This is a genomic window from Stenotrophomonas sp. Ste96 (genome assembly GCF_024519495.1).
In the GTDB taxonomy this organism is placed as follows: Bacteria; Pseudomonadota; Gammaproteobacteria; order Xanthomonadales; family Xanthomonadaceae; genus Stenotrophomonas; species Stenotrophomonas bentonitica_A.
Map to the genome: position 1 here is coordinate 1 of NZ_JALJRX010000007.1, position 57,671 is coordinate 57,671.

37 protein-coding genes are annotated in these 57,671 nt (G+C 68.7%); 22 read left to right on the forward strand and 15 right to left on the reverse strand.

What is annotated here, in order from left to right:
* On the reverse strand, positions 1-292 hold a 292-nt coding region (locus tag OC373_RS15855), incomplete at its 3' end, for a TCP-1/cpn60 chaperonin family protein (protein WP_315985471.1).
* A gap of 91 nt (positions 293-383) precedes the next feature.
* Complete coding sequence (locus OC373_RS15860; RefSeq protein WP_019183551.1) at positions 384-671, reverse strand: co-chaperone GroES; 288 nt, start codon at positions 669-671, stop codon at positions 384-386.
* Positions 672-964: 293 nt separating this feature from the next.
* On the opposite strand from OC373_RS15860, the gene OC373_RS15865 reads away from it, so the two are divergent.
* The 5 genes from OC373_RS15865 to OC373_RS15885 all read left to right on the forward strand — a co-directional run bounded on the left by OC373_RS15865 (position 965) and on the right by OC373_RS15885 (position 8,736).
* On the forward strand, positions 965-2,749 hold the full coding sequence (locus OC373_RS15865; RefSeq protein WP_261998052.1) for an endonuclease: 1,785 nt from the start codon (positions 965-967) through the stop codon (positions 2,747-2,749).
* Positions 2,750-2,821: 72 nt separating this feature from the next.
* Positions 2,822-3,160, forward strand: a complete 339-nt coding sequence (cutA, locus tag OC373_RS15870; protein ID WP_070426062.1) for a divalent-cation tolerance protein CutA — start codon at positions 2,822-2,824, stop codon at positions 3,158-3,160.
* Positions 3,160-5,520 (forward strand): protein-disulfide reductase DsbD domain-containing protein, encoded by a 2,361-nt coding sequence (locus OC373_RS15875; RefSeq protein ID WP_261998053.1) that lies wholly within the window; start codon positions 3,160-3,162, stop codon positions 5,518-5,520. The genes cutA and OC373_RS15875 overlap by 1 nt, the downstream gene beginning before the upstream one ends.
* Complete coding sequence (locus tag OC373_RS15880; RefSeq protein WP_261998054.1) at positions 5,517-6,077, forward strand: TlpA disulfide reductase family protein; 561 nt, start codon at positions 5,517-5,519, stop codon at positions 6,075-6,077. Before OC373_RS15875 ends, OC373_RS15880 begins: the two co-directional genes overlap by 4 nt.
* A 142-nt stretch (positions 6,078-6,219) precedes the next feature.
* Positions 6,220-8,736, forward strand: a complete 2,517-nt coding sequence (locus OC373_RS15885; protein WP_261998055.1) for a sulfite reductase flavoprotein subunit alpha — start codon at positions 6,220-6,222, stop codon at positions 8,734-8,736.
* Between the two features lie 15 nt (positions 8,737-8,751).
* On the opposite strand, the gene OC373_RS15890 is transcribed toward OC373_RS15885, so the two are convergent.
* Together OC373_RS15890 and OC373_RS15895 are read right to left on the reverse strand one after the other, a co-directional pair.
* Positions 8,752-11,334, reverse strand: coding sequence for an excinuclease ABC subunit UvrA (locus OC373_RS15890; protein ID WP_261998056.1), 2,583 nt, complete (start codon positions 11,332-11,334; stop codon positions 8,752-8,754).
* A gap of 123 nt (positions 11,335-11,457) precedes the next feature.
* Entirely contained in the window at positions 11,458-14,019 is a 2,562-nt protein-coding gene (locus OC373_RS15895; RefSeq protein ID WP_261998057.1) for a methyl-accepting chemotaxis protein, read from the reverse strand.
* A gap of 309 nt (positions 14,020-14,328) precedes the next feature.
* On the opposite strand from OC373_RS15895, the gene OC373_RS15900 reads away from it, so the two are divergent.
* The 3 genes from OC373_RS15900 (at position 14,329) to OC373_RS15910 (ending at position 15,313) form a co-directional block, all read left to right on the forward strand.
* Complete coding sequence (locus OC373_RS15900; protein WP_019183543.1) at positions 14,329-14,472, forward strand: hypothetical protein; 144 nt, start codon at positions 14,329-14,331, stop codon at positions 14,470-14,472.
* A complete protein-coding gene (locus OC373_RS15905) occupies positions 14,469-14,666 on the forward strand; it encodes a hypothetical protein (protein ID WP_261998058.1) in 198 nt (65 codons plus the stop codon). The genes OC373_RS15900 and OC373_RS15905 overlap by 4 nt, the downstream gene beginning before the upstream one ends.
* A 125-nt stretch (positions 14,667-14,791) precedes the next feature.
* A complete protein-coding gene (locus OC373_RS15910) occupies positions 14,792-15,313 on the forward strand; it encodes a nuclear transport factor 2 family protein (protein WP_261998059.1) in 522 nt (173 codons plus the stop codon).
* Between the two features lie 25 nt (positions 15,314-15,338).
* Here the strand turns inward: OC373_RS15910 and OC373_RS15915 are convergent, their stop codons facing one another.
* Both OC373_RS15915 and OC373_RS15920 read right to left on the reverse strand, forming a co-directional pair.
* Positions 15,339-16,544 carry an MFS transporter gene (locus OC373_RS15915; protein WP_261998060.1) on the reverse strand — a complete coding sequence of 402 codons (1,206 nt, stop codon included), beginning with the start codon at positions 16,542-16,544 and terminating at the stop codon, positions 15,339-15,341.
* The gene (locus OC373_RS15920; RefSeq protein WP_261998061.1) at positions 16,544-17,752 is read right to left on the reverse strand and encodes an MFS transporter; all 1,209 of its coding nucleotides are present in this window, start codon (positions 17,750-17,752) and stop codon (positions 16,544-16,546) included. Before OC373_RS15920 ends, OC373_RS15915 begins: the two co-directional genes overlap by 1 nt.
* 113 nt (positions 17,753-17,865) lie before the next feature.
* Between OC373_RS15920 and OC373_RS15925 the strand changes: the two genes are divergently transcribed.
* Both OC373_RS15925 and OC373_RS15930 read left to right on the forward strand, forming a co-directional pair.
* On the forward strand, positions 17,866-18,459 hold the full coding sequence (locus OC373_RS15925; protein WP_070427477.1) for a TetR/AcrR family transcriptional regulator: 594 nt from the start codon (positions 17,866-17,868) through the stop codon (positions 18,457-18,459).
* Positions 18,460-18,573: 114 nt separating this feature from the next.
* Complete coding sequence (locus OC373_RS15930) at positions 18,574-18,795, forward strand: hypothetical protein (RefSeq protein WP_070426071.1); 222 nt, start codon at positions 18,574-18,576, stop codon at positions 18,793-18,795.
* Here the strand turns inward: OC373_RS15930 and OC373_RS15935 are convergent.
* Positions 18,781-19,161, reverse strand: coding sequence for a helix-turn-helix domain-containing protein (locus tag OC373_RS15935; RefSeq protein WP_261998062.1), 381 nt, complete (start codon positions 19,159-19,161; stop codon positions 18,781-18,783). The two genes, OC373_RS15930 and OC373_RS15935, sit on opposite strands and share 15 nt — an antisense overlap.
* Before the next feature lie 83 nt (positions 19,162-19,244).
* Here OC373_RS15935 and OC373_RS15940 point away from each other — a divergent pair, with 83 nt between their 5' ends.
* The 6 genes from OC373_RS15940 (at position 19,245) to accC (ending at position 26,210) form a co-directional block, all read left to right on the forward strand.
* Positions 19,245-20,312, forward strand: a complete 1,068-nt coding sequence (locus OC373_RS15940) for an SDR family oxidoreductase (protein WP_217350019.1) — start codon at positions 19,245-19,247, stop codon at positions 20,310-20,312.
* A gap of 169 nt (positions 20,313-20,481) precedes the next feature.
* Entirely contained in the window at positions 20,482-23,277 is a 2,796-nt protein-coding gene (locus OC373_RS15945) for a PAS domain-containing protein (protein ID WP_261998063.1), read from the forward strand.
* A gap of 139 nt (positions 23,278-23,416) precedes the next feature.
* Entirely contained in the window at positions 23,417-23,866 is a 450-nt protein-coding gene (aroQ, locus tag OC373_RS15950; RefSeq protein ID WP_261998064.1) for a type II 3-dehydroquinate dehydratase, read from the forward strand.
* Positions 23,866-24,288: a lysozyme inhibitor LprI family protein gene (locus tag OC373_RS15955; protein ID WP_070426076.1), complete on the forward strand. Its 423-nt coding sequence runs from the start codon at positions 23,866-23,868 to the stop codon at positions 24,286-24,288. Before aroQ ends, OC373_RS15955 begins: the two co-directional genes overlap by 1 nt.
* Before the next feature lie 55 nt (positions 24,289-24,343).
* Positions 24,344-24,832 carry an acetyl-CoA carboxylase biotin carboxyl carrier protein gene (accB, locus tag OC373_RS15960; RefSeq protein ID WP_019183531.1) on the forward strand — a complete coding sequence of 163 codons (489 nt, stop codon included), beginning with the start codon at positions 24,344-24,346 and terminating at the stop codon, positions 24,830-24,832.
* A gap of 10 nt (positions 24,833-24,842) precedes the next feature.
* Positions 24,843-26,210 carry an acetyl-CoA carboxylase biotin carboxylase subunit gene (accC, locus tag OC373_RS15965; protein ID WP_261998065.1) on the forward strand — a complete coding sequence of 456 codons (1,368 nt, stop codon included), beginning with the start codon at positions 24,843-24,845 and terminating at the stop codon, positions 26,208-26,210.
* Between the two features lie 172 nt (positions 26,211-26,382).
* Here the strand turns inward: accC and OC373_RS15970 are convergent, their stop codons facing one another.
* Together OC373_RS15970 and OC373_RS15975 are read right to left on the reverse strand one after the other, a co-directional pair.
* Complete coding sequence (locus OC373_RS15970; protein ID WP_019183529.1) at positions 26,383-26,757, reverse strand: hypothetical protein; 375 nt, start codon at positions 26,755-26,757, stop codon at positions 26,383-26,385.
* Positions 26,754-27,716, reverse strand: a complete 963-nt coding sequence (locus OC373_RS15975) for a hypothetical protein (RefSeq protein WP_019183528.1) — start codon at positions 27,714-27,716, stop codon at positions 26,754-26,756. The genes OC373_RS15970 and OC373_RS15975 overlap by 4 nt, the downstream gene beginning before the upstream one ends.
* Positions 27,717-27,904: 188 nt before the next feature.
* Here OC373_RS15975 and prmA point away from each other — a divergent pair, with 188 nt between their 5' ends.
* From prmA to purD, 6 genes are all read left to right on the forward strand, one after another.
* Positions 27,905-28,825, forward strand: coding sequence for a 50S ribosomal protein L11 methyltransferase (prmA, locus tag OC373_RS15980; protein WP_261998066.1), 921 nt, complete (start codon positions 27,905-27,907; stop codon positions 28,823-28,825).
* 30 nt (positions 28,826-28,855) lie between these two features.
* On the forward strand, positions 28,856-29,767 hold the full coding sequence (locus OC373_RS15985; protein WP_261998067.1) for a DUF3426 domain-containing protein: 912 nt from the start codon (positions 28,856-28,858) through the stop codon (positions 29,765-29,767).
* Positions 29,768-29,880: 113 nt separating this feature from the next.
* Positions 29,881-30,156, forward strand: a complete 276-nt coding sequence (gene fis / locus OC373_RS15990) for a DNA-binding transcriptional regulator Fis (protein ID WP_026069829.1) — start codon at positions 29,881-29,883, stop codon at positions 30,154-30,156.
* A gap of 175 nt (positions 30,157-30,331) precedes the next feature.
* Complete coding sequence (gene purH / locus OC373_RS15995; RefSeq protein WP_261998068.1) at positions 30,332-31,915, forward strand: bifunctional phosphoribosylaminoimidazolecarboxamide formyltransferase/IMP cyclohydrolase; 1,584 nt, start codon at positions 30,332-30,334, stop codon at positions 31,913-31,915.
* Positions 31,916-31,932: 17 nt separating this feature from the next.
* On the forward strand, positions 31,933-32,868 hold the full coding sequence (locus OC373_RS16000) for a hypothetical protein (RefSeq protein ID WP_261998069.1): 936 nt from the start codon (positions 31,933-31,935) through the stop codon (positions 32,866-32,868).
* Between the two features lie 93 nt (positions 32,869-32,961).
* Positions 32,962-34,248: a phosphoribosylamine--glycine ligase gene (gene purD, locus OC373_RS16005; RefSeq protein ID WP_261998070.1), complete on the forward strand. Its 1,287-nt coding sequence runs from the start codon at positions 32,962-32,964 to the stop codon at positions 34,246-34,248.
* Between the two features lie 64 nt (positions 34,249-34,312).
* Here purD and OC373_RS16010 read toward each other — a convergent pair whose 3' ends face one another.
* From OC373_RS16010 to OC373_RS16035, 6 genes are all read right to left on the reverse strand, one after another.
* A complete protein-coding gene (locus tag OC373_RS16010) occupies positions 34,313-34,645 on the reverse strand; it encodes a DNA-binding transcriptional regulator (protein ID WP_019183521.1) in 333 nt (110 codons plus the stop codon).
* Complete coding sequence (locus OC373_RS16015) at positions 34,629-35,012, reverse strand: type II toxin-antitoxin system RelE/ParE family toxin (protein WP_070427478.1); 384 nt, start codon at positions 35,010-35,012, stop codon at positions 34,629-34,631. The genes OC373_RS16010 and OC373_RS16015 overlap by 17 nt, the downstream gene beginning before the upstream one ends.
* A gap of 158 nt (positions 35,013-35,170) precedes the next feature.
* Positions 35,171-36,046 (reverse strand): RNA polymerase sigma factor RpoH, encoded by an 876-nt coding sequence (gene rpoH / locus OC373_RS16020; protein WP_019183519.1) that lies wholly within the window; start codon positions 36,044-36,046, stop codon positions 35,171-35,173.
* Positions 36,047-36,537: 491 nt separating this feature from the next.
* The gene (locus tag OC373_RS16025; RefSeq protein WP_261998071.1) at positions 36,538-40,215 is read right to left on the reverse strand and encodes a TonB-dependent receptor; all 3,678 of its coding nucleotides are present in this window, start codon (positions 40,213-40,215) and stop codon (positions 36,538-36,540) included.
* 1 nt (position 40,216) lies between these two features.
* Positions 40,217-55,282, reverse strand: a complete 15,066-nt coding sequence (locus tag OC373_RS16030; RefSeq protein ID WP_261998072.1) for an Ig-like domain-containing protein — start codon at positions 55,280-55,282, stop codon at positions 40,217-40,219.
* Between the two features lie 109 nt (positions 55,283-55,391).
* Complete coding sequence (locus OC373_RS16035; RefSeq protein ID WP_261998073.1) at positions 55,392-57,419, reverse strand: hypothetical protein; 2,028 nt, start codon at positions 57,417-57,419, stop codon at positions 55,392-55,394.
* Between the last annotated feature and the right edge of the window lie 252 nt (positions 57,420-57,671).

A 57,671-nucleotide genomic window follows, 5' to 3' on the forward strand; every position in this document is an offset into this window, starting at 1 on the left:
CCTGGGCCAGCACGGTGGCGGTGGTGGTGCCGTCGCCGGCGTCATCGTTGGTGCGCGACGCGACTTCCTTCACCATCTGCGCGCCCATGTTTTCGAACTTGTCAGCCAGTTCGATTTCCTTGGCGACGGAGACGCCGTCCTTGGTGATGGTCGGCGCGCCGAAGCTCTTCTCGAGCACGACGTTGCGGCCCTTCGGGCCCAGGGTGGCCTTGACGGCATTGGCGAGAACGTTGACGCCGCGAACCATGCGGGCGCGGGCGTCTTCACCGAAACGAATATCTTTGGCAGCCATTGCGATTACCTTTTTATGTAGAGCCGGGCCATGCCCGGCTGCTTGAACGGGAGGAAGTGCGGAAGCGCCGGCACGGGGCCGGCCGCATCACTCAGCCGACGATGGCGAGGATGTCGTCTTCGCGCAGAACCTTGAACTCGACGCCTTCGGACTTGTAGCTGCTGCCGGCGTACTGGCCGTAGATGACCTTGTCACCGACCTTCAGCGACGGCGCGCGCACGCTGCCGTTGTCCAGGGGCTTGCCCGGGCCGACGGCCACGACTTCACCCTTGGTCGACTTTTCCTTGGCGGAATCCGGAATCACGATGCCGCCGGACGAGATTTCGTCGGCTTCGATCGGCTTGACTACGACGCGGTCATGAAGCGGCTTGATGCTCATGTGAGACCCTTTTAAGTTGTTGATTGGTCTAGGAAAGTCTGGCGATGTTAGCACTCGCACAGGGCGACTGCCAGCCACGCTCACGAAAAAACCCGACGGTGCGGGACAGAGCAGAGATGGTGCTGGCCCCTGCCCTTTCAAGGGCAGCCGATCGGATTTTTTTGCCGGCCGGTGGTCGGACGTGAATGTTTGACGCAGTTCTCAGTGCGAAAGGTCGAATCCGACAGGGCGGCGGATGTGTCATCTGGATTGCGTAGATTCGAGCGGCACTGACCAATCACAAGGAGCCGTAGATGAGGTTGCTGACGCCGCTGTCCCTGGCCTGCCTGCTGGTACTGGCCACCAGCCCGGCCCGGGCCGATGTATTCATCAATGAACTGCATTACGACGACAGCACCCCGGCCGGGGATGTCGGCGAGGCGATCGAGGTGGTCGCCACCGCCGGTGAGGACCTGTCCGGCTACCGGCTCTACCTCTACAACGGCAGCAACCCCTCGGCCGCCGCGGTCTACGCCGACAACGCGGTCCCGGCCGGCACCGCCAGCTGCGGCAGCGCGCGGCTGGCCACGGTCAGCTACCCGACCAACGGCCTCCAGAACGGTCCCAACGATGGCATCGCCCTGGTCGATGCCAGCGGCAAGGTGGTCCAGTTCCTCAGCTACGAGGGCACCATCACCGCGGCCGGGGGACCCGCTGCGGGCCTGACCAGCCAGAACCTCCCGGTCAGCGAGACCAACAGCACTGCCCCGGGCACCTCTCTGCAGCTGACCGGCACCGGCAGCCAGTACGCGCATTTCACCTGGGCCGAAACGGCCGGGCAGACCTTCGGCGCCTGCAACCACGGCCAGACCTTCAGCGGCGGCGGTCCGACCGGCCCGAATACCGCGCCCTCGGTCACGGCGACCACCCCCGAACAGGGCGCCAGCACGTTCCCGGCCGCGGCCGACCTGAGCGTCATCTTCAGTGAGCCGGTCACCCTCTCCAGCGGCGCGTTCGCGCTGAGCTGCGGCCAGTCCGGCACGGTCGCGCTGAGCCATGCGACCACCGGTACCCGCTTCACGCTGGCCACCAACACCGCGCTGGTGGCGGGGGAAGCCTGCCGCTTCGATATCCGCGCCACCCGCGTGAAGGATGCCCAGGGCGCGCGCCCGGCCGCCGATACCCGCATCGCGTTCACCGTGGCCACCGCCACCACGCCCGACCCGGGCAATCCGGGCAACCCCGGCGAGTACTACGCGAAGGTGAACACCTCCAGCCCCAGCCAGCTGCGCTGCTCGCTGCACGAGACCATCAAGGGGCACACCGCGTATCCGTACAGCGGCTCGGGCACCAGCACCTGGACCATCCTGGAGATCGCCGACGAAGATCCCAACAACAGCGGCAACATCCTCGATGCCTACCGCAACCGCAGCTATACCAAGGTCAGCGGGCGGGCCGGCACCGGCAGTGGGCTGACCTACAACCGCGAGCACACCTGGCCCAACTCGCTGGGCTTTGCCAGCACCACCGGCGACAAGGGCCTGCCCTACGCGCCGTATACCGACACCCACATGCTGTACCTGACCAATGCGCAGTGGAATGCGGACCGCGGCAACAAGCCCTATGCCAAATGCGACAGCAACTGCGGTGAGCGTGCAACCGAATCCAACAACGGGTCCGGCGGCGGCAGCGGCGGCTACCCGGGCACCTCCAACTGGGTGCGCACGCCCGATGGCAATGGCGGCTCGTTCGAAGTGTGGGGCCACCGCAAGGGCGATATGGCGCGTGCGGTGATGTACATGGCGATCCGTTATGAAGGCGGTAAAGATGCGAAAACCGGCCAGTCCGAGCCGGACCTGGAGCTGACCGACGACCGCAGCAAGATCGTCAAAACGTCGGCCTCGCCTGCTTACATGGGCCTGCTCTCGACCCTGATCGACTGGCACCTTGCTGACCCGCCGGATGCGGCAGAACGCGCTCGCAATGAGGTGATCTTCAGTTTCCAGGGCAACCGCAATCCGTTCATCGACCACCCCGAATGGGCCACCCCGGCCCTGTTCACCTCGGCCAGGCCGGCCACCTGCCAGCTGGCCAACTGAGCCCGTCCGACCGGCGCCCCCTCGCGGCGCCGGTCGGACCATTGGCCTCCAGCGGTCCTATACTCGGCGGTCATGTCGATTGCCGATCCCGTCTTCGTGCTGTTCACCACCTGCCCCGACGTGGCCTGCGCCACGCGGCTGGCACATGCGCTGGTGGACGAACGCCTGGCCGCGTGCGTGACGCGCCTGGACGGGGCGCACTCGACCTACCGTTGGCAGGGCGAGGTCACCGAGGACCATGAGGTCCAACTGGTGATCAAGACCACCGGCAGCCGCCTGGATGCCGCGATCGCGCGCGTGCAGGCCCTGCATCCGTATGAACTCCCCGAGTGCATCGCGGTCGAAACCCGCGCCGGCCTGCCGGCGTACCTGGATTGGATTCGGGCGCAGACCCGTGAGGAAAGTGATTGATGACGCTGTTTCGTCGTGTTGCCGCGCTGTGCGCGTTGCTCGTGGTCTCCCTGCCGGCCTGGGCCGTCAGTGAAAAAGACCTGCTCCCGGTCGATGAGGCCTTCGGGCTTACTGCGCAGGCGCGTGACCGCGATCGCGTGGAGATCAGCTGGAAGATCGCCCCGGGTTATTACCTGTACCGCCACCGCACCACGGTCAAGGCCGAGACCGGCTTCGATGCCGAGGCGCTGCAGCTGCCGGCCGGCAAGAAGCACCACGATGACTTCTTCGGCGAGGTGGAAACCTACCGCGAGCGCCTGACCGGTGTCCTGCCCGGCAAGGCCGCCGACGGCGCCGACACCGTCACGCTGGAAGTGCGCTACCAGGGCTGCGCCGATGCTGGCGTGTGCTACCCGCCGCAGAAGCGCACGCTGCAGGTGAAACTGCCGGGCGGTGGCAGCGGCGCGGCCAGCACCGCCCCGGCCACCGCCAGCGCTGCCGCCTCCCCGTTCAACAACCCGCTGGCCGGCAACACCGGCAACGGCCTGCGCCTGCCCGGCACCAGCACCACCCAGGCGCTGCCGCTGCCCTCCGAGCGCGCGTTCGGCTTCGATGCGATCGTCGGCGATGGCAATACCGTGCTGCTGCGTTTCACCCCGGCGCCGGGCTACTACCTGTATCGCGACCGCACCTCGCTGGCGCTGGAAGGCGCCCCGGGCATCCGCGCGGACAAGCCCAAGTGGCCGGCTGCCAAATCGCACCGCGATGAACACTTCGGCGATGTCGCGGTGTATTTCGACCAGATCGATGTACCGCTGCCCCTGCGCCGCAGCACCGCCGGTGCGACCGACGCCACCCTGGTGATCACCTTCCAGGGCTGCCAGACCGATGGCATCTGCTACCCGCCGATGACGCGCCGGGTGAAGCTGGCGCTGCCGGCAGGCACGATCAACGCCAAGGCCGATGAGGTCGCGCAGAAGACCGAGGTCATCGCCCCCCTGCCCAATCGCGACAAGCGCGACCAGGCCCGCAGCGACGCCGGCAGCCAGCCGATGCTGATCCGCCCGAACGAACCGGCGCTGGCCGTGCCCGGCGATACCGCCACCCCGCCCGATGCCAGTGCCGACAACGCGCAGCGCACCCCGCCGCCGGTGGCACCGGCCGCCGCGCCCGGCAACCTGCTGGTGCTGCTGCTGTTCGCCGTGGCCGGTGGCCTGATCCTCAACCTGATGCCGTGCGTGCTGCCGATCCTGTCGCTGAAGGTGCTGGGCGTGGCGCAGAGTGGCGAGAGCCGCCAGCGCGCGCGCAGCCATGCGCTCTGGTACACCGCCGGCGTGCTGGTGGCCTTCGCTGCCATCGGCGCCCTGGTGATCGCGCTGCGGGCGGCCGGCCAGGCCGCGGGATGGGGCTTCCAGTTGCAGCACCCGTGGTTCATCGCCGCGCTGGTGTACCTGATGTTCGCCGTGGGCCTGAGCCTGTCGGGCGTGTTCACCCTCGGCGGCAGCCTGGGTGGCATGGGCCAGTCGCTGGCCTCGCGCAGCGGTCCGGTCGGCGATTTCTTCACCGGCGTGCTCGCCTGCGTGGTGGCCAGCCCGTGCGTGGCTCCGTTCATGGGGCCGGCCCTGGCCTACGCCTTCGCGGCACCCGGCCTGCAGGCGATGCTGGTGTTCCTGGCGCTCGGCCTGGGCCTGGCGCTGCCATTCCTGCTGATCGGCTTCGTGCCCTCGCTGGCGCGCCGCCTGCCGCGCCCCGGTGCGTGGATGGAAACCCTCAAGCTGGTGCTGGCCTTCCCGATGTACGGCACCGCGATCTGGCTGCTGTGGGTGCTGGGCAAGCAGCGCGGCGTGGACGCCATGGCGCTGGTGCTGGGCGGCCTGGTGATCCTGTCGCTGGCCCTGTGGTGGTTCGAACGCAGCCGCTGGCGCAGCCAGCGCGTGGGCGGCCTGCTGGCCCTGCTGTTGGTGCTCGGCGCGCTGTATCCGATCTGGGGCGTGACCCGCCTGGATCCGCCGGCCAAGGCCGCACAGTCGGCCAGCGACAACGTGGTGGAGTACTCGCCGCAGATGCTGGACCGCCTGCGCCAGGACAACCGCGTGGTGTTCGTCAACATGACCGCCGACTGGTGCGTGACCTGCAAGGCCAACGAGCGCGCGGTGCTGGGCACCGACGCCTTCCGCGATACGTTGCGGCGGACCAACGCGGTCTACATGCGCGGCGACTACACCAATGTCGACCCGCAGATCACCGCCTTCCTGGATGAGCACAAGGCCGTCGGCGTGCCGCTGTACGTGGTCTACGGCCCGGGCGCCCCGCCCACCGTGCTGCCGACCGTGCTGACCCAGGCGCTGGTGGAAGAAGCGCTGCTGCGGACCGCGCGATGAGCCTGCGGCCACCACGGCGGACGGTCGTGGTGGTCGTGATCGCGGCCGTGCTGGGCATCGGCGCCGGCGTCTGGTTCGCCGGGCATGACGAGCGCCCGGCCACTGCCCCGCCACCGCCACGGCCGGCGGTGGTCGCGGCCCAACCGGGGGATCCGATGCCGGCGATCACCCTGCCGGACCTCCAAGGGAAACCGCAGGACCTGGCCAGCTTCCACGGGCGTCCGCTGCTGATCAATGTCTGGGCCAGCTGGTGCGGCCCCTGCGTGGAGGAAATGCCCGCGCTGACCGCCTTTGCCGATGCCCAGGGCGCTACCGGCGTGCAGGTGCTCGGGCTGGCGCTGGATACGCCCGAGGGCGTGCGCGATTTCCTGACCCGCGTCCCGGTCACCTATCCGATCGTGCTCGATACCCCCGGGCCGGCCGATGCCAGCGTGCGGCTGGGCAATGCGCAGGGGCTGCTGCCGTACTCCGTGCTGATCGACGCGCAGGGGCGCATCGTGAAACAGAAGCTGGGGCCGTTTGCGGCCGGCGAAATCGAGGCCTGGGCAACGCCCTGACGCGCTGGCGAAGTGGCTGTTTGATCGGGGGCCCTACGGGCCCGACCTGGGCTATTGACCGCCTCCGGCCTGCGCCCAACAATGACGAGATCCATTCTCATCCACCGCCGGGCGCGCTTCGCCTTGCCGCCGGACCGCCCCCATGTTGAAGACCATCATTTTCCAGCTGCACTGGCTGCTGGGCATTACCGCTGGCACCGTGTTGGCGGTGATGGGCCTGAGCGGGGCCACGCTGGCCTTTGAAGACGAGATCATGCGCGCGGCCAACCCGGCCCTGGCGCAGGTGGTGCAGCGGCACGCGGCGGGCGAGCAGCCACTGGCCCTGACAGAGCTGCTGCCACGGCTGCAACAAGGCATGCCACAGCCGCTGCAGCGGCTGCGCGTGGACGCCACCGGGCAGCGCCTGTCGGTGGCGCGTTTCGAAGGCGGCCAGGCGAATTGGCGCTATTTCGATCCGTACACCGGCACCGTGCTCACCGGGCTGAAGGGGCTGGACTTCTTCGCCTTCGTCGAGGATCTGCATCGCCACCTGGTCAGCGGTGAGCGCGGCAGCCTGATCACCGGCAGCTGCGCGATCGCGCTGGTGTTCTTCTGCCTGTCCGGCCTGTACCTGCGCTGGCCGCGGCGCTGGTGGCACTGGCGCACCTGGCTGGCGGTGGAGTGGGCGCGCAGCGGGCGCAGTTTCCTGTGGAGCCTGCACTCGGTGGTCGGCACCTGGGTGCTGCTGGTCTACCTGATGATCGCGCTGACCGGGCTGTGGTGGTCGTTCGACTGGTACCGCAAGGGCGCAACCGCATTGCTGGGCGGCCCAACCGCCGAGCAGACCGCGCCGCGCACCCGTGGCGGCCCACTGGACCTGCACAAGGTGCAGACCACGCTGTACGCCTTGGAAGGCGTGCGGCGCGGGTACATCGATCTTCGTTTCCCGGCCAAGCCAGGCCGTGCGCTCACCAGCCGCGTGCAGGGAAGCAACACCGCGCACGACCGCGCGCAGGACATCCTCCAGCTCGATCCGTCCACAGGTGCCCTGCTCTCCTACGAGCCTTACCGCAGCAAGAACGTTGGCGGCAAGATCATCGTCAGTGTGTTCGCGCTGCACTCGGGCAGCTTCTTCGGGCTGCCGGGGCGGATCATCGTGATGCTCTCCAGCCTGGGCATGCTGGTGTTCTTCATCACCGGCTGGATGCTGTACCTGGACCGCCGCCGCAAGAAACGCGACGTACGCGCCTCGCGCCTGCCGCTGGCGACGGCCATCGGCACCGGGCAGCCGTGGCTGGTGGCATTCGCCAGCCAGAGTGGCTTTGCCGAACAGCTGGCCTGGCGCACGGCTGCACAGCTGCAGGCGGCCGGCCTGCCGGTGCACGTCCGCCCGCTGGCGCAGGTGGATGCCACAGTGCTGGCAGACACGGAGACCGCGTTGTTCGTCATCAGCACCTTCGGCGATGGCGAAGCACCGGACGCCGCGCGTGCCTTCGAGCGTCGGGTGCTGGCGCACGCCGCTGCGCTGCAGGGAATGAGGTATGCCGTGCTTGGGCTCGGCGATCGCGAGTACGCCCGCTTCTGTGGTTTCTCGCGCCAGGTGGACGGCTGGCTGGCGGCGCAGGGCGCGCAGCGGCTGTTCGCCAGCATCGAGGTGGATCGCACCGATGCGGTGCCACTGGCGCAGTGGCAGCAGCAGCTGGCCCTGCTGACCGGCGCTGAGGACCACACCCCGCTGCCGGCGCCGGTGGCGCTGCAGCCGTGGGCACTCGGTGCGCGCACCGTGCTCAATCCGGGCAGCGCCGCCGGGGCGATCTGGCAGGTGGCACTGCACCCGCCGGCCCACGCGCACTGGCAGGCCGGTGACATCCTGGAGATGGCGCCCCGCCACGCGCGTGCACACGTGCTGGCGGCACTGGCCCGCAACGGCCTGGATCCGCAGGCACCGGTGACGGTCGATGGACGGATCACGACGCTGCTCGAAGCGGCTGCCGCGCGCGTGCTGCCGGAGGCTGTGGAGCCACGTGATCCTGCCACCGCAGCCGATGCCGCGCGCTGGCTGGCGCGGCTGCCGGCGCTGCCCCATCGCGAGTACTCGATCGCCTCGGTACCGGCCGATGGGGCCGTGCAGCTGGTGATCCGCCTGACCGCGCTGCCCGACGGCCGCCATGGGCTGGGCTCTGGCTGGCTGTGCGTGCATGCCACCGAGGCGGAGAGCATCGCGGCCCGGGTACGTCGCAACACCGGCTTCCATCGCCATCCCGAGCATGCCCCGATGCTGCTGATCGGCAACGGCACCGGTATCGCCGGCCTGCGCAGCCTGCTGCGCGAAGCGGACGCACAGGGTGACCGCGGGCACTGGCTGGTGTTCGGCGAGCGCACCCGCGCGCACGATTTCCTCTATCGCGAGGAGATCGAGGCCTGGCAGGCGAAGGGCCACCTGAGCCGCGTGGACCTGGCGTTCTCGCGCGATGCCGAGGGTGGCGGCTATGTGCAGGATCGGCTGCGCGCCGCACCGGAGGCACTGCGCGCATGGGTGGATCTGGGTGGCAGCATCTATGTGTGCGGCTCGCTGCACGGCATGGCCGAAGGCGTCGATGCGGTGCTGCGCGAGGTACTGGGCAACGATCCGGTCGATGCCCTGCTCAACGACGGACGCTACCGTCGCGATGTGTACTGAGCAACGCCCGGCCGCTCAGGGGAACCAGCGGCGCAGATAGCGCGCCGTCGCCCCCTGCGTGGCCCGGCTGACCTGTGCCGGCGTGCCCTCGGCCACGATCCGCCCGCCCTCTTCGCCAGCCCCCGGCCCCACATCGATCACCCAGTCCGCATCGGCCACCACGCGCAGGTCGTGCTCGACGACCACCACCGTGTTGCCGGCATCCACCAGACCGTGCAGCTGCGCCATCAGCTTGTCCACGTCGGCCGGATGCAGGCCGGTGGTCGGCTCGTCCAGCACGTACAGGTTGCTGCCGTGCTGGCTGCGCTGCAGCTCGGTGGCCAGCTTGATCCGCTGCGCTTCGCCGCCGGACAGCTCGGTGGCGGGCTGGCCCAGGCGCAGATAGCCCAGGCCGATATCCCGCAGCAGCTGCAGCGGCCGCTGCACCGGTGGCTCCTCGGCGAAGAAGGCCAACGCCTCCTCCACCGTCATCGCCAGCACCTGCGCGATGTTGCGCCCGTTCCACTGCACCTCCAGCGTCTTGGCGTTGTAGCGCTGGCCATGACAGGTGGGGCACGGCGCGTAGACGCTGGGCATGAACAGCAGTTCGACGTGGACGAAGCCCTCGCCTTCGCAGGTCTCGCAGCGGCCGGCGGCGACGTTGAAGGAGAAGCGGCCGACGCTGTAGCGCCGCGCCTTGGCCGAGCGTGTACCGGCGAACAGCCGGCGAACATGATCGAACAGGCCGGTATAGGTCGCCAGATTCGAGCGCGGCGTGCGCCCGATCGGCTTCTGATCCACATTGACCAGGCGTTTGATCGCCTTGGCCCCGTTCAAGCGGCCCCGCGTGCGTTCCATGCGGCTGGGCTGCAGCAACTCGCTGTCGGTTTCCTCGATCACCGGCTCCTGCCCCAGGTGTTCGCCCACCAGCTCCACCAGTGCCTGGCTGACCAGACTGGACTTGCCCGAGCCGGAGACGCCGGTGACTGCGGTGAACGCACCAAGCGGAAAGCGCGCCTCCACGCCATGCAGATTGTTGCGGTGGACGCCCTGCAGGCCCAGCCAACCGGACGGCGCGCGCGGCGTGCGGCGCGTGCCGGTGGCGTCCTGGAACAGATACGGCGCAGTGACCGAGGCTTTGACCGTGCGCAGGCCGTCCGGCGGCCCGCTGTAGAGCACCTGGCCGCCATGCTGCCCTGCGCCGGGGCCGACATCCACCAGCCAGTCCGCGCGGCGCAGCATCTCCAGATCATGCTCGACCACGAACAAGGTATTGCCGCCGGCCTTGAGCTGGGCCAGCGCGTCGTACAGGGCCTCGCCATCGGCCGGATGCAGGCCGGCGGTGGGTTCATCCAGCACGTACACCACCCCGAACAGGCTGGATCGGATCTGCGTCGCCAGGCGCAGGCGCTGCAGCTCGCCCGGCGACAGCGTCGGGGTCGCGCGGTCCATCGACAGATACCCCAGGCCCAGCGACTGCAGCGTGCCGATCCGCTCGACCAGATCGTGCGCGATGCGCTGTGCCGCGATGCGTTTCTCTTCGGACAGATCCGGCGTGCGGCGCACGTCACTGCCGCCGGCATGCGCATTGCCACCGGCGGCCACGCGCTTGGCGGTGGCCTGCCGACCTGCGCTGCGGCTGCGTGTAGCCGTAGCGGCCGGCGCATCGAAGTGGCCTTCGGCCGCAGGACGCAGCGCCTGCGCCATCGCACTGAGCGGCAGCTGCGACAGCGTGCCGATGTCCATGCCGGCGAATGTCACCGACAGCGCTTCGCGCTTCAGCCGGCGGCCATCACAGAGCGGGCACTGGGCGCCGATCATGTAGCGGGCCACGCGCTTTTTCATCATCGCGCTCTGCGTGGTCGCAAAGGTGTGCAGCACATAGCGGCGCGCACCGCTGAAGGTGCCCATGTAACTGGGTTCCTCCTTGCGCCGCAGCGCGGCGCGGGTTTCGGCCGGGGTAAAGCCGGCGTAGACCGGCACCACCGGTTGTTCCCCAGTGAACAGGATCCAGTCGCGCTGTTTCTTGGGCAGCTCGCGCCAGGGAATGTCCACGTCGTAGCCCAGCGTGACCAGAATGTCGCGCTGGTTCTGCCCGTGCCACGCCGGTGGCCACGCGGCGATGGCGCGCTCGCGGATGCTCAGCGACGGATCGGGCACCATGGACTGCTCGGTCACTTCATACACGTAGCCCAGGCCGTGGCAGTTCGGGCAGGCGCCCTGCGGCGTGTTAGGCGAGAAGTCTTCGGCGTACAGCATGGGTTGCCTGGCCGGATAGGTACCGGCGCGCGAGTACAGCATCCGCAGCAGACTCGACAGCGTGGTCACGCTGCCGACGCTGGAACGCACGCTGGCGGTGCCGCGCTGCTGCTGCAGGGCCACCGCCGGTGGCAGCCCTTCGATCGCATCCACATCCGGCACGCCGACCTGGTCGATCAGGCGACGTGCGTAGGGCGACAGCGATTCCAGGTAGCGCCGCTGCGCCTCGGCGTAGAGCGTGCCAAACGCGAGCGAGGATTTCCCCGAGCCGGAGATGCCGGAGAACACCACCAGCGCATCGCGCGGGATCTCGACATCCACATTCTTCAGGTTGTGTTCGCGTGCACCCCGGACGCGCACGAAGGCATCCGGGGCAGTGGGAGGCGACGGCCGGCGCGTGGATTTCTTCATAGGTGGACAATAGCGAACCACAGCGCCGGCTCACCGCCGGTGAAGAACGGTGAGCGCGGCCTTGACGCAGCCTCAGGCCGTCGCCCGCACACGCGCCGGCGGCGGTGGCGTCACGACGAAGGCATCCACCGCTTCGCCCAGCAGCGAGGCCTGGCGGTCCAGGGCGCGCGCCGAGGCCGAAGCCTCCTCCACCAGCGCCGCATTCTGCTGCGTGCTGCCATCCATCTGCAGCAACGTCTGGCTCACCTGCTCGATGCCCGCCGTCTGCTGCTGCGACGCGGCTGAAATGCTGGCCATGATCCATGTCACCCGCTGCACGCTGCCGACGATCTCACCCATGGTCGCACCCGCGTCATCGACCTGGCGCGTGCCGGCATCGACCTTCTCCACCGAGGCTTCGATCAGCTGCTTGATCTGGCGCGCGGCGTCGGCACTGCGTTGTGCCAACAGGCGCACTTCGCTGGCCACCACCGCGAAGCTGCGCCCCTGCTCGCCGGCCCGCGCCGCTTCCACGGCGGCGTTCAGGGCCAGGATGTTGGTCTGGAACGCGATCCCGTCGATCACCCCGGTGATCTCCCCGATCCGCCGCGAGGACAGGGCGATATCGGCCATGGTGGTGACCACCTGCGCCACCGATTCGCCGCCGCGGGCCGCAACTTCGGCCGCGCGTATCGCCAGTTGGTTGGCCTGCTGCGCTGAATCCGCGTTCTGCCGGACGGTGGCCGAGAGCGCCTCCATCGACGAGGCCGTCTCTTCCAGGTGCGCCGCCTGGCGCTCGGTGCGATCGGAGAGGTCGTGGTTGCCGGCGACGATCTCCCCGGCGGCATGGTTGATCGCCAGCGACGCCTGCTGGATGCGCGCGACGATGTCGGTCAGCTGCATCACCGTGGCGTTGGCATCGTCGCGCAGGCGGGCGAACACGCCGTGGAAGTCACCGTGCATGCGGACGCGCAGATCGCCCTCCGACAGCGCCGAGAGCAGCCCCTGCAGCCCGGACAGATTGCGCTGGAAGGTATCGAGCAGGTGGTTGATGCTCAGGGCCAGGGTTTTGACGAAGCCCTGCTTGTCGCCCACCGTGATGCGCCCGTGCAGTTCCCCCCGTGCGGCGGCATCCACCAGTGCGGCGACTTCGTTTTCCACCGTGGTTTCCAGCGCGCGGCTGCGCCACTCCACCGCTGCGCCCAGCAGCTGGCCGTGGTCCACGATCGGGGTGATCACCAGCTGGTAGCGGATGCCCGCGTGCTCGATCTCGCGGCTGGCGCGCTGGCCGGCCTGCAGCGTCGGCACCAGGGTGGCGAAGGCCGGATGCAGGGCGGCAGCCGGTTGGCCGCTCCAGTCGGCGTGCGTGAGCTGCAGTTCGGCCAGCAGCGCCTGGTTGAGGAAACCGATCTGCCCCTCACCGTCGAGCACCATCACCCCGGTCTGTGCGCAGTCCAGCGCCTGGCGGGCACGGGTGTTGTCGCGCGCGACCGCGCGCTCGGCGTCGATCCGCTCACGCAGGCGGTGCTGCATGTGGCGCAGGCGCGCGGCCAGCTGGCCGATTTCATCGTGCGGATTATGCAGGGGCAGGACGGTGTCGAGCCGATCCTCGGCGATGTCCTCGGCAAAGCGCAACGTATCGGTGATCGGGTGGCGCACCGCGCGCAGCACCAGCAGCAGCGTGGCGATGAGCACCACCGCGACCAGCAGCAGCGTGAGCGCGAATACGATCCCCATGGTGCTGGCCCGCGCGGCCTGTCGCTCGCGTGCCGCCGCCAAGGCCAGCGTCTGCGCCTGTTGCAGCGCCTGCAGCCCGGGGCCGATCTGGGCCGCGGTCTCGGCCAGTGACTGCGCTTCCACGTCCAGCCCGATGCGGGCAGCGGTGTAGGCCAACAGCGCGCCCTGGTAGTCGTCCATCTGCGTCCGCAATGCCTCCTGCATCTCCGGCCCAAGGCGCGCCTGGCCCAGTGCGAGATCGAAGGGCAGCTTCTGTTCGCTGGCGCGATCGGTGTGCGCCGAATCGCCGGTGAGCAGCAGCAGGCTCTCCTCGCGGCGCATCTTCTGCAGCTGGGCCATCAGCACCGGGCGCGCGCTGGCCTCGACGCTCGCCTCCAGCGTGGCAGCCGCTGCCTCCAGCTGCGCGCGCAGGCCGGCATCGCCGCGTCCCATCTCGTCCACGCGGGCGTTCAATGCGGTGATGCCCTCGGCAAAGTCGGCTGCCCGCGTCGCCAACTCACGCAGCGCCCCGGCACTGCCGGCATCGTGCGGATCGTGCTGCAGCTGGGCCAGCGTGGCCTGCAAGCGCTGGTGCGCCGCCTGCAGGGCGTCGCGATCGACATCATCGAAGGTGCTGGCATACCGTGTCTGCAGGCGTCTCGCCTCGGCGACCTCGGTTGCCAGCGTGGCCGCCAGCGCGGCCTCCTGCTGGTGGGCGGCGAAGGTCTCGGCCGCCCGCTCGGTATCATGCCGCGTCCAGCCGTACACGACGGCCACCGCGAACAGGCCCAGGCCGCAGATCAGCAGGCTGGCCCTGAGTTTCTGTGCCACGCTGAGACGACCGAGCCCGGCCAACCGGGACGGCGGGGCCAGACGGAAGCGGAACCGGTCGCCCAGGCGGGCGACGAACAACGACAGGCGGCGGGGGACGGCCGACATCACGTACTCCAGGCGGAAGGACGCATCGATATCGGCGGGTTGGGGAGGAACTTTAGGGCCCATCTCAACCAGCGGCCATGGCGTCGCCAGCGGCTCCCGTTGTAAGCGAGCCAGACGACGAAGTGATGACGGTCCGGCGACGAGCGCCCTGGGGCTCGGGGTATCCCTCGCAGGGACAGCGCCTTCACGGCGATTGCGCTGAACTAGCGCTGGGGTCGCGGCCGGGGCCGCTGCAGGCGCCGGTGCGCGCCACCGCACCTCGGGCCGATCACGACGCACCAACGCCATACCGCACGGAGAGAGACCGCCATGAATGCCGCCTTCAAGATCTTTCTGCTCGCCGGTGCACTGCTGTACGGCCTGCCGGGGCTGGTGTGGTGGGTGAACCATCGGCGGGCCAAGCGCGCACGGCTGGCCCAAGGCGCGATCAGCGTCGAGGTCCGCGCGCCATGAGCGGAAGCGAAAGCACCCGGGCGTCCCTCACTGAAGAACAGCGGCAGATCCTGCGCGACATCAACGCTACGCGTCCGGTCAGCGATGAGGCGGCCAACTGGGCCGTCAAGGCCGGCTACGCCGCGCAGGCCGAAGACGGTGACATCGACCTCACCCAGGCCGGTCGCCAGCGGGTGGACTCCAGCACGCTGTAGGGGGCCACTGCCCTCGCCCGTCATTCCGTGCGCCGGAGGTCATCCGTCCGAATGACACTTGAAGGGCGTCCCGGCCCGTGCGAAAAGTGACGCCCGCTCTGGTCCGATTGAAGCAGGCACTGCCGATGAAACGCTTCCCCGCTGTTGTCGCCGCCGTGCTCGTAGCCGCCGGCATGCTCGCGCCCCTGGCGGCATCCGCTGGCGAGGAGGCCGAAGACGCCGCTGCCCTCACGCGCACCATCACCGGATTGGATGACCAGGTCTTCGACGCTTACAACCGCTGCGACCTGGAGACCTTTACCCGCTACTTTTCGCCTACCGTCGAGTTCTATCACGACAGCGGCGGGGCCACCTTCGATCGCGACACGGTGGTCTCCAACACGCGCAAGTACATTTGCCACAAGGTCCGCCGCGAACGGGTTCACGGGACGCTCAAGGTCTACCCGATCAAGAACTTCGGCGCGATCGAGGAAGGCGAGCACCGCTTCTGCGAGGTGGCCACCGGCAAGTGCGAAGGCAGCGCGAAGTTCGTGATGGTCTGGCAGCACAAGGACGGGCAATGGCAGATGACCCGGGTGCTGAGCTACGGCCATCGCGCGTTGACCGTGGCTGAAAAGGCGGCGCTGGAGACGACAGGACAAAAGTGAGGCCTGGCAGGGTCGGTCCGCACTGTCACAGTGCGCCTGAGGGATTGCCGGTATCCCGTTGCGCCGGTTGCATCCGGCGGCCGGCAATGCACACCACCACCGCCGCGACCGCGAAGCCTCCGGCGAGCCAGAGATTGGCGGTCAGGCCATACCGGTCCAGTGCCTGGCCCCCCATCCATGCCCCGGATGCGATACCGATGTTGAAGGCGCCGACGTAGAGCGAGGAGGCGACCTCCACCGCCCCTGGTGCGGCCTTCATCATCCACGTCATCAGGCCCACCGATCCCCCGCCGTAGGCCAGCCCCCACGCCAGCAGCGCCATGGCGCCGCCCAGGCGGGAATCGCCGATGGACAGGAACAGCAACGGCGCCAGTACCAGGCCCGCCGCGATCAGCGACACCGTCAGCGGGGTACGTCGTGCTGCCACGATGCCGGCGATGAAGTTGCCGGCCATCCCGGCGGCGCCGTAGCCGAACAACAACAGCCCGACCCAGCGCGCGTCGAAGCCCGACACCGACAGCAGCAGCGGCCGCACGAAGGTAAAGGCGATGAAGTGTCCGGCCACCAGCAGGAAGGTCAGCATCAACCCGAGCTGCAGCCCGCGGTTGCCCAGCGCGTGCCCGAATTGACGCAGGCGGGTCGCACCGGACGACGGCAGCCGGGGCATGACGGCCATATGCAGGACGAGTACGGCAACTTCCAACAGCGCCATGCTGCCGAACGCCCAGCGCCATCCCAGCAGTTCACCGATCAGCGCACCCAGTGGAACGCCCAGTACCGATGCCGCCGCCACGCCGCCGAAGATGAGCGATGTTGCCAGGCCAACCGATCGGGCGGCCACCAGCCGCACCGCCAGGCCGCCGGCAATGGCCCAGATGCCGCCCATGCAGAGCCCGACCAGCACGCGGGCTGCCAGCATCCAGGCCAGGGTCGGTGCGAGCGCGGAGACCAGGTTGGCGATGACCAGCATCCCCAGCAGCGCGCACAGCAGCGTGCGGCGATCCACGCTGCCGGCGCTGATCACCACCAGCGGTGCGAACAGCGCTGCCAGCAGTGCCGGCAGCGAGACCATCACGCCCGCGGTGCCGGTGCTCGTTCCCAATGCGTCGGCGATCGACGTCAGCAGCCCCACCGGCAACATTTCCGTGGTGACGACCGAGAAGGTGGCCAGACTGGCGGCGGTGACCGCCCACCACGCGCGCGGCGATGTCGATTCCACGTGCGTGCGCATCAGCCTTCCCCCAGGTCGCGGTCGTCGCGCGGCCGCAACTGTCGATACGCGACCACGGCCGCCAGCAGCACCGCACCGCCGGCAGTGACCGCCAGCAGGAATCCAGCGCGCGCGCCGTACGCATCCACTCCGTAGCCTGACATCGCCGCGCCCAGCGCCACGCCCACGTTCAGCGCCGCCAGCAGCCAGGTCATGCCCTCGGTGAGCTGGCGCGCCGGTATCTGCTGCTCGATCAGCGACATCGCCACGATCATCGTCGGTGCGAAGAAGGCGCCGGCCACGAGCACCGTCGCCACAATTGAGCCGATGCTGCCGACCAGCAGCAGCGGCACGGTCGTCAGGGCAGTCGCCATTCCACCCAGCAGCACCAGGCGGTGCAGTGGCGCCTTCAGTTTGAGTGCGCCGAACAGGACCCCGGACAGACAGGACCCGGCCGCATACGCAGAGAGCACCAGGCTCGCCGCGGCCGGCTGGCCCAACTGCGCCGCGTAGGCGACGCTGACGATATCGATGGTGCCCACGATCACCCCCATCGCCACCATCAGCAGCGCCAGCCAGCGCACGCTTGCCAGGCCGATCACGGACCCTGAGTGCTCGCCGGTCGATGGCACGGCCTCGATGGGCGGCTCGGTCCTGCGCTGGGCGACCAGGGCGAAAACGCCGATCGGCAGCAGCATGGCCGCGGCAAGCACGCCGGCCTGCGGAAACAGCGAGACCGCCAGACCGACGGAGAGCGGCGGCCCGGCAACGAAGGTCACTTCATCGAACACCGTTTCCAGCGAGTACGCCGTCTGCAGGCGCGGCTGACCGCGGTAGAGCGCCGTCCAGCGCGCGCGCACCATCGCCGACAGGCTGGGCATGGCACCGGCGAGCAGTGCACCGACGAACAGCAGCGCGACCGGGGCGTGGTACCACGAGCCGCCGAGCAGGAGCAGAAGGCCGATCACGCTGATGCCGGTCGCCATCGGCAGTACCCGGCGCTGCCCCTGCCGGTCCACCAGGCGCGAGACCTGCGGAGACACCAGTGCATAGGTGAGCACGAAGGTCGCCGCGACCGCGCCGGCCAGCGCATAGCTGCCGCGCACCTGGGACAGCAGCGCGATGATGCCGATCCCGGTCATCGGCAGGGGCAGCCGCGCCAGCAGGCCGGCCAGGGTGAAGCCGGCCGTGCCGGGCGCAGCGAACAGATCGCGATAGGGGCGGTTCAACCTCGTCTCCATGGGCATGCTCACCCATTTACATACACATCGTATGTTTAAAATACTATATACATACGCACCGGATGTAAACAATCATCCGCCCCGTATGCCAGGAGATGACGATGGTTCGCCGCACCCGCGCCGAGATGGAGCAGACCCGCGCCACGCTGCTGGCCACCGCCCGCGCGTTCTTCAGCGCGCGCGGCTACGCCGACACCTCCATGGATGACCTCACCGCGCAGGCCGGCTTGACCCGTGGCGCGCTGTATCACCATTTCGGCGACAAGCAGGGCCTGCTCGCGGCGGTGGTGGAGCAGATCGACGCCGAGATGGACGAGCGTCTGAACGCGATCTCCGATGCTGCAGCCGATCCCTGGGAGGGGTTTCGCCTGCGCTGCACCGGGTATCTGGAGATGGCGCTGGAGCCGACCATCCAACGCGTCGTCCTGCGCGATGCCCGCGCGGTACTCGGCGGTGCCTCGCCGGAATCGCAACGCCACTGCATCGATTCCATGCAGCGCCTGCTCGCCGCCCTGATCGATCAGGGCATGGTCGCCGAGGCCAACCCGCAGGCCCTCGCCTCGCTGGTGTACGGCAGCCTGGCCGAGGCCGCGTTCTGGATCGCCGATGGCGATGATGGCGATGCGCGGCTGGCACAGAGCGTGGCGGCGCTCGACCTGCTGCTGCGTGGGCTGCGGGTCACCCCGCAGCACTGACCGCTCATCCGGTCAGGCCGCCATTGGATCCAGTCCCTGACCGCAGGTCATATATCGCTCCATGTGATCGCAGGGCCACCCTACGCTTCTCCCATCTACTGAAGGAGAGGACGCATGAAGATTCTGGGTGTTGTGCTGATGGCATCGGCACTGGTGATGACCGGCTCCGCTGCGGCAACGAACGCTGCCCCGGCCCGAACCGAGGCGCTGGCCCGCGAAGCTGACGCCTTCTTCAAGGACCAGCAGCCGGGCGGCGTGGTCCTGGTGACCGATCCGCTGGAGGGGAGCCGTACTCTGCCCGATCCGGCTGGCCTGCCCTGCTCAGCGCCGACGTGAGGTCGCGCGCGGCTGCAACGCGTCCAGGGCGCCAGCATTGCGGCGCGCCCAGTCGTAGATCAGTTCGATCGGTTCGACCAGTTGGCGCCCCAGCGGGGTCAGCGTGTAGTCCACCGAGGGCGGCACGGTGGGGTACTCGGTGCGCAGCACGATCCCCGCATGCTCCATGTCACGCAGCGTCTGGATCAACATCTTCCTGGAGACGGCCGGCAGGCTGCGGTGCAGCGCGTTGCTGCGGGCGGTACCGTCATGCCGCACGGCCAGGGTGTGCAGCACCATCGAGGTCCACTTGGTGCTGAACAGCTCCAGCACCCGCCGGGGGGCGCAATCCTCTCGCCAGTGCTCTTCGGGAGTACCCGTTTTCATGTGTGGTTACCGTTTGGTGCCTTCTTTCGAGGCGTACCTGGATATCCTAAGGTGTGCGCCTGTAAAGCAATGAAAGAGGCGACATCGTGAGGCAGAAAGCGTTGGTGGTCGGTGCAACGGGCATCGTGGGCAGTGCACTGATACAACGGCTGCTGCAGGAGGGCTGGGAAGTTCACGGCCTGGCCCGTCGGCCCGATTCGCTGCCCGCCGGCGCCCACGGCGTCTGTGCCGACCTGCACGATGCGCAGGCCACGCGCGCCGCGCTGTCCGGACTGGCACCCACGCACGTGTTCATCACTACCTGGTCCCGGCAGGCCAACGAGGCCGAGAACATCCGGGTGAACGGCGCGATGGTGCGTCACCTGCTTGGCGCGCTTCAGCCCGCGGGCACAGTGCAGCACGTAGCGCTGGTGACGGGCCTGAAACACTACCTCGGCCCGTTCGAGGCCTATGCGCAGGGCAACCTGCCGCAGACGCCCTTCCGTGAAGAGCAGCCGCGCCTGCCCGTGGACAACTTCTACTACGCGCAGGAGGACGAGGTGTTTGCCGCCGCCGCCCGCGATGGCTTCCATTGGAGCGTGCATCGCCCGCACACGGTGATCGGCGCGGCGGTGGGCAATGCGATGAACATGGGCACGACCCTGGCCGTGCACGCGAGCCTGTGCAGGCACACCGGGCGCCCGTTCCAGTTCCCCGGTTCGCTCGCCCAATGGGAGGGGCTGACCGACATGACCGATGCCGGGCTGCTGGCGCGTCATCTGCTGTGGGCCACGCAGACACCGGCCGCCGCCAACCAGGCCTTCAACGTGGTCAACGGCGATGTGTTCCGGTGGCGCTGGATGTGGGGCCGGATCGCGGCGTGGTTCGATATCGAGGCCGTACCCTTCAGTGGCCACGTGCGGCCGCTGGCGGCGCAGATGGCCGACGATGCCGCGCCCTGGTCCGCACTGGCCGCCACGCACGGTCTGGCAGAGCCGGATATCCATCGGCTGATCTCGCCCTGGCACACCGATGCCGATCTCGGGCGCCCGCTGGAGGTGATCACGGACATGTCCAAAAGCCGCCGGATGGGCTTCCTGGACTACCAGCCCAGCGACGATGCGTTCTTCGACCTGTTCGCCCGCCTGCGGGCGGCGCGCCTGATCCCCTGATCGAGCCGGAGCCACGGGCGACCGACGGGATCCAGCCCGGGCAGCGGGGGCGAACGGGGGGTGTTCCAAAGCGGCGCCCGGCAGCGATACCCTATCGTTGCCGCCCCGTGTCGCCTGCAGTACGGGCCACCGGGTTCCGGACCCGCCCCCCGCCGATCGCAGGTACCGCTTGAGTTCTTCACCTTCCCCCGGCTCCCACCGCGAGCGGGATTCCGAGCGCGTCAAGATGGCGCTGGCCGCCGGCGCGATCATCGGCACCTGGTTCTGGGACGTGGCCCGGGACAACCTCACGGTGGACGATGCCCTCGCCCTGGCCCATGGCCTGGACCCTGCCCTGGCGCGCACCGAACTGCGGCTGGAACAGGTGGTCGCCGCCGTTCATCCCGACGACCGCGCCGGCCTGGCCGATGCGATCGCCGAGGCGGTCCGCCGGGGCGGTCGCTATGCGCACCAGTACCGTACCCGCGGCCCGGACGGCGCGTACCGCTGGATCGAAGCGATCGGCCGGGTGGATCTCGATGCGCAGGGAGAGGCCATCGGCTTCCCCGGCGTGCTCATCGATATCGACGAACGCCGCCGGATCGAAGCCGAGCGGGACCAGGCACAGACCCTGCTGCGCTCCTTCGTCGAGGCAGCGCCCGGCGTGGTGTATGCCAAGGACCGCCAGGGCCGGATCCTGATCGGCAACCGCGGCACCACCGACCTCATCGGCCTGCCGCCGGAGGTGTACGTGGGCCGCACCGATGCCGAACTGCTGAACGACCCTGCCCAGGCCGCCACGGTCATGGCCACCGACGAGCGGGTCATGGCCAGCGGGCAGACCGAGCAGCTTGAAGAGGAAGTGAGCTTTCCCGATGGCCGGCGCGCCTACTGGCTGTCGACCAAGTCACCGTTGCGTGACGCCGACGGCACCGTGGTCGGCCTGGTCGGCACCTCGCTGGACATCACCGACCGCAAGGCCGCCGAGGCCCGCCATCTGGAAGTGGAGGAGCGCTATCGGCTGGCCGCCCAGGCCACCAACGATGCGATCTGGGACTGGCGGATCTCCGATGGCCATGTGATCTGGAACGAGGCGCTCACCACCCTGTTCGGTCATCCCCTGGCCGAGACCACGGCGCAGTGGTGGCTGGACCACATCCATCCCCATGACCGTGCGCGCGTCGATGCCGACATCCATGCGGTGATCGAAGGCGGCGGGACGGGCTGGAACAGCGAGTACCGGTTCCGGCGCGCCGATGGCAGCTTTGCGCCGGTGCTCGACCGCGGCACCGTATTGCGTGGCGGCGTGGGTGAGCCGCTGCGGATGATCGGCGCGATGCTCGACCTGACCGTCCGCAACACCGCCGAAGCTGCGCTGGCCAAGAGCGAGGAACGCCTGCGCTTTGCCACCGAGGCCGGTGACATGGGCTTCTGGGATGTCGACCTGGTCCGCGATGAACTGATCTGGCCGGCACGGACCAAGGCGATGTTCGGCATCTCGCCCGGGGTGGCAGTGACGTTGCGCGACTTCTACGACGGCATCCATCCCGATGACAGCGAGGCAACCTTCGCGGCCTTCGCCGCCGCGGCCGACCCGGCCCGGCGCGCGCTCTACGACGTGGAGTACCGCACCGTCGGCAAGGAAGACGGTGTCGTGCGCTGGGTGGCGGCAAAGGGGCGTGGCCATTTCGAAGGCGACCGCTGCGTGCGGGTGGTCGGCGTGGCGATCGAGATCACGGCGCGCAAGCTCGCCGACGCACGCCTGCAGGAATTGAACGAACACCTCGAGAGCCGCGTGCTCGAAGAGGTCGCCGAGCGCACGCGCGTGGAAGATGCCCTGCGCCAAAGCCAGAAGATGGAGGCGGTGGGCCAGTTGACCGGCGGCATCGCGCACGACTTCAACAACATGCTCGCCACCGTGATCGGCCCGCTGGACCTGCTTTCGATGCGCATGGGCGACAGCGATCCGCGCGCCAAGCGCTACATCGACATGGCCATCGACGGCGCGACCCGGGCCGCGCAGCTGACCCAGCGCCTGCTGGCGTTTTCCCGGCAACAGCCCCTGCAGCCGGTGCCCTTGGACGTGAACCGGTTGATCGCCGGGATGTCGGACCTGCTGGTGCATTCGCTGGGCAGCAACATCCGCCTGGAGACCGTGCTGGCCGCGCAGGTGTGGTGCACCTTCGCCGATGCCAATCAGCTGGAGAACGTGATCCTCAACCTGGCCGTCAACGCGCGCGACGCGCTGCCGGGCGGCGGGCGGCTGGTGGTGGAAACGGCCAACTGCCGGATCGCCTCTGCCGCAGACGCCATGCGTGCCGACGTGCCCACCGGTGAGTACGTGCTGATCACCGTGGCCGACAACGGCGGCGGCATGCCACCGGAGGTGATCGCCAAGGCCTTCGATCCGTTCTTCACCACCAAGAAGGTCGGCCAGGGCACCGGGCTGGGCCTGTCACAGGTGTACGGCTTCGTCCGCCAATCGGCCGGGCACGTGAAGATCCATTCCTCGCTCGGCAAGGGAACGACGGTGGCGCTGTATCTCCCGCGCCGGGAGGGGGAGATCGACGCGGGTCCTTCGACAGCACCGGCGGACAGTCGCCCGCTGAGCGGTGGCCGCGAGCTGGTCCTGGTCGTGGAAGACGAACCGGGCGTGCGACAGTTTTCCATCGAGGCGCTGAGCGAACTGGGCTACCCGGTCCTTGCCGCCGACGGTGCGGCCGGCGCGCTGGCGCTGCTCGAGCAGCATCCGGACATCGCGCTGCTGTTCACCGATGTGGTGATGCCGGAGGTCAACGGGCGGCAACTGGCCGACGAAGCCCTCAAACGGCGGCCCGACCTGAAAGTGCTGTTCACCACCGGCTACAGCCGCAATGCGCTGGAACACGATGGGGTGCTGGACCCCGCAGTCCACGTGATCGGCAAGCCCTTCACGCTGGAAGATCTGGCGCTGCGGGTGCGCGCGGTGCTGGCGGAGGTGCGGTGATCCCGACGCCGGCATGCCGTGCTGGAACAGGGATCGCACGCGAATTTCAAACAACCGCTTGAAACACGCGTAACTTCGCCGAACTGGACACGATCCACCAGTTCCGCCAGACTCCGCCCTTTCCTGTTGTTCGGCACCCATGGCGAAACTGCTGGTCCTGCATGGCCCCAACCTCAACCTGCTCGGCGCGCGCGAGCCGGGGGTCTATGGGCACACCACGCTGGCGCAGATCGACCAGACCCTGCTGGCCCAGGCGCAGGCCGCCGGCCATGCCCTGGAGAACCTGCAGTCCAACGCCGAGCACGTACTGGTGGACCGCGTGCAGGCCGCCCGGGACGACGGCACCGCCTTCATCCTGATCAACCCGGCCGCGTTCACCCACACCTCGGTGGCCCTGCGCGATGCGCTGGCCGCGGTGGACCTGCCCTTCATCGAGATCCATCTGTCCAACCCGCATGCACGCGAGCCCTTCCGCCAGCACAGCTATTTCAGCGACAAGGCGGTCGGGGTGATCTGTGGGTTCGGTGCGGACAGCTATCGCTACGCGATGGATGCAGCGCTGACCCGGCTGGCGGCCGCTTCGGCGTGATGACGCTGCCGCGGGTCCTGGCCAGCGTCGCGCTGTGGGGCTGCCTGTGTGGCGCCGCCATCGCCGCTGATCGCAGCGCGGAAGGCATCGACTGCGCGCAGCCGAGCGGCACCATGGAATCAGACCTGTGCGCCTCGGATGTGGCCAGCGAGGCCGATACCGAATTGAACGCGGTGTACGCCCAGGCGCGCCAGCAGTTGCGCAGCCAGGCTGCCGAAGGCGCCTGCACGCACTGCGCCGATGCCGAGAAGCAGCTGGTCCTGGCCCAGCGCGCGTGGATGCAGCTGCGCGACCACGACTGCGACGCGGTCTACGCCTTCAACGCCGATGGCACTTCGCGCAATGGCGCGCAGATGCATTGCCTGACCACCCTCGCGCGCGACCGCACGCGGCAGCTGCGCGATTTCTACGAACTGCTTTGACCCGAGCGCACCGCGCTTTCCCCTCTCCACTGACATCAAGACCACAGAGGCCCCTATGGATCTCCGCAAAATCAAGAAGCTGATCGACCTGCTGGAAGAGTCGAACCTCGCCGAAATCGAAATCAAGGAAGGCGAAGAGTCCGTGCGCCTGTCGCGCGCGCCCGTCTCCGGCTACGGCATGGTGCAGGCCCAGCCGCAGATGATGATGGCCCCGGCACCGGCGCAGGCCGCTGCCCCGGCGATGCCGATGCAGTCGCCGACCGAAGCCTCCACCGGTGGCACCGCCAAGGCCGGCAACGCCCTGCCGGACGGCCACGTGCTGCGCGCGCCGATGGTCGGCACGTTCTACGCCTCGTCCTCGCCGGACAAGCCGGCCTTCGTGTCGGTCGGCCAGGCCGTCAAGGCCGGTGAAACGCTGGCGATCATCGAAGCGATGAAGATGTTCAACCCGATCGAAGCCGATGTCTCCGGCACCATCGTCGCCATCCTGGGCGAAAACGGCCAGCCGGTCGAATTCGACCAGCCGCTGTTCGTGATCGGCTAAGGATTAGTCCATGCTCGACAAAGTCGTTATTGCCAACCGAGGGGAGATCGCGCTGCGCATCCTGCGCGCGTGCCATACCCTGGGCATCCGCACGGTGGCTGTGCATTCCACGGTCGACCGCAACCTCAAGCACGTGGCCATGGCCGACGAGTCGGTCTGCATCGGTCCGGCACCGTCCTCGGAGAGCTACCTCAACATCCCGGCCCTGATCGCTGCGGCGGAAGTCACCGACGCGCAGGCCATCCACCCGGGGTACGGCTTCCTCTCGGAGAACGCCGACTTCGCCGAGCGCGTGGAAGAATCCGGTTTCATCTTCATCGGCCCCAAGGCCGACACCATCCGCCTGATGGGCGACAAGGTGGAAGCGATCCGCGCGATGAAGGCGGCCGGCGTGCCGTGCGTGCCCGGCTCGGGCGGCCCGCTGACCGACGACATCGTGGCCAACACCAAGATCGCCCGTGAGATCGGCTACCCGGTCATCATCAAGGCCTCCGGTGGCGGTGGCGGTCGTGGCATGCGCGTGGTGCATGCCGAGGCCTCGCTGAAGGCGGCGATCGAGACCACCAAGTCCGAAGCCAAGGCCGCTTTCAGCAACGATCAGGTCTACATGGAGAAGTTCCTGGAGAATCCGCGCCACGTGGAGATCCAGGTGCTTGCCGACGGCCAGGGCAACGCCATACACCTCGGTGAACGCGACTGCTCCATGCAGCGCCGCCACCAGAAAGTGGTGGAAGAAGCGCCGGCACCGGGCATCACCGCCGAACTGCGCGATGAGATCGGCAAGGTCTGCGTGGAAGCCTGCATCCGCATCGGCTACCGCGGCGCGGGTACCTTCGAGTTCCTGTTCGAAGAGGGCCGCTTCTACTTCATCGAAATGAACACCCGCGTGCAGGTGGAGCATCCGGTGACGGAGATGGTGACCGGCATCGACCTGGTCTGCGAGCAGCTGCGCATCGCCGCCGGCCAGAAGCTGAGCATCAAGCAGAGCGACGTGGTGCTGACCGGCCACGCGATCGAATGCCGCATCAACGCCGAAGACGCGGAAACCTTCGTGCCGAGCCCGGGCCAGATCACCGCGTTCCATCCGCCGGGTGGCCCCGGTGTGCGCGTGGATACCCACATCTACAGTGGTTACCGCGTGCCGCCGAACTACGACTCGATGATCGGCAAGCTGATCGTGCACGGCCCGGATCGCGAGACCGCGATCGCGCGCATGCGCGTGGCGCTGAGCGAACTGGTCGTGGACGGCATCAAGACCAACGTCGCGCTGCAGCAGCGCATCATGCGCGACAAGGGCTTCCAGGCCGGTGGACAGAACATCCATTACCTGGAAAAGCGCCTGGCCGAACGCAAGAACAAGTCGATCGCGTTGACCTGATCGCCTGCTCGGGACGCTGGACAGCAGAAAGGCGGGGATTTCCCCGCCTTTTTGTTTGCGCGAACCGGGCTGCCATGGCCCGCATGCCGGTGGTGCCAACCCGGGGTTGGTTGACCCGAGCCATGGCGAAGGCACGCTGCGGCCCCGCAGGGCGGGGCCATGCCGCGCGTGCTTACCGCTTGGCGGTATCGGCCGCGGTGACCTGCGAATTCTTCACCGGCTCCACGCCCAGCGACGAGGTCGGATCGACGATCACCATCGTCTCGGTGGAACCATCCGGCCACACCACCTGGAAGGTGCTGCCGGTCGGCAACGAAGCGAACGGCATGCCACTCTGCGCGCGATACACCGCAGCGACCTGACTGGCACCGGCACGACGCACTTCGGCATCGGCCTTGACCGAGGTCAACTGCACCTTGGACAGGCTTCGGTAACGATCATCGTAGGTATCGATCATCACCAGGCCCACTGCTCCGGCCGAGTACGCGACGAACAACGCGACCCAGAACCAGAATTTCGCACCGTGCAGGATTCGACGGTAATTCATCGCCCATTCCTCTGCTTGACCAGCTCTTCGACCAACACGTTCATTTTCCCCGCACCTTGCCGCGATACCGCGGCGTCATACACAAAAGTGGCAAAGTCCTGCCCACCGTTCTGCGAACAGATCCCTCCGTTCGCGCAGAAATTGTTCATCAGCACACTGTCCGGGCCGCAGGCCATGCCCAGTTCGCAGGCCGCCAGCCGCCAGGCCAGTTCGCTGAACTGATCGCCGGCCACCAGGCCGCTCATCGCGCTGTCCCCGCTGGCGCGCTGACCCATGCCTGGCGCGAGCGCCATGAAGGCTTCCGGATCGCGCGAATCCATCACGCGCTCGACCAGGCCGCGACGATAGGCCGGGGCGGTTTCCAGCGGGTGACCTTCGGCGAACAGCGACGCCTCCGCAGCCAGGTTGCCGGCCTTGGCCGCCTCCAGACGCTGGGTCAGGATCAACGGGCGGCCGAGATTATCGCTGCTGACGAAGCCCGCGCAGCGGCGCGACACGCGCTCGCGCGCGGCGACCATCGGTGCCGAGGCGCTCATGCCCATGCCGGTGAGCAGGGTGTTGTCGAGCTGGTAACCGCCCGGGTCCATCGCGTACATGGCGCAGTAGTCGTACACCCGGCTCACCATCCACCCAGCCTCGGCGTTGCCATTGGCGGCCTGGAACTGCAGCCGCTGCGCGTAGGCGAACAGGTCGGTGTCGCCTTCGATATCCGCGCGCAGGTCCAGCGGAAGGCCCGAGGCCACCGCGGTGCCGCGCTCGCTGCCGAGCAGACGCCGGGCCAGTTGCCGCGCTTCGGCCGGAACCGCGCTGGTGGCCTCGCCGGCCTGCGGCCCATCCACCTGCGAGGTGGCCGGTTCGGCGTGCAGCACCCGATCGCCCGCGCGATAGCCCACCACCCCCAGCAACGCCAGGGCCGGTACGACCAGCAACCAGGTTTTCAGGGTCGGCACGAGCGCCATGGGCAGGACGTCACAGGCTGTCAGCGGTTGACAGCAGAACGCCAAGTTTAGCAAGCGCCCGCGAGGCTGTCTGAACCGGCTGTCAGGCCAATCTTACCGGCCGGCGAGACGCCCGCGCCGCGCGGCCGCCGGGACCATCGGCCCGCACTGGTCTAACATGCACGGTTTTCCGCCGGTCCCCTGCCCCCATGCCCTTCCTGGAACTCACCCTGCACTGCACCGAAGCCACCCAGCCGCGCTATGAGAATGCGCTGGACGACGTGGGCGCGCTGGCGGTGACCCTGCTCGATGCCGATGCCGACACCAGCAACGAGCGCGCGATCCTGGAGCCGGGCGTGGGCGAGACGCCACTGTGGAACGACCTGGTGCTGACCGCGCTGTTCCCGGGCGACACCAATGCGCTGGCCCTGCTGGCCGCGCTGGACGCCTTCGATCCGGGCCTGGACTGGGCCAATGCCAGCTTCCGCGCCGTGGCCGACGAAGACTGGGAACGCGCCTGGATCGACCAGTTCCAGCCGATGGCCTTCGGCGACCGCACCTGGATCGTGCCGTGGAACCACGACCTGCCGGAGGCCGCGCAGGCCGAGGATGCCGCCGTGGTCCGCCTGGACCCGGGCCTGGCATTCGGCTCGGGCACCCACCCCACCACCGCGCTGTGCCTGCGTTGGCTGGACGGGCTGGCCACCGAAGGCGCGCTGGCCGGCAACACCGTGCTCGATTTCGGCTGCGGCTCGGGCATCCTCGCCCTGGCGGCGCTGAAGCTGGGGGCTGCCCGCGCGGTGGGCGTGGACAACGACCCGCAGGCGGTGATCGCCACCGGTGACAACGCCGAGCGCAATGGTCTTCAGGACCGGGTGCAGGTCTATCTGCCGGCGGACGAACCGCAGGCCACGTACCCGGTCGTGGTGGCGAACATCCTTGCCTCGGCGCTGGATGCACTGGCCGATGTACTGGCCGCGCGCGTCGCCCCGGGCGGTCGCATCGCGCTGTCGGGCATCCTGCACGGGCAGGAAGGTGAACTGCTGGAGCGCTATGCCCCGGCCTTCGAGCAGCTGGCCGTGGCACAGGATGGCGACTGGATGCGCATCACCGGCGTCCGCCGACCTTGAATAGCCCGTCCCCTGCCCGGTCCCGTGCCCATGTCCGAGCCTCCGATGCCGCCGCGACGCCCGCTCGCCACGTTCCTGCGTCCGTCTGCGCCGGCCCCGGCCGAACCGGCGGATCGTCCGGCCGCACCCGATGACACGCCGCCTGCGCCGTCGATGACGTCCGTGGGCGATCGCATCGCGCCGCTGGCGGTGGAACAGGTGATCGATGCACAGCCGCTGCATGCGCCGCAGCCGTCCGCGCCTGCACCTGGCATCGGGGTCGACTCCGACGCTGATGCCGCACACCGGTTCGTCGCCGACGCGGCGCCCGCAGCCGCGCCGGTCGGGCAGGCGCCAGCGCCATCGCCTTCGACAGCGCTGCCCGATGACGGGCGCGCCCCGGGCGGGGACGCACCCACCCCGGCCAGGGCTGCCCTGCCGCCAGCCGACGCGATCACCACGCCGAGTTTCCTGCGCCGGCCCGGTGCGCGCCTGCGCACGCCACGCTGGCAGTGGGGCATGGTTGCCGGGCTGGCCGCGCTGCTGCTGGTGCAGATCGCGGTGGCCGACCGCGCCCGGCTGGCTGCCGATGCCGGCACGCGGCCCTGGATTGCCGGGCTGTGCAGCGTGCTGCGCTGCGCCTTGCCGGCCTGGCGCGAGCCGACCGCCTTCAGCATGCTCAGCCGCGATGTACGCCCCGTTGCCGGCGTGGCCGGCGCGCTGCAGGTGCAGGCGAGCATCCGCAACGATGCACGCTGGGCCCAGGCCTGGCCGTCGCTGCGGCTGTCCCTGTCCGATGCCGATGGCCGCGTGATCGGCACCAATGTGTTCGCGCCGGCCGACTATCTGGATCGCGCGACGGACCCGCCCGCCACGCTGGAACCGGGCCAGAGCGCACAGATCGCCTTCCGGGTGCGGGAGCCTGCGGCGTCTACGGTCGCATTCACCTTTGAGTTCCTCTGAGGCACCGCCGGGCTGCCAGAGCGTGGCAGGCGGCCGACGCACGCGCTAGACTGACCCCATCATCATTCCGCCGTGGGCTGTTGTCCGCCCCGGCTCTTGCACCGGGAAACTCCTTGAACGCTGTCCTTTCTCGTCCTGACAACAGTCGTGGCGCGCCCAAGCCACCCCTGCGCGAACACGTGGCCCAGTCGGTCAGGCGCTACCTGCGGGACCTGGATGGCTGCGATGCGGACGATGTCTACGAGATCGTGCTGCGGGAGATGGAGATCCCGCTGTTCGTGGAAGTGCTCAACCATTGCGAAGGCAACCAGAGCCGCGCCGCTTCGATGCTCGGCATCCACCGCGCCACCCTGCGCAAGAAGCTGAAGGAATACGGCATCACCACCTGATGCCGGGCCGGGCGCGCGCGTCGTGCCCGAGGGAAAGAAGGCCGGATCGAGCACGCCTCGGTACCGGCCTTCGTCGTTTCAGGGGCCCAACGGCCGTCGTGGTGACCACCAACGCGGCCATGCCAGCGCCACTGGCCTACAATATGGCCCCGCTCCGCTTCGATCTCCTGCCCCCATGAGTTCCGATCTGCTGCCCGTGCGCCGGGCCCTGCTGTCCGTTTCCGACAAAACCGGTCTGATCGACCTGGCCCGCGCCCTCGCCGCGCGCAACGTGGAGCTGCTCTCCACCGGCGGGACCGCCAAGGCGATCCGCGAGGCCGGCCTGGCAGTGAAAGATGTCGCCGACGTCACCGGCTTCCCGGAAATGATGGATGGCCGGGTCAAGACCCTGCACCCGATGGTGCACGGCGGCCTGCTCGGCCGCGCCGGGCTGGATGACGCCGTCATGGCCGAACACGGCATCGGCGCGATCGATCTGCTGGTGCTGAACCTGTATCCGTTCGAGTCGGTCACCGCCAAGGCGGACTGCACCCTCGAAGACGCCGTGGAGAACATCGACATCGGTGGCCCGGCGATGCTGCGTTCGGCCGCGAAGAATTTCGCCCGCGTGGCGGTGGCGACCGATCCGTCGCAGTACGCCGAACTGCTGGCCGAACTGGACGCCAACGACGGCAAGCTGTCGGCCGCCAAGCGCTTCGCCTTCTCGGTCACCGCGTTCAACCGCGTGGCCCAGTACGACGCGGCGATCAGCAACTACCTCTCGGCCGTGACCACCACCGACACCGCCGTGCCCGTGCGCGCGGAGTTCCCGGCCCAGATGAATTCGAACTTCGTGAAGGTGATGGATCTGCGCTACGGCGAGAACCCGCACCAGAGCGGCGCGTTCTATCGCGACCTGTACCCGGTGCCGGGCACGCTGGCCACCTTCCAGCAGCTGCAGGGCAAGGAACTGAGCTACAACAACCTGGCCGACGCCGATGCCGCGTGGGAATGCGTGCGTCAGTTCGACGTGCCGGCCTGCGTGATCGTCAAGCACGCCAACCCGTGCGGCGTGGCCGTGGGCGCCGGCAATGGCGATGCCTACGAGCTGGCCTATGCGACCGACCCGACCAGTGCCTTCGGCGGCATCATCGCCTTCAACCAGCCGCTGGACGCGGCCACCGCCAAGGTGATCCTGGACCGCCAGTTCGTTGAAGTGCTGATCGCTCCGGATTACGAGCCGGCCGCGCTGGAATACGCGACCAAAAAGGCCAACGTGCGCGTGCTGCGCATTCCGCATGGCGAAGGCCTCAACAACTACGACACCAAGCGGATTGGTTCTGGCCTGCTGATGCAGAGTGCCGACAACCGCGGCATGAGCCGCGACGAACTGACCGTGGTGAGCAAGCTGGCGCCGACCGAGAAGCAGTTCGCCGATCTGCTGTTCGCCTGGAAGGTCGCCAAGTTCGTCAAGTCCAACGCGATCGTCTACGCCAAGGACAACCGCACCATCGGTGTCGGCGCCGGCCAGATGAGCCGCGTGTACTCGGCGCGCATCGCCGGCATCAAGGCCGCCGATGCGAACCTGGTGGTGGAAGGCTCGGTGATGGCCTCCGATGCGTTCTTCCCGTTCCGCGATGGCATCGATGCCGCCGCTGCCGCCGGCATCAAGGCGGTGATCCAGCCGGGTGGCTCGATGCGCGACAACGAAGTGATCGCCGCCGCCGACGAGCATGGCCTGGCGATGGTGTTCACCGGCGTCCGTCACTTCCGTCACTGATGGTGGCATCGACACGGATGTCGTCCTCGCGCCGCAATCGCCTCGCAGCGGTGGTCATGGCCGTTGCTGCGGGGCTGCTGGGCTGCACGCCTGCCAGTGAACCGGGGGCGTCTTCCGAGCCCGCCAAACCGCACCGTGTGCTCGACACCACGGCGCAGCCAGAAGACACGATCCACGTCAGGGGCGATCACACCGAGCGCCTGCAGGCCTTCCTGCGCCTGCGCTATGGCGACAAGGCCGCACTGGATGCACCGTGGAAGGATGCGTGGGAGGACACCGAGGTGGAGGCACTTCGCCCGGTCACCCGCCGTGTGTGTGCGCGTGACACGGCCACGGCCGACGGCCAGGAACAGACCCTGTTGGCGGTGTGCCAGACCCTGGACGATGCCGCTACGGTCGAACCGGGCCGGGTCGACCTGTACGTGCTGCGCGTGGGTACGGACGAGGAAGGAACCAACCGGGGCGGCTTCTTCGCGCAGCTGCCCGCCGATGATCCGCTGCTGGTCATGGCCCAGCGCCTGCAGGGGCAGTACGGGCGCCACGGTTCACCCGGCACGGTCCAGATCGCGCAGCTCGGCCCGCAGCGCCGCGCGTTCCAGATCACCCATGAGGAACACCGGCGCGGCCATCGGCGCGTCTGGCGCAGCTACATCGCCGAACACAACCATCGCCTGCGCGATGTCGCCCGGTACCGCGATCACCTCGACAACCTTGCCCTGCACGGCTGTGACGGCAATCCGGCCGACTGCGGCGAGGGCGTGTTCGCGGTCGACTTCAACACGACCGTGGGCGACAGCAACGCCGTGGAGGGCTACTGGCCGCTGACGGTGCGTGCCAGCGGCCACGACTGCACGGGACCTGCGACCGGGTTCTACCATCTCATCTTCGATGCGCGGCAGCGCGCCTATCCGGTGCCGGACGACCTGCAGCGCGACGGCTGCGCTGACAGCTGAGGCCGTGGGTTGCCACGGCAGCCGACCGCCCGAATGCACCCGCCGCCCGCACCGCGTAAAATCACGTTCCTGCCCTCTTACGCGAGAACTGCATTGAAGATCCTGGTCATCGGCGCTGGCGGCCGTGAACACGCCCTGGCCTGGAAGCTGGCCCAGTCCGCGAAGGTCCGCGAGGTCATCGTCGCCCCCGGCAATGCAGGCACCGCGACCGAACCCAAGTGCCGCAACGTGGACGTCAAGGTCAACGACCTGGACGGCCTGCTGGCACTGGTCGGTACCGAAGGCATCGGCCTGACCGTGGTCGGCCCGGAAGTGCCGCTGGTGGCCGGTGTGGTCGATCGCTTCCGCGCCGCCGGCCACCGCATCTTCGGGCCCACCGCCGCCGCCGCGCAGCTGGAAGGCAGCAAGGCGTATGCGAAGGACTTCCTGGCCCGCCACAAGATCCCGACCGCGTTCTACGCCGTGCACACCGAGGTCGAGCCGGCGCTGGCCTACCTGCGCGAGAAGGGCGCCCCGATCGTGGTCAAGGCCGATGGCCTGGCCGCCGGCAAGGGCGTGATCGTGGCGATGACGCTGGCCGAGGCCGAGGACGCGGTGCGCGACATGCTCTCCGGCAATGCGTTCGGTGATGCCGGCGCCCGCGTGGTGATCGAAGAATTCCTGGACGGCGAAGAAGCCAGCTTCATCTCGATGGTGGACGGCAGGACCGCGCTGCCGATGGCGACCTCGCAGGACCACAAGCGCGTCGGCGACGGCGACACCGGCCCCAACACCGGCGGCATGGGCGCCTACTCGCCAGCCCCGGTGGTGACCGATGAAGTACATGCGCGCGTGATGCGCGAGGTGGTCAACCCGACCGTGCAGGGCATGCTCGCCGACGGCATTCCGTTCACCGGCTTCCTCTATGCCGGCCTGATGATCGATGCCAATGGCGCGCCGAAGGTGATCGAATTCAACGTGCGCTTTGGCGATCCGGAAACCCAGCCGGTGATGCTGCGCCTGCAGTCGGATCTGGTGGATCTGGTCGAAGCGGCGATCGACGAGCGCCTGGATACCGTGGAGGCGCAGTGGGACCCGCGCCCGTCGCTGGGCGTGGTGATGGCGGCCTCGCCGTATCCGGAGACGCCGATCACCGGTGACGTGATCCACGGCCTGGACGCTGTCGCCGCGACGGCCAAGGTGTTCCATGCCGGCACCACGCTGGACGCGCAGGGCCAGGTGCTCAGTGCCGGCGGACGCGTGCTGTGCGTGGCTGCACTGGGCGGCACGGTGGGCGAGGCACAGCGCAACGCCTACGCCGGCGTCGGTGCCATCCACTGGGCCCATGAGTTCCACCGCGGTGATATCGGCTGGCGGGCGATCGCGCGCGAGCAGGGCTGAGGCGGGTCAAGGGCAGCGACGGCTGCCGTACAGCGCAACGGCCCGGCATTGCCGGGCCGTTGTTCTAGAGGACGGCGTCGAGGCCTTTCCGGTCGATCAGGTTCAACAGTTTCAGCGATGGCCCACTGGGCTTCTTGTCGCCCTGCTCCCAACTGCGCACCGTTGAAACGCTGGTGTTGAGAACGCCTGCGAATACCGGCTGGCTGAGCGCAAGCGACGTGCGAAGTGCACGAATCTGGGCGCTGCTGTATGCGGGCACCGGCTCCAGGCACAAGGCGTCGTAGCAGCTCAATCGACGCCTATCGATGACCCCATGCGCGTGCAGGTGCACGGCAGCATCGTGCACGGCCTCCAGAAGTCGGCTCTTCGCGCGCCCGCGTTCAGAGGTCTTTGTCATGACAGATCTCCTGCAGGTCGCCGCATTTCACGGCGTGATCCAACTGTGTCAAGCTCATTCCCAGAAATTCCGAGGCATACAACTGGAGCGCATCCTGTTCCGTAGCGCTGATTGTCGCGCGCTCGTTCTTCTCATAGCCAAACAGGAAGAACCAACTGGTGCCCACCGGGGCCGCGATGATGGTCCGGACACTCCCGCGCTTACCACGACCAGGCAACCGCACCCGCTTCTTGAAGATGCCACCGCCCAGGTCAGCATCCACCAGGCCTCGACGCATCTCATCGACCGCGCGGCACAGGGCCTCGGCGGTGAGCGCAGACCTTCGCAGGCTGCGGTTGAAGCTCCGGGTGCGGAAGACACGTTGCATGATCATACCGTGCCACTGAGTGGTACGGCGTGAACATCAGCACGTGGCGTGCCCGGCTGTCGGAAAGATCAGTGGGCAAACACGGGTGCAGCGCTGCCAGAACAGAAAAGGCCCGGCATCACGCCGGGCCTTTTCGCGTGACCACGCCCGTCACTGCATCACGCAGTAAACAGCGCCTTCATCTTCTTCAGGGCATTCGCTTCGACCTGGCGGATGCGTTCGGCGGACACGCCATACTCATCGGCCAGCTCCTGCAGCGTCACCTTGCTGTCCGCGTCCAACCAGCGACGGCGGATGATGTCGCGCGAACGCGCATCCAGCTCGGCCATGCCTTCGCGCAGCAGCTGCAACTGATTGTCTTCACTGTCCATCCGCTCATACGCCATCGAAGGATCTTCTTCGTTGGCGCGCAGATAGGCAGCCGGCGACGGCGGTGCATGATCGTCATCGTCATCGCTGGAGAGATCGAAACCGATATCGCGACCCGACAGGCGCGACTCCATCTCGAGCACTTCGCGCTCGGACACGTTCAGGTCCTTGGCCACCGCGCTGACCTCGGCCGCGTTCATCCAGCCCAGGCGGGTCTTGGACTTGCGCAGGTTGAAGAACAGCTTGCGCTGCGCCTTGGTCGTGGCGACCTTGACGATGCGCCAGTTCTTGAGGATGAACTCGTGCATTTCCGCACGGATCCAATGCACCGCGAACGACACCAGGCGAACGCCCATGTCCGGGTCGAAGCGCTTCACGGCCTTCATCAGGCCGATGTTGCCTTCCTGGATCAGGTCGCCCAGCGCCAGGCCGTAGCCGTTGTAGCCACGGGCGACGTGCACCACGAAGCGCAGGTGGGAATGGACCAGCTCGCGCGCGGCGTCCAGATCCAGCTCGTCGCGGAAGCGGCGGGCCAGGTCCTGCTCGTCATCGACCGACAGCACCGGGATCTGGTGCACGGCACCGATGTAGGCGTCCAGCGAACCGAGCGCACTGGGAATCGGGAGATTGTTTGCCACAAGGGCAGTAGAGGTGTTCTGGCTCATAGCACTCATCTTAGCAGTCCCGGAATTGGACTGCTAAAGGGGAAAGAAGTTCCAGCGTTCTGTTGATGGGATGCTGGTACAGATTGCACGTCTAACGTACCGCGAAATGATGACAGTGGCGAGAGGCCGGAAACAACCCATCAACTCCCATGAAATCAACAAGATAGAGGGATGAATTGGGGGCTGGCGCGTGTTTTCTGGCTGAACGGGCTGCCGGAAGCGCCCATTCAGCCCGGAAAGGTTGTCGGCAGTTCAGCCAGGCATGGCCTGGCTCTACCCCCGGCGCCCCTCCACCCACCGAAGCCAACCGCCAACACCGCGATCCCCGGTAGTGCCACGCCATGCGTGGCAGGCCCGAGCCCACCGAAGCCGTAATCCACGCCATGCGTGGCAGGCCCGAGTCCACCGAAGCCGTAATCCACGCCCTGCGTGGCAGGCCTGAGTCCACCGAAGCCGTAGTGCCACGCCATGCGTGGCAGGCCTGACCGAAGCTAGTAATACCCGGCCATGTTCAGGAAGAACCCCTTCTGGTCGTACTTCAGCTCGGTCATGTCATCGCTGAACTCGGTGAAGTTGTAGCCCACCCCGACCTTGAAGTTCTCGCCGACCCGGCGGTCCACGCCCACCAGCCAGCCCTTGCGCACGCCGCCGTCGCGCACCTTCAGCCAGCGGTGCTCGGCCAGGCCTTCCCACTGGGCGAACAGGCGATAACGCAGCTGCAGCGCGGCGAAGTCGGCACGGCTGTCCAGCCAGGCCCCTTCCCCACGGCCGGTGCGGTAGTCGCCCCAGCGCGAGGCCAGCTTGCCGGCCACTTCCCAGCGTGCGCCCAGCTGGCGGATGCCTTCCAGCGAGAGAATCTGCGAGCGCTGGTCGTACAGGTTGCCACCCTCCTGCCCGAGCGAGGCGACATCGTAGAGATAGGTGAACTTGCCGAAGCCGGCCCAGCGCGTGTTGTCATGCGGGCGCCAGGCAAAGCCCATGTTGGTCTCCACCAGTTTGGCATCGGCCAGGCGGTCGATGCGGTCTTCGGTATAGGCATAGTTGGCGCGTAGCGCGAAGCGCCAGTCTTCGTTGAGCTTGTACAGCAGGCGGTTGGTGGTCACCCACTGCTCGCGCTGCTCGGCGCCGCTGTCACGGCGGTACTCCAGCTTGCTGTTCCACTGCGCCACCGCATCGGTGCCCCCGCCACTGACGCTGTAGGCACGGCGGTCGACGCGGCCCACGGTGGACTCCAGCTCCCCGTCCATGATCGTGAAGCCCAGGTTCCAGCCCTGTGCGGGATAGAAATCCATGCCGAAGGTATGCACGATGCCGGCGCTGTCCTGGCGACGGTCCTTCAGATACTGGCTCTCGTTGTAGACGTTGACCTGGTTGCTCAACCGCCAGCGCTGGCCCAGCGTCCAGCCGCTCTGCAGGCCGGTATCGAACAACGGATCGGTGCCGGTGCGGTCGGTGCTGTAGCTGTAACTGCCGTACAGGCTGTGGTCGGGCGCCATGCGGTACTCGCCATCCACCTTGGCACCATGGCCACGGCTGCCACCGCTGACTTCCGCACCAACACTGCTGCGGTCGCCGAACAGATACCGCGCGCCGAGGGTGAGCAGGTCGTTCTTCTCGTACGCGCCGCCATCGTCATCCAGGGTCACCTGCCCGGTGCCGTACAGCTCCCATGACGATCCGAAGCGCTGGCGGTACCCGATCGCGGCCAGCAGTGCGTCCACGCTCTGCAGTTCCTGTTCTTCGCGCACGCGGCGTAGTTCGCCGGTCAGCTGGCCGTCGTTGCCCAGCCGCCACTCGGCGGTCAGCTGGCTCTGCTCCAACGCCAACTCGCCCTGCTCGGTGCGGGTGTGGCGGCCGTACAGACTGAAATCATCGGTGAGGTAGCCAAGGAACTCGGCACCGTATTCCTGCATCGGCAGGCCGGTGTCCTGGCGCGCGACCGAGAAGCCGGCATCCACATCGCGCCACCAGGCACCCAGGCTCCAGTCCTGCGTGGTCCAGCCCAGCTCGCGCAGGTTGGCCCGCGCTTCCACCGCGCTGGCGGTGCCCGAGCGCCGGCCTTCGTACGGGTTGCGGCGGATGAAGCTCAGGCCGCCGTTGTCCGAATAGAACACCGGGGCGGCGGTGGCTTCAGTGCGGGTCTGCTCCATCTTCAGGTAGGTGCCACGCCCGGCCTGCAGGGTGAGGTCGGCGCCTTTGAGGCTGTAGTTCTCGCCACTGCGGTTCTCGTCGATCCAGGTACCGCCGATCGCCACGTGGTCGCCGAGCCACTGGCGGCCACGCGCACCGTAGGTCACGTCGTCGCTGCTGAAGCCAAGCGGCACGTATTCGTAGTCCACCAGCAGCAACTGGTCGTAGCCATCGAGCGGCATGTCGCGGGTGATGCTGCGCACGTTCTCGCGGGTGAGCTGGGCCAGCGGACGGGTCAGGATCAGGCGCCCCTGAAGATTGTCGATCTCGTAGTCCACGCCTTCCTGCAGGGTGGCGCGCGTTTCAGTGCGGCCGGTGGTGCGATCGCGCACTTCCAGCACCACCTGCTCCGAGCCGGGCAGCACATCGGTGTGGCGCAGGTAGTACAGGGTGCCGCCGGTGCCGAGGAATTCACTGTGGCCCGGCGCGGACTGCGCCTCCGAGCCGAATACCTTCACCTGCGAGCGCGCCTCGCCCAGCGGCGTGGCCTCCAGCGAGCGCCAGTTCAATGCACCGCCGTACAGCGAGCGGACGTACTGGCCGTACTCGGTGCCGGTGATGCCGGTGGCGTAGTTGCCCCACACGGCCTGGCTCTGGTCCCAGTCCACGCGCAGGTACAAGCGCCCCTGCGTATCCACGTCGCGGTAGGTGGTGGAGTCATCGCCATATACCGGGTAGTACAGATCCGGGTCGAGGCGACGGAACACATCCTGTGCGTCGGCCTGGGTGAAATCGCGGAACAGATACTTCAGCTCACGGTCCTGGGTGTCGGCCTGCGCAGTCACCAGGTATTTGCCGCGCAGCTTGCCCTTCAGATAGAACGCCAGCCGGCCCTCGCTGAGAAAACTGTCGTCGTCACGATCATCGGCGGCGAGCGGCTGCAGATTGCCGCTGGCGCTGTTCCTGGAGACGGTGACATCGGCAATGGCGACCAGGAACAGGTAGCGACCGGTGACATCCACATCCAGCTGCCGCTGTGCGGAGGGCGCATCACGGGATTCGACACTGACGTCGTACCGATGCTCGCCAACCGGCTCGAGGAACTCGGCCGCGAACTTCTGCTCCAGATCGACCGGGAAGTCCTGGCCGTTGATGCGCACGCGGCTGTTGGGCTCCAGGTTGCGGCCGTACAGACGCACGCGCGAGCCGTGGATGGGAATGTTCTGCAGGCGCAGCATGCTCTGCCCGTAGATGCTGTTGCTCAGCTGCAGGTCCTGCGCACTGTCGCCATCGAGTGCCTGGCCCAGCGTCTTCTGCACGTTCTCGCGGGTGACCTGCAGGCCACGGTCGAAATCGGCCGGGGTGACCAGCTGGATGCGCTGCAGGCGCGTTTCATCGAAGGCGCCGCCGGCGCCGTACGCACGTGCGACGTAGATCAGCTCATCGCCGGTGCGCAGCTTGATCTGCGCTGGCAGCTCACCGCTCCATTCGGCGTCGCCAACGTAGTCGGCCGGCAGCTCGATGCGGGCCAGCGGCGTGACCAGATCGGTATCGGTACCGCGATACAGCGTTACCTCCAGTTTCTGGATGAACGAGGCGTAGTTGTTGTAACTGTGGAACCGCAGCGGGCGGATCACCCGGCCATTTTCGAACGGCACGGTGGCCGCGGCCTGCACGCTCAGGCTGGGCGGCACCATGGTCGGGTCTTCGGTGGCCCACACCACGCCACCGTTGGGCAGCTCGGCCATGAACTGGCCACCGCGCGCGGCGACATCCGGCGTGACGGCCGGCGACATCGGCACGACGTCGGTCCCCACCGGCCCGGCGCCGCCCGGCAGCGGAAGCCCATCGGCGCTGTCATCGCGGATGCGCAGCAGCAGGCCGTCATCGTTGCGGCAGCTGTCGGCCTCACAGCGGATCGGTGCGGGTGACGGTGCCGGTCCGGCCTGCTGGGCGGCGGCCGGCAGTGCGGCCAGCAGCAATGCGCTGGCCAGGCCGAGGGAAAGGCGGCGGGAGATCGGGCTCAGGGTCATGTCCATGTCAGCGCCCCTCCCCGGCCGCGCGGCCGGGACTGGCAGGCTCGGGGGGATCGTCCAGGCGCAGGCGGTGCAGCACGCGTCCGTCGGCGCCCAGCACCTCGACCGTGGTTGCCGCGGCGATTGGCCCGGACAGCTGCGCTCGCAGTGCCTGGCGCAGCGCCTGCGCACGTTGCAGGGCAAGTGCCTCCTGCCCGGCGCCGGCGCCCACGCTGAGCTGCAGGCGCCCGCCTCCGCGCGTCGACAACGCCCGGGCAGCGGTGTCGATCACCGGCGCACGGTCTGCTCCCAGCTGCGCACTGCCCGTGGCGAACAAGGCGTCGCCGAGTTCAATCCGCGCCGGTCGCGATGCCGGTGCGGGCGCAGCCGGGGCCGAGGCCGTCGTGCTCAATGCACCCTCAGGCATGCGCACACCGAAATCGAAGCGCACCGGCAGCCCTGGAGTGATACGGCGCACCAGCGGGTTGGGCGTGGTGAAGCGTGCCCCGGCCGGCAGCGTGGAGGGATCCACCTTGAGGATGAAGTTGCGCCCGCGCGCCTCGCCGCCCGGAATGCCGACCAGGTGATAGCGGCCGAAGGCATCGGTTTCCATCAGCAGGCCTTCCACCGCTGCGATGCGCACGCCGGGAATGCCACGCTCACCGTCATCCTGGATGCCATTGCCGTTGCGGTCGTCGAAGACGCTGCCCACGATCAGGCTTTCATCGAGCAAGGGATCGGTGCTGATGTCCACCTCGGCCGAGGCCGTGTTGCCGATCGTGCGGTTCTCGCCGTCGATGGCGGTGATGCGGTTGGTGTGCACACCGGTGCCGGTGCCCGCGCCGACGCGCAGGTAGTACACCACCGTCGCCCGCCCGCCGGCAGCCACGTCGATGCCATCGATGCGCAAGGGCTGCACCCCGCTGGTGCGTGCGTCGTTGTCGGCGTCGATCACCGCGAACCCACCGCGCACGAAGGTGAAGCCCGGCGGCAGCGTATCGAGCAGGGTGGCGCCGTTGGCATCCACCTCGCCCACGTTGTCGATCGTCACGGTGTAGCGCACCAGGTCACCGATCTGCGCACTGCGCTTGCCGGCTACCTTGGTCAGGCGCAGCACCGCCTGCTGGCCGGCCACGGTGACTGCGACGTTGGCCTCGGCACACAGCGGGGTGGGGATCGACACATCACAGACGCGGTAGCGGAAGCTGTCGGTGCCAGCGAAATTCGCTGCCGGCGTGTACGTGCAGCTGCCGTTGGCACACGCCACGCTGCCGTGCGTGGGGGCCACCGCGATCTGCAGCGAGCCCGGATCCAGCGGCGCCGTGCGGGCGCTGTCGTTGGCCAGCACGTTGATCACCAGCGGCGCGGAGGTCTCCGCGGTGACGGCATCGTCGGTCAGGGTCAGCACGTTCGGATCGACCACCACCGTCACCGTGGCGCTGGCGCACATGGCCGGGTCGGCGATGTCGCAGACCTGGTAATCGAAGCGCTGCTCGCCGGAGAAGTTGGCCAGCGCGGCGAAGCGGATGCGGGCACGCGGCAGTACCGTGGCCGTGCCATACGGGGGCGGCGCGGTGATGCTGACGGTCACGGTGTCCGGATCGATCGGCGTACCGTTGACGCGGTCGTTGCCCAGCACGTCGATCTCGATCACGCCGTCCTGCGGCATCTCCACCCGATCATCTTCGGCATCCACGCCGGGCTCTCCGGCGGTGACCGTAAGCGTCACGGTGCCGGTATCGCACACGGTGGGCTGGTTGAGCAGGCAGATCGTGTAGGTGGTGCTGTAGCTGCCAGGAGCCAGGCCGGCGGCAACATCGACCCAGCCATCGCTGCTGATGCTCAATGCGTTGGTGGCGACCGGCGCGATGCTCACCTGGGCCGGATCCAGCGGCGCGGTGTTGAACGTGTCGTTGCTGAAGACGTTGAGCAGGCGGGTACGGCCGTCCGGCCCGACCGGGCCTCCCGTGTCATCCACCGCCAGCAGCGCGCCCACCGGGCCCTGCACCAGCACGGTGGCGATGGCGGTGGTGCAGTTGGTCGGCACCCCGTTCTCGCACAGCTGGTAGGCCAGCTGCACCTGCCCGGCCTGCACGCCCGGGGCCACCATGATCTGGCCCTGGTTGTTCATGGTGTAGCCCGGCGTGCTGCCGGTCAGGCTGGCGACCACGCTGCCCACCGGCGGCGGCGAGACGTTGTTGAAACTGTCGTTGTCCAGCACCGAACGGGCGATGGTGCCGCCCACCGACGGATCGACCGGCGTGCTGCTGAAGTCATCGTTGACTGCCAGCACCACGTTGGCCGCGCCGCCCACGTTGAAGGTGAGGGTGGCGGTGCCGCACAGGGCCGCATTCGGCGCGGGCAGGCAGACCTGGTAGGGCACGCTGACCGGCCCGCTGGTACCCACCGGCGGGGTGTAGGTGAAGCTGCCATCGGCATTGAACAGCAGGCCCGGCGGCGTTGCGCCCTGCACGCTCCACACCGAACCGGCCGGCATGTTGTCGTTGCCGGCCACGCTGTTGGCCAGCGTCTGCCCGGCCTGCGCGCTGAAGGTATCCGGCTGCGGGGCAGGACTGACCACGACGGTCACGCTGGCCGTCGCGCAGTTGCCCGGTGCAGCCACTTCGCAGACCTGGTAGGTGACCGTGGTCGGCCCGGAGGTCACCCCGGTCCCGATGCTGATCGTGCCGTCGGGGTTGATGCCGAAGCCTGCCGGTGCACCGACCAGGGTCAGGGTGACGGTGCCGGCGGCAGGCGGCGAGACGCCGTTGAGCGAATCGTTGGCCAGCACGCTGGGCGTGGTGCCGCCCGGGGCGATGCCGCTGAAGCTGTCATCGCCGGCCACCAGCGTGCCGGTGTTGACGTTGAGGGTGACCGCGGCCGTGCCGCACAGCGCCGCGTTCGGCGCGGGCAGGCACACCTGGTAGGTGAAGGTGACCGCGCCCAGGGTGCCGGCCGGCGGCGTATAGGTGAAGCTGCCGTCGGCGTTGAACACCAGGCCCGGCGGCGTTGCGCCCTGTACGCTCCAGCTCGAGCCGGCCGGCATGTTGTCGTTGCCGGCCACCGCGTTCGACAGCACCTGTCCTGCCTGCACGCTGAAGGCATCCGGCTGCGGTGCCGGGCTGACCACCACGTTCACGGTGGCATTGGCGCAGTTGGTGGGCGCGGCTGCCTCGCAGACCTGATACGTGATGCTGGTTGGGCCCGAGGGCACGCCGCTGCCGACGCTGAGCGTGCCGTCCGGATTGATGCCGATGCCGGCCGGCGCACCGACCAGGCTGAGCGTCACCGCGTTCGCCGGCGGCGGGCTGACACCGTTGAGCGAATCGTTGGCCAGCACGCTGGGCGTGCTGCCGCCCGGAGCAATGCCGGTGAAGCTGTCATCGCCGGCCAGCAGCGTGCCGGTGTTGACGTTGAGGGCCACCGACGCGGTGCCACACAGCGCCGCATCCGGTGCCGGCAGGCAGGTCTGGTAGGTGAAGGTGACCGCCCCGGTGGTGCCCACCGGTGGCGTGTAGGTGAAGCTGCCATCGGGGTTGAACACCAGGCCGGTGGGCGCAGGGCCCTGCACGCTCCAGCTCGAGCCGGCCGGCATGCCGTCATTGCCTGCCACACTGTTGGACAGCGTCTGCCCGGCCTGCACCGAGAAGGCATCCGCCTGCGGCACGGGGCTGACCACCACGGCCACCGTGGCGGTGGCGCAGTTGCTCGGCGCCGCCGCTTCGCACACGCGATAGGTCAGTGTGGTGGCACCGGCGGTAACGCCGCCGCCGATGCTGATCGTGCCGTCGGCATTGATCGCGAAACCGGCCGGTGCACCGACCAGGCCCAGGGTCACCGTACCGGCAGAAGGCGGCGACACACCATTGAGCGAATCATTGGCCAGCACGCTGGGCGTGGTGCCGCCCGGGGCGATGCCGCCGAAGCTGTCATTGGCCGCCAGCAGGGTACCGGTGGCGATGTTGAAAGTGACCGTGGCCGTCGCGCACAGCGCTGCATTCGGTGCCGGCAGACAGGCCTGGTAGGTGACGCCGACGACGCCGGTGGTGCCGGCCGGCGGCGTGTAGGTGAAGCTGCCATCGGTGTTGAACACCAGGCCGGGCGGCGTGGCGCCCTGCACGCTGAAGCTCGAACCGGCCGGCAGGTTGTCATTGCCTGCCACCGTGTTTGACAACACCTGCCCGGCCTGCACGCTGAAGGCATCGGCCTGCGGTGCCGGGCTGACCACCACGTTCACCGTGGCGGTGGTGCAATTGCCCGCGGCCGCCGCCTCGCAGACCTGGTAGGTCAGCGTGGTGGTGCCGGAGGTGACGCCGGTGCCGACACTGATCGTGCCGTCGGCGGCGATGCCGAAGCCGGCCGGAGGACCGACCAGGCTTACGTTCACGCTGCCGGCGGCCGGCGGCGACACGCCATTGAGCGAATCATTGGCCAGCACGCTGGGCGTGGACGTGCCCGGGGCGATGCCGGTGAAGCTGTCGTTGCCGGCCAGCAGGGTGCCGCTGTTGACGTTCAAGGTGACCGTCGCGGTGCCACACATCGCCGCGTTCGGCGCCGGCAGGCAGGCCTGGTAGGTGAAGCTGACCGCACCGGTGGTGCCCGATGGCGGTGCGTAGCTGAAGCTGCCATCGGTGTTGAACACCAGGCCTGCCGGCGTCACGCCCTGCACGCTGAAGCTCGAACCGGCCGGCAGGTTGTCGTTGCCGGCCACGGTGTTGTTCACCGACTGCCCGGCCTGCACGCTGAAGGCATCAGCCTGCGGCACCGGACTGACGACCACGGTGATGCTGGCGGTGGCGCAGTTGCTGGACGCCGCCACTTCACAGATCTGGTAGGTCAGCGTGGTGCTGCCCGACACAACGCCGGTGCCGACGCTGACAGTGCCGTCGGGATTGATGCCGAAACCGGTGGGCGCCCCCACCAGGCTCAGCGCCACCGATGCGGCCGGCGGCGGCGACACTCCATTGAGCGAGTCGTTACCCAGCACGCTGGGCGTGGCCGTGCCCGGGGCGATGTTGCTGAAGCTGTCATCGCCGGCCACCAGGGTGCCGGTGTTGACGTTGAGGGTGACCGTGGCATTGCCGCAGACGCTGCCGTTCGGTGCCGGCAGGCAGGTCTGGTAGGTGAAGGAGACCGCACCGAGGGTGCCGGCCGGCGGCGTGTAGGTGAAGCTGCCATCGGCGTTGAAGCGCAGCCCGGCCGGGGCGGTGCCCTGCACGGTCCAGGTCGAACCGGCCGGCATGTTGTCGTTGCCGGACACGGTGCTGGCCAGCTGCTGCCCGGCCTGCACCGAGAACGCATCGGCCTGCGGCGACGGGCCGACCACGACGGTGACGCTGGCGGTATCGCAGTTGTTGGCGGCCGCCGCTTCGCAGAGCTGGTAGGTCAGCGCGGTGGCGCCGGCCGGCACGCCGGTGCCGATGCTGATCGTGCCATCCGGGTTCAGGATGAAGCCGACCGGAGCCCCCACCAGCGACAGCCGCACATCGGCCGCCGGGGCCGGGCTGGCGCCGTTGAGGCGGTCGTTGGCCAGTACGCTGGCCACCGATGTGCCGCCGGCCACCACATTGGTGATCACATCATCGCCGGCGACCAGGTCACCGTTGTTGATGTTCAGGGTGAGCGTGGCGGTGCCGCACAGCGCCGCGTTCGGCGCGGGCAGGCAGGCCTGGTAGGCCACCGTGATCGGCCCGGCGGTGCCGGCCGGCGGTGCATAGGTAAAGCTGCCATCGGCGTTGAAGACGAACCCGGCCGGGGCCGTGCCCTGCACGCTGTAGGTCGAACCGACCGGCATGTTGTCGTTGCCGGCCACGCTGTTGGCCAGCGTCTGCCCGGCCTGCACGGCGAACGCATCGGCCTGCGGCGCCGGGCTGACCACCACCAGCACGCTGGCGGTGTCGCAGTTGGCCGGCGAGGCCGCTTCGCAGATCTGGTAGGTCAGCGTGGTCGGCCCGGACAGCACGCCGGTCCCGACCGTGAGCAGGCCATCGGCACTGATCGAGAAGCCCGACGGGGCACCCACCAGCGACAACGTTACCGACGTCGCCGGCGGCGGCGACACGCTGTTGAGCGAATCATTGGCCAGCACGCTGGTCCCCACCGTGCTGCCCGGCGCGATGTTGCTGAAGGTGTCATCGCCGGCCACCAGGGTGCCGTTGTTGATGCTGATGCTGGCGGTGGTGACGCCACACACTGCGGCATTCGGTGCCGGCAGGCAGGCCTGGTAATTGAAGGTGACCAGGCCCAGCCGGCCCGGCGGCGGCGTATAGGTGAAGGCGCCGGTGGCGGTCAGCACCAGGCCGTCCGGTGCGGTGCCCTGCACGCTGTACTGCGCGCCGGGCGGCACGTTGTCGTTGCCGGCCACGCTGGCCGACAGCGTCTGCCCGACCTGCACGGCGAACGCATCCGGCTGTGGCACCGGACTGACCACCACGGTGACGCTGGCGGTGTCGCAGTTGTTGGCGGCGGCGGCTTCGCAGATCTGGTAGGTCAGCGTGAGCGGACCGGCCACCGCGGTGGATGGCACGCTGAGGGTGCCATCGGCGGTGATCGCGTAACCGGCCGGGGCGCCCACCAGGCTCAGCACCACCGAGGCCGGTGCCGGCGGCGTGGTGCCGTTGAGCGAATCATTGGCCAGCACACTGGCCCCGGAGGTGGTGCCCGGGGCGATGCCGGCCAGGGTGTCGTCTGCGGCGACCAGTGCACCGTTGTTGATGTTGAGGGTCAGCGCGGCGGCGCCGCACAGGTTGGCATTCGGTGCCGGCAGGCAGACCTGGTAGGCCACCACCACCGGACCACGGGTGCCGGCGGGCGGCGCATAGGTGTAGCTGCCGTCGGCGTTGAAGCTGAAGCCTGCCGGCGGCGTACCCGGCAGGCTCCAGCTGGAACCGGCCGGCATGTTGTCGTTGCCGGCTACGCTGGCATCCAGGCTCTGCCCCACCTGCACGGCGGCGGCATCGTCCTGCGGCGCCGGGTTGACCACCACGGTGACGCTGGCATTGGCGCAGTTGGCGGGCGCCACGGCTTCGCAGATCTGGTAGGTCAGCGTGGTCGGGCCGGACATCGCACCGCTGCCGGCGCTGATGGTGCCGTTCGGGTTGAGGGTGAACGCGGCCGGGGCACCGACCAGGCTCAGCACCACGTCGCCCGGCGCGGGCGGGCTGACGCCATTGAGCGAATCGTTGGCCAGCACGCTGGCCGCCGAGGTACCGCCCGGGGCGATGCCGGCCAGCGTGTCGTCACCGGCCAGCAGGGTGCCGTTGGCCACGTTCAGCGTCACCTGGGCGGTGCCGCACAGCGCGCCGTTCGGCGCAGCCAGGCACGCCTGGTAGCTGAAGGTGACCGGGCCGGTGGTACCGGTGGGCGGGGTATAGCTGAAGCTGCCATCGGCAGTGAACTGCAGGCCGGCCGGTGCAGTTCCCTGCAGCGCCCAGCTGGAACCGGCCGGCATCGTATCGTTGCCGGCCACGCTGGCCGACAGCACCTGCCCGGCCTGCACGTTGAAGGCATCATTCTGCGGTGCAGGCAGGATCACCAGCGCGATGCTGGCGGTGTCGCAGTTGCCGGCCGCTGCCGCTTCGCAGGCCTGGTAGGTCAGCGTCAGCGGGCCGGAGACGATGCCGGTGGGCACGGTAAGCACGCCATCCGTGCCGAGCACGACGCCGGCCGGTGCGCCCACCAGGCTGACCACGACAGTGCCGGCGGCCGGCGGCGAAACGCCATTGAGCGAGTCGTTGGCCAGCACGCTGGTACCGGCGCTGCCACCCGGCGCAACCGTGAAGCTGTCATCGAGGGCCAGCAGGGTGCCGTCGTTGATATTGAGCGTCACCGTGGCGGAGCCGCACAGGGCAGCATCCGGCGCGGGCAGGCAAGCCTGGTAGGTGAAGGTCACCGGGCTGGGGGTATTGGCCGGCGCGGTATAGGTGAAGGTGCCATCGGCGTTGAAGACCAGGCCGGCAGGCGCGGGACCCTGCACGGTGAACTGCGCGCCGGCCGGCAGGTTGTCGTTGGCGGCCACGTTGCCATTGCTGATCGTGCCAGCGGCCTGCACCGAATACGCATCGGCCTGCGGCGACGGCGCGATGACCAGGGCCACGGTAGCGGTATCGCAGTTGCCCGGCACGGCGGTTTCGCAGATCTGGTAGGTCAGCGTGGTCGCGCCGGACCGCACCCCCGTCGGCACGGCGATGCTGCCGTCCGGATTGATGACGAAACCGACCGGTGCACCGACCAGGCTGAGCTGCACGCTGGCGGGCGCCGGCGGTGTCGTGCCGTTGAGGCTGTCGTTGGCCAGCACGCTGGGCGTGGTGCCGCCTTCGGCGATGCCGCTGTAGCTGTCGTTGGCAGCCACCAGGGTACCGGTGTTGACGTTGATGGTGGCCGTAGCGGTACCGCACACCGTGGCGTTCGGCGCGGGCAGGCAGGCCTGGTAGCTGAAGGTGACCGCACCGGTGGTACCCACCGGCGGCGTGTAGCTGAAGCTGCCATCGGCGTTGAACGCCAGGCCGGCCGGCGGGGTGCCCTGCACCGCCCAGCTGGCGCCTGCCGGCATCGCGTCGTTGGTCGCCACGCTGGCACCGGTCAGGCTGGCACCGGCCTGCACGGCGAACGCATCGGCCTGCGGCGCTGGTGTCACCACGAAGGTGATGGCCGCGGTGGCGCAGTTGGTGGGCGAAGCGGTTTCGCACAGCTGGTAGGTGAGCGAGGTCGCGCCGGCAGCAGCGCTGGCTGGAATCTGCACGCTGCCGTCGTTGTTGATGACGAAACCGGCCGGGGCGGCCACCAGCAGCAACTGCACGGCGGCCGATGGCGGCGGAGTGACACCGTTGAGGACGTCGTTGGCCAGCACGCTGGGGGTGACCGAGCCTGCGATCAGCGGCGCGGCGAAGGCATCATCGTTGGCGACGATGGCATTCACCGCGATGTCGAGGGTTGCCGTGGCGGTGCCGCACACCGCGGCATCCGGCGCGGGCAGGCAGGCCTGGTAGCTGAAGGTGACGGCGCCCAGGGTGCCGGCCGGCGGCGTGTAGGTGAAGCTGCCGTTGGCGTTGAACACCAGGCCCTGCGGCGGCGATGGCACGCTCCAGCTGGAACCGGCTGGCATGGCGTCATTGCCGGCGACATTGCCGGTGTTGGCCTGGCCGGCCTGCACGCTGATCGTGTCGTTCACCGGCGTTGGCCGCACCACCAGCGCGATGCTGGCGGTGGCGCAGTTGTTGGCGGCCGCCGTTTCGCAGACCTGGTAGGTCAGCGTGGTGGCGCCACTGGCGGCATCGGCCGGCACGGACACCGCGCCGGTGGGGGAGATGCTGAAACCCGCCGGCGCGCCCACCAGCGACAGCGCCACGTTGGCCGATGCTGGCGGACTGAGGCCATTGAGGGTGTCGTTGGCCAGCACGCTGGCCGTGGTGCCACCCGGCGCGATCGCACCGAAACTGTCGTCGTTGGCCAGCAGGGCGCCGTTGTTGATGTTCAGCGTGACCGTGGCCGTCGCGCACACCGCGGTGTTCGGTGCGGGCAGGCAGGCCTGGTAGACGAAGCTGGCCGGGCTGGTGGTGCCGGCCGGCGGTGCATAGGTGAAGCTGCCATCGGCGTTGAAGGTCACCCCGGCCGGCGGCGTGCCCTGCACGGCGAAGGTCGAACCCACCGGCATGCCGTCGTTGCTGGCCACAGTGGCGGTGACGGTCAGCCCCGCCTGCACGGCGAAGGCATCGTTGGCCGGGGCGGGCGCGACCACCAGGGCCACGTTGGCGGTGGCGCAGTTGATGGTCGCCGCCGCTTCGCAGACCTGGTAGGTCAGCGAGACCGCGCCCGATGCGGTGCCGGTGGCGACCGCGATCGTGCCATCGGCGGCGATCGAGAAACCGGACGCCGCGCCGACCAGGCTGAGCACCACCTCATCTGCCAGCGGCGTCGCACCGTTGAGCGTGTCGTTGCCCAGCACGCTGGGCGTCGCGGTGCCGCCGGCGACCGGCGCGGCGATGCTGTCGTCCACCGCGACCAGGGTGCCGCTGTTGATGTTGAGCGTGGCCGTGGCCGTGGCGCAGAGGGCGCTGTCGGGCGCAGGCAGGCAGGCCTGGTAAGTGAAGGTGACCGCGCCGCTGAAGCCCGCTGCCGGGGTGTAGGCGAAGCTGCCATCGGCATTGAACACCAGCCCGGCCGGCGGGGTGCCGACCACGCTGAACTGCGCACCGCTGCCGACGTTGTCGTTGCCCGCCACCGAACTGTTCAGGACCACGCCGGCTGGCGTGGAGAGCGCATCGTCAATGGCCGAAGGTGCCACCACCAGGCGCAGGTCTGCGTTGGCGCAGTTGCCCGGCGCCGCCGCTTCGCACAGCTGGTAGGCCAGCGTCCGCCCACCGGCCGGTACGCCCGCGGCGACGCTCACCGTGCCATCCGGATTCAGGGTGATGCCGGCCGGTGCGCCGGTCAGGCTCAACAGCACATCGGCGGCCGACGGCGGCGTGCTGCCGTTCAACGCATCGTTGAGCAGCACCGAGGGCGTGCTGCCACCGGTAACCGGATTGACCGGCGCGCTGCTGAAGTCATCGTCGTTGGCCGCCAGGCTGCCCACGGTGATGTTGATGTCGGCCGTGGCCGTGGCGCACAGCGCGCTGTTCGGCGCCGGCAGGCAGACCTGGTAGGTGAACGTCACCGGGCTGGCCGCGCCAACCGGCGGCACGTAGGTGAAGCTGCCGCCGCCGCCGAAGCTCAGCCCCGGCGGTGTGCTGCCGACGATGGCGAACACGGCACCGGCCGGCACGTTGTCGTTGTCGCCGACACTGCCGTTCAAGGGCTGGCCCGCGGCGGTGGAATAGCTGTCGTTCTGCGCCGACGGCGTCACCACCAGGCGGATGCTGGCACTGGCGCAGTTGCTGGGCGCGGCGGTTTCGCAGACCTGGTAGTTCAGTACCGTGGCACCGGCGGCGGCGCTGGCGGGCACCTGCAACAGGCCGGCGGCGGTGAGCGCATAACCCGACGGCGCGCCCACCAGGGTCAGGGTCACGCTGCCGACCGGCGGCGGCACGCTGCCATTGAGGCTGTCGTTGAGCAGCACGCTGGTGCTGGTGCTCGCACCCGGTGCCAGCGGCGTGCCGCTGAAGTCATCGTCCATCGCCATCAGGGTGCCGGCATTGACGTTGATGGTTGCCCCGGCCGTGCTGCACAGCGTGCCGTCCGGCGCCGGCAGGCACACCTGGTAGCTGAAGCTCACCGGCCCGGTGAACCCGGCCGGCGGGGTGTACTGGAAATTGCCATCGCGGCCGAGCTGCAGGCCGTCCGGTGCGGCGCCCGACACGGTGAACACCGCGCCCACCGGGGCATTGTCATTGCTGGCCACGCTGCCCGAGAGCAGCTGCCCGGCCGGTGTGGAAAACACGTCGGCCGCAGCGGTCGGCGAGACCACCAGGCGGATCTGTGCCGAATCGCAGTTGCTCGGCAACGCGGTCTCGCACAGCTGGTAGGTCAGCGTGAGCGCGCCGGACGGCACCCCCGCATCGACGTTCAACACCCCATTGGCATCCAGCGTGAAGCCCGACGGCGCGCCGACCAGGCTCAGCAGCACATCGGCCGAGGCCGGCGGCTGGGTCCCGTTGAGGCTGTCATTGAGCAGCACCGACACGGTGCTGCCGCCACCGGCGCCGATCGGCGTCGCGCGGAAATCGTCATCGCCCGCGGCCAGGGTGCCGGCGTTGACGTTGATGGTCACCGTCGCCCCCGCGCACACGGTGGCATTGGGGGCCGGCAGGCACGCCTGGTAAGCGAAGGTGACCGGACCCTGGCTGCCGGCCGGCGGCGTGTAGGTGAAGCCGCCGCCGGCGGCCAGCACCAGGCCCGCCGGCACGGTGCCGGTCACGCTGAAGGTGGCACCAGCGGGGACGTTGTCGTTGCTGCCGACATTGCCACTGACCGGTACGCCCACGGCCGTGCTGACGTTGTCGTTCACCGCCACCGGGGCCAGCAGCAGCTGCACCGCACCGTCATCGCAGTTGGTCGGCAGCGCCGCCTCGCACAGGCGGTAACCGAAGCTGACCGCGCCAGCGGCCGCACCACCGGGCACCGAGACGGTGCCGTTGGTGTTGAGTACGTAGCCGGCCGGTGCACCCAGCAGGCTCAGGATCACCTCGGCCGGCGCAGGCGGAATCGCGCCGTTGATGGTGTCGTTGGCCAGCACGCTGAGGGTGGTGCCACCGGTGGCCGGGTTCAGCAGGCTGTCGCGGTAATCATCATCGTTGGCGACCAGGGTGCCCGCGTTGACGTTGAGGGTTGCCGTGGCGGTACTGCAGACGGTGTTGTACGGGGCGGCCAGGCACGCCTGGTAGCTGAAGGGGGTGGTGCCGGTGTACTGCGCCGGCGGCGTGTAGGTGAAGCTGCCATCGGCATTGAACACCAGCCCCTGCGGCGCGGTGCCGGTGACCGCATAGGTAGTGCCGGCGGAGACGCGATCGTTCACGCCGACGTTGCCGCTGACCGGACGCCCGACCTGGGTGGTGAAGCTGTCGGCCACTGCCTGCGGCGCGATCACCACCGCGATGCTGGCCGTGGTGCAGTTGCCGGTACCCGCCTGGCACAGCTGGTAGGTCAGGTTCACCGGGCCCGCCGGCGTTCCGGCAGGCACCTGCAGTTCGCCGGTGGGCGCGAGGGTGAAGCCGACCGGCGGCGCATTGATCAGCGACAGCGTCGCCTGCGCGGCGGTGATCGGCGCGCCATTGAGGGTGTCGTTGGCCAGCACGCTGGCCGTGGTGCCCCCGTCGCCCTGCACGGGCGTGGCGGTGAAGTCGTCATTCCCGGCGACCACGGCGGCAACGGCTACGTTCAGGGTCACGGTCGCGTCATCGCAGATGCCACCGTTGGGGGCCGGCAGGCAGACCTGGTAGCGGAAGCTGTCCGGCCCGGAATACGTGCCCTGCGCGGTATAGCTGAAGCTGCCATCGGCCGTGACGCTGACCGTGCCGTGGGCCGCGCCCGCCAGCAGGCTGAACACTGCGCCGGTCGGCACGTTGTCGTTGCCGGCCACGGTCTCGGCCAACGCCACGCCGGCGGTCGCGGCGAAGCTGTCGTCCACCGCTTCCGGGGCGATCACCAGCTGCACATTGGCCGTCGCGCAGTTGGTGCCGCCCGGCAGTTCGCAGATCTGGTAAGTGAAGGCATAGGCCCCCGCTGCAGCGCCTGCCGCCACCTGCAGCTGGCCGGCGGTGTTGGCGGTGATGCTGCCCGGCGCACCGCTCAGTGTCAGGCTGACGCCTGCCGGCGTCACTGCCGTGCCGTTCAGGGTGTCGTTGCCGAGCAGGCTGGTGGGGGTGGTACCCGGCTGCAGCGGCGTGGCGAACAGGTCATCGGCGGCGGCCAGCTGGTTGGCGGCCACGCTCACGTTCACCGTGGCCGTGTCGCAGACGGTCGCGTTGGGGGCCGGCAGGCAGAGCTCGTAGGTAAAGCTGTCCGGCCCGGTGTTGGCGTCGGCGGGGGTATAGGTGAAGGTGCCATCGGCGTTGACCACGGCAGTGCCGCGGGCGGCCTGGGTCGCCAGGCTGAAGGCCGAGCCACTCGGGAAGTTGTCGTTCCCGGCCAGGTTGGCGGTCAGCGGCCGCCCGCCACCAGGCGTGCTGACCGTGTCGTCCACGGCATCCGGGCTGATCACCAGGGTGGCGGTGGCAGTGGCGCAGTTGGCCGGCGCCGCGTTGTCGCAGAACCGGTACGTCAGCGACAGCGGGCCGGCTGCAGCGGTCGGCGGCACGACGAGGGTGCCGTTGGGGTTGATCGAGAAGCCCGTGGGCGCACCCACCAGGCTGAGCGTCACCTGCGCCTGCGGCACCGCGTTGCCATCGTAGGTGTCGTTGCCCAACACCGTGGGCGTCGTGCCGCCGGCACCGGGCCGCAAGGGTGCACTGAAGGTGTCATCGACAGCGACCAGCACATTGGCATCGACCAGCACCGATGCCGTGGCGGTGGAACAGACACTGCCATTCGGCGCGGGCAGGCACACCTGGTAGGGAATCGATGCCGGCTGGGTGATGCCCCCGGTGGGCGCGTAGGTCAGGGTGCCGGTGCTGCTGATGGTCGCCCCGGGCACCGGCGTGCCGGAGGCGCTGTAGGTGGCGCCGGCCGGTGCGTTGTCATTGCTGGCCAGGTTGCCGCTGAGCGTGCCCGCCCCGGCCAGGGCATTGAAGCTGTCGTCGACGGCGGTGGGCGTGATGATCAGGCTGGCGCTGGCGGTGGCGCAGTTGGTCGGCGATGCGTTTTCGCAGATCTGGTAGCCGATCGACGTTGCGCCCGCAGCGGCACCGGCCGGCACCGCGATGACGCCTGCGCTGTTGATGGTGAAGCCGGCCGGCGCGTTCTGCAGTGAAATGATGAGGTTGCCGCCCACCACCGGGGAGCCGTTCAAGGTGTCGTTGCCCAACACCGTGGGCGTGCTGCCACCGGTGGTGGAAGAAAGGGGCGTGGCGAAGCTGTCGTTGACCGCCACCAGCGCGTTGGCCTGCACCGGCACCGCTGGCGTGCTGGCGGTGTTGTCGCCGGGGGTCGGGTCGGTGGTGCCCGTGGGCAGTACCAGCGACACGGTGTTGGCCGGCACCGTGGCCGGGGTGGCGGCAGGTGCGGTGCCATTCACCAGCAGCACCACGCTGTCACCCACGCCGACGTTGACCAGCACGTTCACGGCATTGCCGCTGCCGCTGGGCTGGGCGCACGACGACGCAGCGGTGGTCGGCTGGCAGCTCCAGGTGACGTTGGTCAGCAGCGAAGACACCGTATCGACCACGCCCACGCCGCTGGCCGCGGACGGCCCGGCGTTGCTGACCTGGATGCGGTACTGCACCGCGCCACCGGCGGCCACCGGGGTGGCGCTGACCAGGGCCTTGCTGACGCTCAGCTGCGCCTGCAGCGCCAGGGCATTGGTATCGGTGGCGCTGTTGTTGCCGGGCGTGGGGTCGGCCACATCGGTGGGCGCGGTGACGGTGGCGGTGTTGTTGAGCGGGTTCGGGTAGCTCTGTGCCAGCAGCGGCGGTGGCAGCAGCAATGCCAGCACGGCCATGGCCTGCGCGATGCCGGCCGAAGCCCTGCCTGCCCTGCGCTGCCTGCCCGTTGCTGCCATGCGTTCATCCTCGAAAGCTTGCCCTGGCCTGTTGCAGGCACGCGGCATCGGTGGTCCTGTCATTCATCCGCAAGGGGCGTCCCCTGCACGCACTGCACTGCACCGGCCGCTAGTACGCGCCCGGGTTGTTGCTGAAACTGACCGGGACGCTGATCGTGGCCTGCCCGCCGTTGATCAGATTCACGCCGGCATTCACCGCATTGCCGCCCACCGCACCGCCGCTGGCCGCCGCGCAGGTGCTGCCGCTGGTGGCACTGCAGGTCCATGCGCCGCGCAGCGTGGTGCCGCTCGGCAGGCTGTCGGTGACCACGGCATTGGTGACGGCATCCGGGCCGTCGTTGCGGACCAGCAGCGTGTAGGTCGCGGTGCCGCCCGGGGTGTAGGTGCCGCTGCCGTCGGTCTTGGTGATCGACAGATCCGCCTGACGCGTTCGATTGGTGATCCGGCACACCAGCGTCACGGCCGTGGCCGTCATCGCCGGCGCCTGCAGGGTGAAGCTGCCGCCGCTGCCGGAAGAGACCACGGTGTTGTTCTGGTCGGTGCACTGCCAGGTGCTGGCATAACGGCTGAGCGTGGTACCGGCCGCGGCCGCTTCGGCCAGCGCGTAGCTGCCGCCGGGCACCGTGATCACCGTGGCCGTCGCGCCGTTGTTGCCGACGTTGCTGGCCGAGCCGACCGTGCTGCCGTTGTAGGTGATGGACAGATTGAACCGCCCGGTATCGCTGGTGGGCTGCAGGTCCTTGACCAGCTGCAGTGTCGCCGCGCACGCCTGGGTGATGCCTTCGACGGTGAAGACCGCCTGTCCGATGCGGATGCCGAGCAGGGCCAGCAGGTTGTCCACCAGCCCGCCCAGCAATGCGGTCAGCACCGGCGTGACCACAGCGTTGACCTGGGTGCGGATCGGCGTCAGCAACGTGTTGACGATGCCGTTGACGAGGTCCGCCACCGGCAGCGGCAGTGCGATGCCGCCCAGCAGCGTGACCGTGGGGTTGCCACTGGTCACCTGGATGCTGAGCGAGTTGACCAGGGTCGAGACCATCGTCGCCGCGCTGACCGTGCCGGCGCTCAGCGTGCGGGTCTGTGGATACGGACCGGTGAAGCTCGCGCTCTGCAGGCCGGGCGTGGCAGTGGCGAAACTGCGGATGCTGACCGTCAGCGGGATGGTGATGTCGGCGATCGGCGTGAGCAGGCCGAGCACATTGGCCGACACCCGCACCCGCACGCTGAGCGAGGTCAGCGTCGCCGCGCTCAGCGCGGTATCGGTGAGCACCGTCGTGCGGTTGAAGAAGGTCGCATCGCTGATCTGGCCGACATACAGGTTCACCAACCCCGGACGCGCCTGCAGCGTGACCGCGTTGCCGACCAGGTTGATCGCCGAGATCGCTCCTTCGGCGCGTGCGACATCGGCGTAGACCTGCAGATGCAGGACATCGGCAGTGATGCTGGTGTTGGAGAGGGTGACGCCCAGCAGGTTCAGGCCACTGAGCGCCGCCGAGAGCGTGCCCGTGTTCAAACCCTGCACCAGGTCCAGATCGAGCTTGATGCGGATCGCCGCGCTGTGGAATGCCGCGCCGGCCGCGCCGCAGGTGTACACCGGCGGCTCGACCACCTGCAGCCACAGGCGCACGTTGGCCACGCCGTTGAGGCCAAGTGCCGAGGTGTTGACCGTGATCGGCGTGGGCGTGGTGAGTACGTTGCGGAAGTTGTAGAGCTGCACACCGCCGGTAAGCAGGTCCAGCACGTTCAGGCGCACGGTCGCCAGCGAGCCGGTGGGCAGCGCGATCTGCAGGATGTCGGCCAGGCGGATGCTGCCGCCTACGCCCGCCGCGCCGAGCGGCAACGCATTGAGGACATTGGCGGCCGCGGTCTGCCCGTCCGCCTGCAGGACCTGCACCATCGCCGCACGCAACTGGCCGAGGGTGATGCTGGCGTTGAGCACCTGGCTGGGATCACTGACCACCACGCCGCCGTTGAGCTGGGTCAGCAACGCGTTGAGATTGATGTTCGCCCCGGCCAGGTTGTTCCAGTCGGCCACGCTGAGATTGACCGCGGTGCCCGGCAGCAACGCACCGAACAGCAGATTGAGCACCGGGCTCTGGGTGGAATCGATCGAGGCCAGGCGCGGGCCTGCACTCACGCAGGCGCCAGCCGTGCAGGCCGATTGCGCGGCGGCCGATGAAATACCGGCACTTAATGCGAACAGCATCACAAATAACAGCGAAATCGCTCTCAAACTGAATCGCCGTAACGCCAACTTCACAACAGAAACTTTATCCATCGGCCATCCCCTGCGTCCTGGCCGAAGCGGTCTTTCACGGGCCGGTGGATACCGACCATGATCGACAGGGCATCGGCCTGCTTCCGATGTTTTGGATGTCCCGGCGCGTCA

What these genes read in the sequence shown, in the direction of transcription:
- OC373_RS16000 (WP_261998069.1), top strand. Translation starts at nt 31,933, where the DNA reads ATGTCGTCCTCGCGCCGCAATCGCCTCGCAGCGGTGGTCATGGCCGTT.
- OC373_RS15895 (WP_261998057.1), bottom strand. Translation starts at nt 14,019, where the DNA reads ATGTCGGCCGTCCCCCGCCGCCTGTCGTTGTTCGTCGCCCGCCTGGGC.
- OC373_RS15925 (WP_070427477.1), top strand. Translation starts at nt 17,866, where the DNA reads ATGGTTCGCCGCACCCGCGCCGAGATGGAGCAGACCCGCGCCACGCTG.
- prmA (WP_261998066.1), top strand. Translation starts at nt 27,905, where the DNA reads ATGCCCTTCCTGGAACTCACCCTGCACTGCACCGAAGCCACCCAGCCG.
- OC373_RS15875 (WP_261998053.1), top strand. Translation starts at nt 3,160, where the DNA reads ATGACGCTGTTTCGTCGTGTTGCCGCGCTGTGCGCGTTGCTCGTGGTC.
- OC373_RS15905 (WP_261998058.1), top strand. Translation starts at nt 14,469, where the DNA reads ATGAGCGGAAGCGAAAGCACCCGGGCGTCCCTCACTGAAGAACAGCGG.
- purH (WP_261998068.1), top strand. Translation starts at nt 30,332, where the DNA reads ATGAGTTCCGATCTGCTGCCCGTGCGCCGGGCCCTGCTGTCCGTTTCC.
- OC373_RS15935 (WP_261998062.1), bottom strand. Translation starts at nt 19,161, where the DNA reads ATGAAAACGGGTACTCCCGAAGAGCACTGGCGAGAGGATTGCGCCCCC.
- accC (WP_261998065.1), top strand. Translation starts at nt 24,843, where the DNA reads ATGCTCGACAAAGTCGTTATTGCCAACCGAGGGGAGATCGCGCTGCGC.
- OC373_RS15900 (WP_019183543.1), top strand. Translation starts at nt 14,329, where the DNA reads ATGAATGCCGCCTTCAAGATCTTTCTGCTCGCCGGTGCACTGCTGTAC.
- OC373_RS16015 (WP_070427478.1), bottom strand. Translation starts at nt 35,012, where the DNA reads ATGCAACGTGTCTTCCGCACCCGGAGCTTCAACCGCAGCCTGCGAAGG.
- OC373_RS15955 (WP_070426076.1), top strand. Translation starts at nt 23,866, where the DNA reads ATGACGCTGCCGCGGGTCCTGGCCAGCGTCGCGCTGTGGGGCTGCCTG.
- rpoH (WP_019183519.1), bottom strand. Translation starts at nt 36,046, where the DNA reads ATGAGCCAGAACACCTCTACTGCCCTTGTGGCAAACAATCTCCCGATT.
- OC373_RS15860 (WP_019183551.1), bottom strand. Translation starts at nt 671, where the DNA reads ATGAGCATCAAGCCGCTTCATGACCGCGTCGTAGTCAAGCCGATCGAA.
- aroQ (WP_261998064.1), top strand. Translation starts at nt 23,417, where the DNA reads ATGGCGAAACTGCTGGTCCTGCATGGCCCCAACCTCAACCTGCTCGGC.
- OC373_RS15885 (WP_261998055.1), top strand. Translation starts at nt 6,220, where the DNA reads ATGTTGAAGACCATCATTTTCCAGCTGCACTGGCTGCTGGGCATTACC.
- OC373_RS15970 (WP_019183529.1), bottom strand. Translation starts at nt 26,757, where the DNA reads ATGAATTACCGTCGAATCCTGCACGGTGCGAAATTCTGGTTCTGGGTC.
- OC373_RS16025 (WP_261998071.1), bottom strand. Translation starts at nt 40,215, where the DNA reads ATGGACATGACCCTGAGCCCGATCTCCCGCCGCCTTTCCCTCGGCCTG.
- OC373_RS15865 (WP_261998052.1), top strand. Translation starts at nt 965, where the DNA reads ATGAGGTTGCTGACGCCGCTGTCCCTGGCCTGCCTGCTGGTACTGGCC.
- cutA (WP_070426062.1), top strand. Translation starts at nt 2,822, where the DNA reads ATGTCGATTGCCGATCCCGTCTTCGTGCTGTTCACCACCTGCCCCGAC.
- OC373_RS15975 (WP_019183528.1), bottom strand. Translation starts at nt 27,716, where the DNA reads ATGGCGCTCGTGCCGACCCTGAAAACCTGGTTGCTGGTCGTACCGGCC.
- OC373_RS16010 (WP_019183521.1), bottom strand. Translation starts at nt 34,645, where the DNA reads ATGACAAAGACCTCTGAACGCGGGCGCGCGAAGAGCCGACTTCTGGAG.
- accB (WP_019183531.1), top strand. Translation starts at nt 24,344, where the DNA reads ATGGATCTCCGCAAAATCAAGAAGCTGATCGACCTGCTGGAAGAGTCG.
- OC373_RS15985 (WP_261998067.1), top strand. Translation starts at nt 28,856, where the DNA reads ATGTCCGAGCCTCCGATGCCGCCGCGACGCCCGCTCGCCACGTTCCTG.
- OC373_RS15880 (WP_261998054.1), top strand. Translation starts at nt 5,517, where the DNA reads ATGAGCCTGCGGCCACCACGGCGGACGGTCGTGGTGGTCGTGATCGCG.
- OC373_RS15910 (WP_261998059.1), top strand. Translation starts at nt 14,792, where the DNA reads ATGAAACGCTTCCCCGCTGTTGTCGCCGCCGTGCTCGTAGCCGCCGGC.
- OC373_RS15915 (WP_261998060.1), bottom strand. Translation starts at nt 16,544, where the DNA reads ATGCGCACGCACGTGGAATCGACATCGCCGCGCGCGTGGTGGGCGGTC.
- OC373_RS16030 (WP_261998072.1), bottom strand. Translation starts at nt 55,282, where the DNA reads ATGGCAGCAACGGGCAGGCAGCGCAGGGCAGGCAGGGCTTCGGCCGGC.
- OC373_RS15930 (WP_070426071.1), top strand. Translation starts at nt 18,574, where the DNA reads ATGAAGATTCTGGGTGTTGTGCTGATGGCATCGGCACTGGTGATGACC.